This window comes from Metabacillus idriensis (assembly GCF_050483325.1).
Classification (GTDB): Bacteria; Bacillota; Bacilli; order Bacillales; family Bacillaceae; genus Bacillus_P; species Bacillus_P idriensis_A.
Genome location: NZ_JBCMYF010000009.1, coordinates 57,672 through 115,342 on the forward strand (window position 1 = coordinate 57,672; position 57,671 = coordinate 115,342).

The window sequence follows — 57,671 nt, forward strand, 5'->3', positions numbered from 1 at the left end:
CAATACTTGTGACGAAAGGTTTTTTATTAACTTATTTCTCAAATTTGAGTCATTAATAAGTTTCTCAATTCCAGATGCTATCGCAACTGCATTCATATCTACAATAATTCCATCAATCCCGTTGTTGATTTGATCTTTTGCAGTGCTAAAATCTGTAACTAAGATGGGTTTTTTTAATATTTTTGCTTCATCAATAGCAATAGATTTCCCCTCGAATTTTGATGTTTGTACGTAATAATCTGCTTTTTCAATGAAAGGATATGGATTAGGCTCTATTCCTTGCAAGATAAAATGTTTTTGAAGATTTTTGCTTCTTATTAATTTTTGAAGTTTTTCTCTTTCTTCGCCTTCTCCAATTACACTCCATTTAATATTTATTCCTTTTTCAACTAACAAGCTGCATGCTTCTATTGCTAGGTCATACCCTTTTTGAAAATGAAGCCTTCCTATAGTTAATATAGTAATTTCATTAGAATTTAATTTTAATTTCTCTTCCATAATATTTTGAGAAGCCATCTTTCTTATAACACTTGGAGAAACAATATTATAAATGACTTTTATTTTATTTTTTTGACTTGGAAATCGTTGTTTTAAAATGTTCCTACATTCCTCTGACACCGTTACAATATGGTCAAGTTGATTAAAGTAGTTAATATCATAGTTTGGATCCATACCAATCTTATCGTAATCGATATGTACCCACCCGATTTTCTTATTGGCATTCACCTTATCAACACAATAATAAGTAGAAGATTTTTCCAAAAAACCTATCGCTGTATCATATCTTTTTTCCAAAAATGGAAAGGCTTTTGAAAAGTACTTCCAGTTATATTGCTCTTTTCTTGATACATTTTTAGTCAGTTTGTTTCTTATGGCAAATAAGGCTCTGTTATAAGCCATGCTCACATTACCAGAATAAAGAAATTTTCTTATTGACTCTAAAGCCGGAAGAGAAAAAATTGAAAACTCATCTGGAAACGGCAATAAGTTTACCTCCTTTGGAAGGTACCTCATAAATATTCCATCTTGATTGAATAATAAAAGATCAACGTTATACCTCTCAAAGTCAATCTGCGTTAATAAATTTACCAAACTTTTCTCACCGCCGCCTGCATCCAATCCAGGAATAACAAATAATATATTCTTCTTCATATTGAACCCCTATTTTATAGACATTTCATTTAAATATTCTACTGCTTTATATGACATCAACTTTGTTCTCGGAATAGCCTCTTCTAACTTTGCAATTATTTCTTTTTCATTTGTTAACATCTCGTTAAAAGTATAAATTAATTTATTTGAATCAGAAAGTTCATTAATATTCAAAACCAGTTTTTCTTCTCCGAATAAATCTTTTGCAATCCCCTTTGACTTCACGGAATATCCCAGTACCATTGTGGGAACACAATTTGAATAAGCTGCTATCGTAGCATGCGTTCTCGCTCCAATGAAAAATCTCATTCTGCCAATATACCCTTTATATTGAATTGCATTCAAATGATCAGGTAAAATCAGAACCCTTCTACTGTGCTTATAATCTGAATAAAACTTGTGTAATATTTCATAATCATTGTTTCCTTCATATATTACATGGGGTGTTAATGCTATCGTCATGTCCGTAGAGGCCAGGATATACTCAATTAAGCTTCTAAGAGCATTTTGTGATTCTTTATTTTTTTTCCAGACAAGGGGACTAAAATTCAGACCGATTGTATTGCCATCCTGCCAACCATCCGGAAGCTCTAATTCTTCTTTTTCCATTGTAAAAGCGGGATCTGCAACTAAGTTAACGTTTTTAAGTCCTTTATCCAGAAGCATCTTGTATGTTATTGACTCTCTTGCCAAAATAAGATCATATAATTTTAAATCTTCCAATTTCCGTGGAGACATGTCTTCTTCACCAATAGAACAGCCCCATAAAACTAATTTTCTCCCTTGAGCTTTGATTCTCTTATTTACCTCATACCATCCTGGCTGTTCTCCATAACAGTAATTATCTCCTCCTATAGAGAGGCAAACATTATTTTCTTTTATACATTTAATTGTTTTTTGGTGCATTTTTTTTAATGCGAATGATTCACTTTTAAAAAACTTTATAAATAATCCAGATAACAACCAATTTATAGAATATTTTTTTATGGATAATCTAGAAGCATCCAATATTCTATCTACATTTTCTAAGATTAAATCTGTTTCTGGTTTTTCAGATGCGAGTGAAATTTCAGCTCCATTTATATTTTCTTTAATGATATTTGTTGAAGATCTTACAATTGCTTCACAACCTCTGTTTAAACTTCCACCATGAGCAAACATCATTATTTTCATATCAATTACCACCTTTAATTAGTTATTTCTAAACCAGCTATATAGAACTGTAATTAATAAACCTAAAGAAGACTTTCTCTTAACAAACAAATAAATTAATTTTTCATATTTGGATGCATGCTTATAATGATTTACATAATAAAAAGGCAATGATTCTCTCACTAGATCATTACCTATCATTGAGCTTACGTATTTTAATTTTTTACTAAACTTCATTTGATTTCTTGGATTTAAATAAATGTAAATATATGAAAATACGCTATTTATTAACTTTATTGATCTAATATGCTGAGTATCTAGATTTGCGATTTTTTTTTCAAATATATCTGGGTATTTCATAGAGTATACTTGAAGTGATCTCTTAAAGTAATCTTTTTCAATGATGTTTCTAGTTGCACTTCCTTTTACTTCCTTATAATAATACCCAGTGATGTTTAAGTATTTAACTTTATATGCATAACTGAAAACAATAATATTAAATATGCTATCTTCTCCTAATTCAACTCTTTCAGGAAATTTAATCATGTATTTTTGCAAGACTTCATGTTTGAATATTTTGTTGCATACAGAATTAAGATTATCCGCTTTAATGAAGTAAGGTAAAATATTTTCATTTATATAAGATTGGTATAAGTTAATATCAGACTGAAAAGGATATTTAGTCAATATTTGTTTCCCTTCAAGTTCTTCAAGCATATTCGAAAAAACTACATCACAGTTATTTTCTGATGCAGCTGAATACATTTTCTCAAAGAATTCTAAGGAAACATAATCGTCAGCATCAACAAAACCTATATACTCTCCAGTTGCATTTTTCAATCCAGTATTTCTCGCTATGCTAACTCCCATATTATTTTGATTGATTAATTTTATTCTCTTGTCGTTCAGTATATATTTATTAATAATTACTACGCTATTGTCTATTGAGCCGTCATTTACAAAAATAAATTCACATTCTTTTAAGGTTTGACTAGTTAGAGAAGTCAAACACCTGGATAAATACTCTTCTGCGTTATAAACAGGAATGATCACACTTACCTTAATATCCATGTTGATCCCTCCACAAGATACAATAATCTCAATCCATTAATTTGTATAATTTATCTAACTCAAATGTGTTACTATAATCTGTTTTACTGCAATTAGATCTTAATTCTTCTAACAGAATCGGATTTCTATAAAAGAATTCAATTCCTCTTGCTAACCCTATATTGGATAATTCTGTAATGTAACCATCGAATTGATTGCGAACCTGACTCTTGGATGTTGAATAGTCTGTTATTAAGACAGGCTTAGATAATATTTGAGCCTCTACTACTGTCACAGCTTTCCCCTCATACCTTGAAGGCTGAACATATAAATCTGCTGCTTTTATATATGGGTAAGGGTTGCTCTTCTTACCTAATAAAATGAAACAATCTTCAAGTTTATATAATTTAATTAATTTTTTTATTTTTTCTTCATCTCCACCATATCCAATAACGTACCAGCAGACGTCATGATTTCCGCTATCTTTAATTAATTTAAGCGCTTCTACAGCCATATCAATTCCCTTTGCATGAGATAATCTCGCAACGGTAACAATTTTAAATCTGCTATCTGATAACATTGGATTAGATATTGGCTCATGTGCCATAGTTTTAATGAATTCCGGAGAATTAATGTTCTCTACAACAATTATTTTATCTTTTAAGTTGGGGTATTTAGAAACAAAGGCTCTTTTGCACTCCTCAGATACAGCTATGATATAATCGAAATTTTTCCACATTTTAAGATCAACTTCAATATCAGTCTCTACAACAGAATAATCAGTATGAATCCAAGCAATTTTTTTCTTTGCTTTTACCTTTTCTGCTACTAAATAGTGTGGCCATAGAAAACTGATAGCTACATCATATTCCTTATCAATAATCGGAAGGACACGAATAGAGTACTTCCACATAAGCTGCATTTGGAAATAACCAGATTCAATCATTTTCCTTGATTTACTTCTAAGATTTGCAATTATTTTAGATAAAATTCTTGAAATTCCAATAGTGAAGTGCTTTTCTTTTAAAATCTCTAATATTGATTTTCTGAAGGTTGTGTATTCAGGTACTTCATCTAGCAAATTTACATTAGATGGAATTAAATTAAGCAAATCTCCTTGATGACGATATAGCATTAAATCAATTTCATTTTTTTTATAATCAATGTTATTTAATAAACTTAATAAGCTTCTCTCTACTCCTCCTATTTCCATATCAAACGATGCTATTATAATCTTTTTTATGTCATTCTCCTCCCCCTCTTACTAACAAATTTTCGGATGTTAGCGATACTTTTCCCTCCAATTGCTTTAGATAGACTGAGTTTGAAATAACTTTTAAACTTTGCTCTAAATGGAAGCCAGCTCTTATAAAAATAGTGGATAACAAAGGTATTCTCACTTATAAATTTTCTGCTATTAATGTAATCATATGGAGAAAAGAATGTCTGAGGATAAAATGCACCAATCCCATTTATAACTTGATATTCTCCATTCAGCTTTAATTTTTTGCTTTCCAATAATTTCGTAACGACAGCAACATTTGTTAAACTATCATAGGAACCGTCTTCTTTAAGAAATTTTTTACTTTCATATGTATCGAGAAAATTTTTAATAAACCTGTTTCCCTTTACAGCGCCTATTGTACTGGTTGCTATAAAATTCTCCTGCTCAAAACCCCAGAAAGATTCATGACTGAGCATTGCATCATCAAATGGTTTAAAAACCTCCACATCTGTATCTAAATAAATCCCTCCATGGTGATAAAGTGCGAATACTCTCACGTAATCGCTTACGAAGGCATATTTTCCTGCATCATACGCTTCTTTAACATATGAGATAGATTGAATATCAAAGTTATCTTCGTTCCATTCTATAATTTCATAGCCAATTAGTTTCTTTTTCCAGCTCTGGATGCATTTTTTTATTATAGAAGGTTTTTCTTTCTTACCGAACCAGCAATAATGGATGACCTTTGGAATAATTATAGGTTCAATTATATTTTCATCTTTTTCCATCTTTAAAATCCCCTCTGCTAAAACATCATTTCCGGTATATTAGAAGTTCAGGTAATCACTTTCATAAATCAAGCCAAAACCAATAACATGCTCATAATAAAAATACAGGAAGTAACAAACAAGTATCCCATAATAAATTACTCTTTCATGTTTTTTATGAAAGAGCTTAACCACCCATGAAAGTAAAATTAAATTATATAAGCCAAAGTAAATATTAAACCTTGCAAAAATCCAGTTTTGAGAAGCGATAATCATAAAAATGACACTGATAATGGATAAATTAACAATGTAATCACTCTTTGGCCAGAGCTGCCTTAATTTCTCTCTGCCAAGGAAAGCAATAATAACTGGCACAGCATTTACAAAGACACGTATTTTGCTTGCACCGCCCTCTGCAAATTCGCTGTATTGTCCATACTGTGAATCATTAATAGCAGAAAATAGGATCTGAGAAAATTCATTAAATCCAATAACAATTAAAATTGCAAAACCCAGTAAAGCAAACGTCACTTGTGTCCACGCTTCTCTTCTTACAATAAAGTAAATTGGAAGCAGGACTAATGCACTTTTATGAATGGTAGAAGCAAAAAGAATGACTAAGAAATATTTCTTGAAATTACCACTTAACAGATATTTTGTAGCTGTAAAAACAATAGCTGCTGCCAGATACTGTCTAATCCCATTCATAGATGTAGTAAACATTCCTGAAGCAATATAGACGTAAATACTAAGTTCAATAATTCTTGAATACTTATATAGAACGATGACGATTAATAGATTTGTAATAAGTGCAGTTGTAAAAATTAAGATCTGAGGATCATTAGAAAAACCCTGCAAAATCATTTGATAGATATTAAATCCAAAATCTCCGGTATAATCTATGTTGCCCCACGTTAACTCATTCACAGCAAAAGAATGCATGTAAAAATAAGTATCTCCAATATTTTTTTGCAGCCCTGCCACCATTACAAGCGATGCTATTACTAAAGTAATGAAGAATTTATTTGGTTTTACATAATTAAACTGTGTAACTGGCTGAGTAATAAAATACCTCGAAAAAAAAGAAAATAAATAAACAAAACCTAAATTCATCCACATAACCGTCATGCTTTCTTTCCTTTCAATCTAGCTATTTGTATGAATCACTGTTTTTTTATCAGTTTTTGTTAAATAAAAATAGAGGAGTATTCCTAATGGTGTTGCAAGTAATGTTACAAATTTTCTAGGAGACTCAAATAAAAACCGTTTATTCTTAATCATTAGACTGCTGGAAACATAATGTACTGATTCTCTGAACCTATCTTTCCAAGCTGGTGAAAATTGAATACCAGTTTTTCTAAAAAAAGCAAATCCATTAGGATTTCTTTTATACTGCTTAATCATATTCAAACTCGATCCATCAGGTAAGTACTCCACATGACACAAAATTTCATTCAAGATAAGTAATGGATATATTTGATCAATAAGAAGATACTTGTAGCTTAAAGGGCAATATTTTTCTCCTGGAAATATTGGATATGGCGGTGTTATTGTTGTAAGTTCCGTCCTGTATACTAATTTCTTGTCACCTCTTACCTTATGCTTTCCATATAATCCAGAAAGAGTAGACTCATTCAAATCATCAGGCATTTTTGTACCAATTATTTTTCCATCTGGAGTGGCATCAAGACCGACAATACCTGCAAATTTTTCACTTCCATGTTTTTTCCAGAATTGAACGATTTTTTCTACTGCGTCGTCAGCCATGTAATCATCAGAATCGATGCACACATTTAATTCTGTTTCGATTCTTTCGTATGCTGCATTATGTGCCCCATGCATGCCTTGATTTTCTTGGTAATGATATATGATTGGAACTGTGTTTTCATTTTCCCACTTTTTTATTAATTCCTTTGTGCCATCTGAAGATCCATCGTCAATAATGAGCCAAACAAAATCTCTGCTTGTTTGTCTCATTAAACTTTCATAACATAAATGCAGAGTGTAGGCCCGGTTATAAGTAGGTGTAAAGACTGTTAAGGTTGGTTTCAAAGGTTATACCTCCACTGCTTTACTAGTTTGATTGAAGTAGAACTCTGTCAGCCATTGTGACATTGTTGATGTATCATAACCATTATCCCGCAAAACTTTTAAAGTATTTTTATGTTCATATGTGCTCGATAAGATCTTATCTGCCCAGCTTTCAGATGAATCATTAAGACTTAAAAACTCTAGCTGTCCTGTAACGTTTGTTTCTTCTGTAATCGTATTTGAAACAAACGATTTTAGACCTGCTGCCTGTGCTTCTACTAAAACAACCGGCAATCCTTCGAATAATGATGGAAAAAGAAATACGTCCATAGCCTGCATCAGTTTTTGTACATCTTTGCGTACTCCCAGGAAATGAACATTCTCTGAAAGACCTAGTCTTATCACTTTTTCTTTTATGGAAGAAAGCAAATGGCCTTCACCTGCTAAAAGCAGAAGAGAGTTTGGCATTCTATCGTGAATAGATTTAAACACGTCGATTAAAAAATCGTGATTCTTTTGTTTATTGAATCTTCCTATATGTCCTATTACTAATTGATTTTTAATGTTGAGTTCTCTTCGTAATTCAAATCTTACTTCTTGATTAAACTGAAAGTCAGTCACATTTACTGCATTGTTGAGAACGGTAATATCAGTTCGCTCTCCAAAAAGCCATTGACCCGCTTTTTTAGAGCAGGCAAAATATTGTGTTGGATTATCTTTCATATAATATCGGGCATAAAGGCGAAATGGCAGTTTCAGATCAATTCCTAAATCACTTAAATGACTATGAGCAATTCTGCAAGGTACCCCTGCTATTTTTGCTGCTCTTAAAACAAAACTGCTGTTTTCATTGTTATGAGCATGGACAACTTTATACTCTCTATTCTTTGCAAAGAAATCTCTTAATAAATGAAAATATTTCCTGTAATTCCCAGGTCGGATTTGAGGCATTCGATATATATGGCCGCCTAATCTTTCAATTTCATCGTCAAAGTGGCCTCTTTCCATACGGTGCACCATAAAATCAAATTGAATCTTGCTCCTATCCATCTTCCTGTAATAGTTCATCAGCATCGTTTCAAGTCCACCGCGATTCATAATGGTCACTACTTGCAGAACACGCATCGGTTTCATGTTTTACCCTCCTAACGGACCGTTTTCCTTAGAAATTCTATGGTTGTTAACATCAAAAATAATCCGAATGCAATACGTTTTTTTGCAAAGAAAAAAAACGTTTTCCAAACAATTGGACAGTGCTGCATGTCGAATTGGTTTAAAGAACGTTTTAAATGCTTGCTTTTTAAAACTTGATTTAATTCGATTATTTTTTTTACTATCGAGTTTGAATTTCCTCTGCTGATAGTATTTAAGCCTAAACCAAGTGTATTTAAGCTGATTCTATTCGTTAATGCGGTTTGAAATTCTCCGCTAAGATCTTTTTCTTGAAGGAAATTCTCCATTTTAGTATAAAGGGTTCCAAACTGCTGTACCAATTTTTGATTATACTTAGATGTAACGGAAGTCTCGTTCACACGCCAGTAATGATATAAAGGCTGATTTAGGAATACAAAAGAATTTGCATGATAGAAAGCTTGAATATTAAACAATGTGTCTTCATTACTTCCTATTTCTTTAAGATCCACAAATTCAAGTTTATTTTGTATAATCAGTTCAGATTTATAAAGCTTCGACCAAACAGTCCCCCAGGCATCTAAATATTCTGGATTAGATACTTCTTTTTCAATCGGACCAATAAGCCTTCTTAGAATTTTCGTTTTTATTTCACCATCCATATATTTACTTTTGTCAACTTCATTAAAATTTTTCTCTTTTGAGTGTGTTCCAAATTCACGAATGTACGAACACATAACAATGTCAGCTTGTTCTTGTTCTGCAGTTAGATATAGGGACTCGTACATTCTTTTGTCAATCCAATCATCCGGATCTACAAATCCTATATATGTTCCCTTTGCCTTTTGCAATCCATCATTGCGTGCTGAAGATACCCCATTGTTTTTTTTGTGTATGACAACAATTTCATTATGTTTTTTAGCGTATTCATCTAAAATTCTTCCGCTTGAATCTGTTGAACCATCATTGATGGCTATAATCTCAAAATCTTTAAATGTCTGAAAAAGGATACTATCCAAGCATCTGGATAAATATTTTTCTACATTATATATAGGCACGATTATACTGATCTTTGGTTTCATCGGTATCCCTCAACATGTATCTGGAGTAGATTTCTGAAAGTTCAAAACTGACACTTGACAAGTCATATTGGTTTATTCTCTTTAAACTCATCAAGCCTAAATTTCGATGTAACATTCTTGAATGTGCGATTTCAGTGATTCTTTTGGAAAACAGCTGAACATCTTGATTGTTTATAAGATACCCATTCACCCCATCCTCCACCAGCTCCCCATGCCCCCGATTCTCAGTAGCAACAACAGGCAGCCCGCAGGCCATAGCCTCCATAATATTGACGGGCAGTCCTTCGCGAAGACTTGATCCTACTGCAACATCGCACATTGGCAAGATGGCATCAATATCTTTCCTGAATCCTAAAAAGTGAATCATTTGTTCGATACCGAGCGTTTTAGCTAGCTGTTTACATTCTTCTAAAAGAGCTCCTTCCCCAGCCAGGAAAAGCTTAGCGTTTGGAAGGTTATCTTTTAATCGTGCCATGGCATTCAACAAGAGCTGCTGATTTTTATTTTTGTTAAACTCTGCAGCGTAGAAAAGAACGTAATCATCATGTGCAATTCCGAATGATTTTCTTCTTTTCGTTTTCTCCGCTTCCGTTATAGGTTTGAACTTTTCAGTGTCTACCCCTACTCCATGAACATGTTCAACTTTTCCTGCAGCGAAGCGGCGTTTCATTGCCAGGAGATAATCTTCTTCATTAATCGTAATCAGACAATCCGTATAAGATGAAAGCCATTTTTCGATAGGATAATATGCAAGCCAATTTTGAATCGGCGCTCCTTTGCAAAAGTGAAAGCCGTGTGCCGTGTAGATAACTTTTGTTCCTTTTTTTCTTGCTTCTCTTGCTGCTAGTCTAGTGAGGACACCTCCGACAGGTGTATGGCAGTGAATAATACTGTAGTTATTTTCATTAATGATGTCTTTTAAACGACTATATGCAACCGAGTTTCTTCTATTAAATGGAGACCTTTGAATGGGCAGGTTGTATTTCTGGTCAACGTATGGAAGTTCAATATTCCCAAGTGCAGCTACATGAACTTCTAAGCCTTGTTCTTTAAACCATTTTAGGATTGGCAGATGAAAGCTTTTAAAGTGGTAATCGACTGTTGCCGTAAAAAGCACTTTGTCAGGCATTTTTATCACCCTGCTCAAACAAAAAACACTCAATTGCACGAGTGTTTTCGTTCATTATTTTTTGGAGAATTCTTTTTCCATTAGGTCTGATAAGTAATGAAGAAGATCGTATTTCAATTCGCTGTGTTTAAGTGCAAATTCAATAGTTGTTTTGATGAAACCGAGTTTTTCACCAACGTCATAGCGGATGCCTTCAAAGTTATATGCATACACGGCTTCAATCTGATTAAGAGCGGCGATGGCATCTGTAAGCTGGATTTCTCCGCCTGCTCCTGGTTTTTGATTGTATAATAGATCAAAGATTTTAGGGCTTAAAATATATCTGCCTAAGATGGCTAATTTTGATGGAGCTTCTTCCATCTTCGGCTTTTCTACTAAATGGTTCACATTGTAAAAACGGTCGCTGATTTTGGAGCCATCAACAATCCCATACCTGGAAACCTCTTCATCCGATACATGCTGCACACCAATTATTGAGGCATTATAGCGTTCGTATTGTTCAATCATCTGTTTAAGACAAGGTTTTTCAGCTGCGACAATATCATCTCCGAGTAAAACAGCAAATGGTTCATTTCCAATGAATTTACGTGCGCACCAGATAGCGTGGCCCAGTCCTTTTGGTTCTTTTTGACGTATATAATGAATATCAACAAGTTTGGAAGACTTTTGGACTTCATTCAGCAGCTCTAGTTTGCCCTTTTCCAATAAGTTTTGTTCAAGCTCAAATGAGTTATCGAAGTGATCTTCAATCGCCCTTTTGCCTTTACCGGTTACTATAATAATATCTTCTATCCCTGATTCTACTGCTTCTTCGACAATGTATTGGATGGTCGGTTTATCTACGATTGGCAGCATTTCTTTCGGCATTGCTTTTGTTGCCGGCAGAAATCTTGTGCCAAGTCCTGCTGCCGGAATAATGGCCTTTTTGACTTTCATAAGTAATCTCCTTTTAGCTAGGTATCGACAATAACTCTTTTAAAGGAACACGATGATTGGCGAGATCTAACAGCTGTTCGCGCAATTCGTTTTTCTCCATTTCCGAAAAAGTAGCAATAATTTGTTGGATTTCTTCTATATAAAGAGTAGCTGTTTTTCCTACGTAAATCTTCGGATACACTTGCTGTTCATGTACTTCGTCATCTTTCAGCAATTCTTCAAACAGCTTTTCTCCAGGCCTCATGCCCGTGACTTCAATACCAATGTCATCGATTGAATGACCTGACATTTTGATGAGATTTTTAGCAAGATCCATAATTTTTACAGGTTCACCCATATCAAGAACAAAGATTTCTCCGCCGCGTGCGAGAGCTCCTGCCTGCAAGACAAGCCTTGAAGCTTCTGGAATGGTCATAAAATAACGGACCATATCTGGATGTGTGATCGTAACTGGACCGCCTTTTTCTATTTGCTTCTTAAAAAGAGGTATAACGCTGCCTCTGCTTCCTAAAACATTTCCAAAGCGGACGGCTACAAACTTTGTCTTACTAATTTGGTCAAAGTGCTGAACCATCATTTCAGCAAGTTTTTTGGTTGCACCCATTACACTTGTTGGATTTACAGCTTTATCTGTAGAAACCATGACAAAAACTTCAACGCCCGCCCATCTTGCAGCACTTGCAGCATTGCGTGTTCCTATAATGTTATTTTTAACAGCTTCTTCAGGATTCCGTTCCATGAGCGGAACATGTTTATGGGCGGCTGCATGATACACAATATAGGGTTGATGCCTGCCCATGACCTCAAACATCTTTTTCTCATCCTGAAGATCCGCAATTTCTGTGACAAGTTCAATCTGATGTTTTTCTGCTTCTGCCTTCAGCTCCATTTCAATGGAATAGATGCTGTTTTCTCCATGACCCAAGAGCACCAGTTTGCTTGGTTTAAAAGTTGTAATCTGCCTGCAGATTTCAGAGCCGATTGATCCGCCAGCTCCTGTCACGAGGACGACTTTTCCTGAAATGTTCTCTGAAATGCTCTCCAGGTCGAGTTCAACCGGCTTGCGCCCTAAAAGATCTTCCACCCGAACTTCGCGAATTTGATTCACTGACACTTTACCGGTAATTAAGTCTTCAAGCATAGGAATGATTTGTGTTTTTGCTTTTGTTTTTAAGCATTCATTGAAGATTTTCTGAAGTCCTTTTTTGCTTAGAGAAGGTATAGCGATGATAATATTTTCAATTTCAAGCTCTAAAACTTTCTCTTCAATAGTACTAACACCTCCGATAACCGGAATGCCAAGAATGTCCAGTTTCTGCTTGTGGACGTTATCATCAATAAAAGCTACTGGATACATATCGGTATCAGCGCTCTTTTTTAGCTGCCTGGCGACCATGGTTCCTGCTGAACCTGCACCAATTATTAATGTTCTTTTCTTGCTGCTTGATTTGCTTATATATGTATCACGAACCACTCTCCAGCAAAAACGTGATCCGCCTATTAAAAGCATATGAATCATCCATGTCACAGCCAGCAGTCTGAAATGAATTTCTGCTTCAATCAGCTGCTGCATTACAGCGGTAGCTGCGATTGAGTATGTTATAGCTTTAAAGATAATAAGCAATTCGCCAATGCTCGCATATTGCCAAGCCTTGTTATAGAGCTTATAAATGAAGGAAAAAATATGATGACTGATTAACAAGGTTAAAGAGCTGATAATTAATGGAATTGTAAGGACATGGAGATCTGCCTCTAGAAGAAAACGGCTGAAGAAGATGGCGGATAGAACAATAATCGAATCAATTAGAATTAATAATGACAGCCTTCGATGGTACGTCATCAGTTCAGCCTCCTGCGCATTCTTTTTTTCTTTCAGTCCCTTTGGAAAGAAGCAGAGATCTTTTATAAATAGAAACATCGATGAGGTTTTTTATTTCATTCAGCTGTTCTAAGCTTGCCTCCTGCTTAATATAGCGGACTATTTTTTTTAATGATTTTGGATGTCGATCAAATGAATTCATACTTGGCACTCCTTTTTAGTTATTGAATATAACTTTTACCTTTATATTCTTATAAAAAACATAAAGGTAAAATTTATATTAATCGGGGCATTTAACCCCTCCTCACACCACACCACTGACGACTCGCGTCTAAGGCTTTGAGGCCCACAGCATGGTCGAGTGCCTCCATTGATAGTGGATAGGAGACATCACCAGATATTCTTAATCAAGAACAAATCGAGCAATTTTTTTATTTATATTCATTAAGCACAATGCCAAGCAGCGAGGCTTTTGCAGCTGACAGAATTTTGTTTGCCTCAAACGCTTCTTCTTTATCTGTCTTGCCGTTATTAACGACCAGCACAACTCCATCACATTCATTTGCAAGGATTTTCGTATCAACTACGTCAAGAACGGGCGGACAGTCAAACAAGATCAAATCGTATTGATCAAGGAGTTTGGCCATTAAATCTTTCATTGCTTGAGATGCTATGATCTCTGAAGGATTATGCGGAATCGATCCGCTTGTTAATATAGCCAGCCTGCCAATTTCTGTTTGATGAATCGCTTCACTTAATACGGCATTTCCAATTAAAACATTTGTAAGACCAACATTATTTTCAAGCTTAAAGGCGTTATGTATAGTAGGTTTTCTTAGATCACCGTCAATCAGCAGGACTTTTTCACCTTGCAGGGCAAAGGATACGGCAAGATTAGTGACGGTGGTAGACTTCCCTTCCCCATATCCTGGAGAGGTAATGAGAAGTGTGCGATACTTTTGATCAATAGATGCAAATTGCAGATTTGTAAGAATCGTGCGGTACTGATCTGAGATCATGCTGTTTGGATTAAAATAAGCGATTAAGCTTTTTTTTCTCGTTGGAACAGTGTTAAATGGATTTTGAACCAAAGGTTTCACTCCTTAAAGTCTGTTTCTTTTTTACATTTCCTTTTGTTGTATTCCGCTTCGACATCTTTGAAACAGATCCCAGAATCGGTGCATCAAAAATATCTTCCACTTCTCTCTTAGTGCGGATACTGTCATCAAGTGAATCCAGCAGGAAGACAAGGCCGACGCCTATGATGATTCCTGCGATCACTCCCATCAAAATGTATCTGGAATGATTTTCATTAATAGGGTAAAAGTTTGGCTTGGCTTTAGCTAATATCTCCATGCCGTCAATGACAATAAATCCAGGAATTTCATCTCTGAAAATTTCAGCGGTTGTATTAGCGATTTCAGCTGCCAGTACTGGATCTGAGTCTATCACTGAAATATTAATAACTTGAGAGCTTCCTATTGTCTCAGCGTTAATCTGGCCGCTGAGAGCTTCCCCTGAACGGTTCAATTTCAGTTTTGCAGCCACTTTTTCAAGTACAGCTGGATCCTTAATGATTACGTTCAGTGTGTTGATTGTTTCAGCTGTCGTATTGATTGTGATGCGTGTAGAGGTCGCGTATAAAGGGTTTGTATAAAAGTAGCTGTAAAATCCAGCTAAAAAAGTTGTAAACAGCGTAATCACTGCAATTATCCAAAATCGCCTTTTAATAACTGTGAAAATTTCTTTAAGATCGATTTCCTTTTCTTTTCCGGAAATCAGAGGTTCATCGTGAAAATTAGGATTTTTCATGGGTTCCACCTTTCAAGGGAAGTTCTTCATAAAGAACATTTAAACTAAAAAAAGAGAGAGTTGATTCCCTAATATGTTTTTAATTTTAGTTCTTTATAAAGAACGTGTCAAGCAGATAGTTCCATATTATTATGAATTTCTTTAAAATATTCTATAAATCTATATTTTCATTTCTGCTATTAAGGACAATTCTCTTGTTTTCAGAAAATCAAGCTGTTCTTAATGTATGATATTTTACCTAATTATAAAAACTGTCAAAATTCTTTGTTTTTTCGTTAAAAAGAACAAAAATCTCTTAATTACTTCCGAATACTCGTTTAATCGTACAATTTTGATATTTTATAAAGAACAATATGTTCCTTATAATGAAAGAGAAAGTTACTATTTTATCAGAATTGGCTGATTAAGGAGATACGAAATGGTTGGTGATCGCTTAAGGGAGTTAAGACAGGAAAAGGGCTATTCAATTAGCGAGCTTGCTGATTTAGCTGGAGTGTCAAAATCTTATTTAAGTTATATCGAACGCAATATTCAAAAAAATCCATCTTTGCAGTTTCTGCAGAAAATTTCAATGACTCTTGAAGTTGATTTAGAGTATCTAGTAGGTTATGACAAGGAGTATGCTAATGATAACATTGATATGGAATGGCGGGAATTATTGAATAAAGCAATAGAAGATGGACTTAGTAAAGAAGAATTTAAAGATTTTCAGGAATATGCGAAATACAATAAGTGGAAACACGGCAGAAAACAAATCTCTGAATTTATCATTGATGATAAGACACCTGGTTCTAAGTGAAAACGTGTTTTCATGTACAATAAAGAAGACCTCTCATCCTTGGGATAAGAGGCTTATTTATTATACCTTTCTAAACACAACATCCCCTTTAACAACCTCTCCCCCGTCCTGATTCACAGCCCTTACATGGAACTTTGCAGATTTGTCATTCATCGCATAAAGATCTGCCTGCAGTGTAATCACATCGCCAAGGAAGACCATTCCCTTAAAACGGATGGAATAGTCTTCTATATAGCCCTCTTCATAGAATGGGGAGAAGAGTTTTGACAGGCTGCCCATCGTCCACATCCCATGTGCGATGATGCCCGGAAGGCCTGCTTTTTCTGCTTCTTCATCGATGGTGTGAATCGGATTATAGTCGCCTGAAGCTCCTGAGTACTTGATGAGGTCGAGCCTTGAGACAGACGGAAGTGTGAAATCCATTAAGTGCTCGCCAAGCTGAATGTCAGCGATTTTCATACACTCATCACCTTTCTGACTGCTTCCGTAATAATCACGACTTGTTTCATTGTGAATAGGAGTTCTCCGTCTTTTGTTTCTCCCGTTCTCTCAATCGTCAGCATGCCCATGTTTCCCCCGCTCCCTGTTCTCTCCCTATAGTTCACAAGTTTGGAAGAGCAATAGACAGTATCCCCAACTAACAGAGGTTTTTCATAGTGAAAAGACTGTTCACCATGAATCAGGCCTTTGGACGGGAGATTCAGTCCCTCAATTGTGCCGTAGTCTAAAATAACGGGAAATGTTGGCGGTGCCAGATTCCGCTCGTATCTTGAAAGTAACCCTGCCTGTTCGTCGATAAAAAGAGGATTTGGATCTCCTATGGCTTCAGCAAATCTCCTGACTGCTCCAAGTTCAATGGAATTTTTCACCCTTTCGGAAGCGCTTCTAATTAAGTGTTTAAACATGAATCCCTCCTCCTTTTTAGATGAATTGACCGATTTTGACATTTCCTTTTAATAGATTGCGGGAAAGGATTAAGCGCTGAATTTCATCTGTTCCGTCATAAATTCTCCAGAGGCGGGCCTCGCGATACCAGCGTTCAATCGGGAGTTCTCTTGTATAGCCCATACCGCCGTGGATTTGTAGCACGCGGTCGACAACACGGTTCCCCATATTAGAGCCGTATAATTTTGCCATCGATGCCAAGTGACGGTTGTCTTCGCCTTGATCAAGCGTGAACGCAGCATTCAGAACGAGCCATTTAGCAGCTTCAATTTCGGTTGCTGAGTCTGCAATTTGCCATTGAATGGCTTGACGGTCTGCAATAGGTCTTCCGAATGTCTCCCGTTCTTTTGAGTAATCGATGGCCATCTGCAGCAGGCGTTCTGCAGCTCCGACAGCGGTTGCTCCTACAATCCATCTGGCAAAGCCAATCCATTCAAGGCCAAGTTTATAGCCCCCGTGCAATTCGCCGAGTATGTTTTCTTCAGGCACGCGGACACCATCGAAAAATAAGCTTGCCGGTCCCCATTCGCCCATTGTATGAATATACTCCGAAGTCCAGCCCATATCGCGGTCAACGATGAAACATGTGACGCCGTCGCGGCCTGTTGCCCGGTGTTTTTCTTTATCTGTTATCGCAATAACCATAACGAAATCGGCTTCGTTACCGCCGGTAATAAATGTTTTTTCACCGTTTAGCACCCATTCATTTCCGTCTTTTACGGCTGTCATCTGGATGTTTCTTGTATCAGATCCTGCTGCCGGTTCAGTCATCGCAAAACACGATTTTTTGTCGCCGTTAATTGTTGGAATTAAATACTTTTCTTTTTGGTCTTCATTCGCATAATAGAGAATGTTGTCTGCAGATCCCCCAAAGCGGAACGGAACGAACGTTTTAGAGACCTCCATCTGTACGATGGCAAGCATCATCTGGCCAATATCAGCACCGCCGTATTCCTCCGGCGTATTAATGCCCCAGAAGCCGGACTGCTTTGCCTTTTGCTGAAGCTCGTGCATTTTTTCTTTTGATAAACTTGGCTTTCCTTCTAATTCATTTCTTAGAACAGTATTTTCAAGAGGCATTAATTCATTTTCAACAAATTTACGAATTGTTTTTTGAACCATTCTCTGCTCATCAGTTAATCGCAAATGCATAACATTCACTCCATCCTATTAAAATACTAACCAGTCGGTATGTTACTAGTGTATTTTGAAATTTCAGAAAAAACAAGCTTTAATTTTGAAAAATCACATGTTTTTATAGATGTGTTTTTGCAATTTCATTCTAATGTCATCGGGGATAGGTTCTGATTTTTTTAAAGGTACATTGTAATTCACGTAAATGACGGTCCCTTTTGCACATAATTCTCCGTCCTGATGAATTTCTTCGTAAAGCTCCAGACTTGAATTTCCGATTTTTTTCACCCAGGAATACACTTCCACATTTTTGCCGTAATAAATTTGACTGAGAAAATCGACATTCATGTTTAAAATAATCATTTTCCAGTCTTTAAAAGACCGGTCGGGATTAAATAAAGCAAACAGCTGATTTCTTCCTGCTTCAAACCAGACTGGAATTGTAGTGTTGTTGATATGACCTACGCCATCTGTTTCAGAAACACGCGGTTCAATCGTTGTATGGAACATGATTCAACACTCCTTCTGCCTTTAACGCTCCATGTAAGGCTGCATAGTAGACTTGTTTGACATCTTGGAGCTGAAATGACTTTGGACTTCTAGCCAGCAGCCGAGTTTGCTTGATGCCGCCTGCAGCTAATTTTTCAAGATCATCTTCAGTAATGCCATAAGCTTGGAGGTTGTTAGGCAGACCGACATCTTCCATCAGATTTCTAATTTCCAAAACGACTGACTGAGCAATCTCACGGTCACTATTCCCGTTTCTTTGAATACCGAGCGCTGAAGCAAGAATCGTCATTTTATGTAAGCAGGACGGCCAAATATAGTCAAGGACATATGGCAGCAGAACAGCGTTTGACTCACCATGCGAAATTTTAAACAACCCTCCGAGCGGATAAGCCAAAGCATGTACCCCGGCTACTCCTGCATTAAAGAAGCTCAGTCCGGCTAGCATACTTCCCCATGACATGCTCCTGCGCGCTTCGCGGTCTCCGCCCTGCCAGACTGCTGTGCGGATACTTGAGGCAATTTTCTCAACTGCTTCTAAAGCAAGAGTGTCAGTGAGTACCGTAGCATTAATCGATAAATAAGATTCAATGGCATGTGTGAGTGCATCAATCCCGCTCGCAGCTGTTACTCTAGGCGGGAGAGAATAGGTTAACTCGGGATCTATGATGACAGCATCTGCAAGCAAATAATCATGAGTGATGACATCTTTTGTTTCTTCCAATGAAAAGACGGCGATATCTGTCATTTCTGCACCGGTGCCTGAAGTAGTCGGTATCATGATTTTAGGAAGCCCCTGCTCTGTCAGTTTTTTTGATCCGGATAAATTTAAATAATCCTCAACTGACCCCTCATTTTTTGCAAGAACCGCTGCTGCTTTTGCAATATCCAGACAGCTGCCTCCGCCGATTCCTATGACAAGATCAGCTCCTGATTTCCTTAGAGCATTAACTGCACCATCACCAATAGAAACTTGAGGTTCAGGATGAATATCTGTATAGCGTTCAACTTGAATTCGATTTTCGTCAAGCGTTTGTTCAATTGAAGAAAGAACACCGAGCTTGATTAAAATCGGATCGGCAAAAAGAAAGATTTTAGCAGCTTGATATTCTTTTATAAGATGAAGCAAGTTTTGCACAGAACCTTCACCCGTAACGATTTTTTTAGGCGATCTGAAAGTTTTCACAGCGCTTCCTCCCTTTTATCAGAACAAAAAGTTTGAATGACACGGCCATTTTCCACTCGTTCAGAATAATTCCCAGAAGTATAATCTTTAATGACCTTTCTCCAAAAGCTTTGTGCAGGTTTATTCTTTTCAAGCTGTACGACTTCCCACTTTCCGCTATGCAGCCCGAAAAGACGGTGGGCAATTTGTTTGCCGAGTCCCGACCGGCGGAATTTTTTCATAATGAAAAATTCAGCTATCGAAAAATATCCTTCAGAAGCATCGTACCTTATTAGGGCAAAACCGGCATTCTCTTCCTTTACTTTGATCAGATAAGGAAACCGCCCTTCTTCGTTCCAGTAGTTTTCGAAGTAAGGATAATCGTTGAATCTTCCTTGAGCATTGACACCAGCACCGTTGTATTCTGTGAAATCGTAAAAGTAATATTGCAGCAAATTTTCAATAATGTCCCTATCATAATTTCTTGCGGGCTTTAAACTGCAGTCCATTCTTTTCACCCTTTTCATTTGTTTTAAAGGGTACTAATTCGAGAAAAAAATTCATGTTCCTTCTTTTATGAAAAGGAGATCTGCGTCAAGAAGTGCTTAACTGTTTTTTCCGATTTCAGCCTCGCTGCTACATAAGGAGGCAGAATTCTGTTTGCTCCCTCAAATGGCTGTCCGAGCCATAACATTTGATCATCGATGATAACAAATGGGAATGGCAGATTTTCTTCTATCCATCTGCATGGTATTTCTGGCTTTTTTTCAGAAATGATTGTAAGGGCATGCTGGAAGGTTTTCAGTACATCTGTCAAATCCTTTTGAAGTCTGATCGACTTCGGCAGGGAAAGAATAATCCTATGCTTGGCAGAATGAATGTCTTCCAATAAAGGTTCCTGTTTTAGTGCATGCATCCATTTTAAGTTTGGGTGATGATGCTGAATCCATTTCCCTATTTGCTGATGACTGACAGCCTGATGATGGTTCACCTGATGGTCCACAAGCTGCCTGAGCGCTTTGCTGCGGTAGACATTTTGACGGATAAAGTCTGAATTGCTGACGTGTATGAATTTTCCTTTAGTCCTTGTAATGGCTACGTTAATAAGCCTCACACTGTCCTTGCCGGCAGTCAGCAGTCCAGCGCGCTTCTCGGGAAAACTGTCAACACTGTCAAAAATCATCACATCCCGCTCGCTGCCCTGAAATTTATGCACGGTTGCAGCAAGTATGTCGGCATTCAGGAGTTCTTCTTCATATAAATCTCCTAAAAGCTGCTGCATTAGAGATGCCTGTGCCCTGTACGGAGTCACATATCCGATTGATCTTACTCCCGACAGATAGGCTTCGTGAATGGTTTGAAACGAGAGCAGCAGCTGCCACAAATTAAACTTGGAATGGGAGATCCTCTCTTTTATACAATGTTCGCCTGTATGACTTGCATCAAGCAGAATGGAAGCTCTGCCTGGAAAAGGTGCGTTTAAAACGAGCTGATTTCTGCTTTTTTTGACACTTTTATGGTCGCCTACCTGATTTTGATAGACATATTCGTTGGTAAATGCAGAGATTTCCGGATGCATTCTCCGCTGTTCTTTCAATAAAAGCATGTGGGGATGTAATTCTTGTTTAACCTCAGCAGCACCTGAGCGGATGAAAATGTCCTCTTTCAGCCATTTTTCAACAAGTTCGTTCCGGGAAGACGCTATTGGCGGCAGCTGTTTAAAGTCTCCGCACAAAATTACCCTTCTGCCAAGCGATGCTGCAAATGCTGCCTGAGGCACATAGGCCATGCTTGTTTCATCGACAATCACAACGTCAAATTCGTCTTCGTATATGTTTGAATCGCTTGCTGCTTTTGCAAGAGTTGTTCCTACAATAAATGCTTCTTTTACAAAATCGGATTCCTGCTTGCGTATTTTCTCGAGGACCCTGCTGATTTTAGTTTCAAGCTCAAGCAGCTGATTAGAATCGCGCTTGCTGAATGAATCTGATAAGTCTTTTTTTATAAGTTTCCGTTCATCTAGAAGCTGCTGTCTGTCCTTTGACAGCACAGGATCTTTCTGCATGAGAAGTTCACTTGTTGTTAAAGGTACAGGAAATGCTGTTTCTCCGCTCCCAGTCCCATAGCGAAGAAGCTCACCTTCTTTAAATCTCTCCTTTTTGTGAATAAAAATGGCGAGTTCTTTCATTAATACATCCACAGCGCTGTTGCTGTGTGACAAAATCAGCACCCGTTTTCCTTTAAAATAATGATTGGCTGCTGTTCTTGCAAGCGTGTAAGTTTTCCCAGTGCCTGGGGGTCCCCAGACGAAAGTGACCGGATTGGATTTAGACCTTGAATACAATTCATGGACTGAGCTTTTTCCATCTGCTGCAGGATGCTTCGGAGACATCGAGGGATCCATCAGCTTTTTAATTCTGGCCCGCTTGATCTTGCTTTTTTTTATGTCATCGAGCCTTGCAATGAGTTCCTCAAGCAGTTCCCACGGATCGTGGAAAAGAAAGGCCTCATGGATGAGGTCTCCGAACGATCTCTCAAATGAGAGTATGATGCTTTTCCCTTCTGAAGACAGGACTCTTCCATTATGCTTTACGCCGTCCCATTCTAACTTGATGGATGCTCCAACAGGGATTTTCAGAAAGCCGCTGCTTTCAAAATAGTAAGTATAAGCATCCCCTGTTGATAATAGATGTCCATTTGCAACACGGTATTTTGTGCTACCATATTTTTTTAAATAGCTGATTTCAATTTGGATGGCCTGCTGCCATTCTTTAAGATATTTCTTTGTTGTCATCATGTTAATCTGCTCCGTTCAATGAAAGAGGCAAGCCCGTGTAGCCATGAGCCTGCCTTTCTGAACTTTTAACTATACAATATTTTCAACTCTGCGTCATGTTAATTAAACCACCGCTGAGTCACCACTTTTTTCCTCGTATAAAATTCGACACCGTCCTTGCCGTTTGCGTGAAGGTCGCCGTAAAAAGAATTTTTCCAGCCTGAGAATGGAAAGAACGCCATCGGAGCAGGAACATTAACGTTGACTCCAAGCATGCCTGCTTCAATTTTTTCACGAAATTCACGGACTGCTTTTCCGCTTGCTGTATAAAGAACGGCTCCATTGGCAAAATCAGATTCATTTGTCAATTCAATGGCATCCTGCAAATTTTTCACACGAACAACACTTAAAACAGGTGCGAAAATTTCATCCTTCCAGATGGTCATTTCTTTTGTGACATTGTCAAAAATAGTAGCCCCGACATAATATCCTTTTTCATGTTTCCGAGCATCGATTCTGCCGTCTTTAACAAGCTTTGCTTTTTCTTTTTCACCAAGATCAATATAATTCAGGACTTTATCAAGATGAGAACTTCTGATTACCGGGCCAAGAAACACTCCTTCATCAAGTCCGTTGCCCATTGAAATGGAGTTAGCTGATTGAACAAGTTTTTCAACAAATTCATCAGCAATTTCATCAACCACAGCGACTACAGAACATGCCATGCATCTCTCGCCTGCACTGCCAAAAGCAGCACCAATAATCCCTGTGACCGCTTTTTCAATATCACAGTCAGACAGCACGATGGAATGATTTTTCGCACCGGCAAGGGCCTGTACTCTCTTTCCGTGTGATGCTGCTGTTTTATAAATATATTCAGCAACAGGCTGAGACCCTACAAATGAAATAGCTTTGATGCCTTTATGTTCAAGCAGACCGTTCACGACATCGTGCGCTCCATTCACGATATTGAGCACACCGGCAGGAAGTCCTGCTTCTGTAAAGAGCTCTGCCAATCTGGACGCTAAAATAGGCGTACGCTCTGATGGCTTTAGAACAAACGTATTCCCGCACGCGATTGCCAGCGGAAACATCCAGCACGGCACCATCATTGGAAAGTTAAACGGGGTGATTCCGCCGACAACTCCTACAGGATAGCGGTACATAGCCGACTCAATGTCTGTCGCAATATCCGGCAGGACAGATCCCATCATTAACGTTGGGGCTCCTGCGGCAAATTCTACACATTCAATTCCCCGCTGCACCTCACCGCGTGCTTCTTCTAAACTTTTGCCGTTTTCCGCTGTGATCAGGGAAGCGAGTTCTTCGGCGTTTTTAATCAGAAGCTGCTGATAGCTGAACAGAATTCTTGCCCGTTTTGGCACAGGTGTTTTGCTCCAGGATTCAAATGCTTCTTTAGCCGAAGCAACCGCTGCATCTACGTCTTCTTTTCCAGAAATCGCAACCTTCGCAAGTGTTTCTCCTGTTGCAGGGTTTGGCACTTCATCAAATTTGCCGGATTTTGCAGGCACCCATTCTCCATTTAGATAATTTTCAATTGTTTTCATCATTTTTCCCCTCCCGCTGTTTGTTTGTCAGTGTGATATGAATAGGTAAAAGAATATCTGTAAAGCTCTGCTATCTCATCCTGTGACGGCACTCTCGGATTATGACCGGGGCTGCCGCTTTCGATGGCATCTGCCGCCATTTTCGGAATGGCCATCTCGAACGCTTGCGGATCAATTCCCCATCCTTTTAAATTTGGGATATTTAAATCCCTGCAAAGTGCTTTTATTTCATCAATCGCAAGCTGTGCTGCTTCACTGTCTGACATTTTTTCTTTTGAAAAAATCCGGCCAACATCTGCAAGCCTGCTTGTACAATGATCCTTGCTGAATTCAAGAACGGCAGGCAGCAGCATGGCGTTTGAGATACCATGCGGCACGTGAAACAGGGCGCCGATCGGACGTGACATGCCGTGAACAAGACAAACAGAGGCATTGGAGAAGGCCATGCCTCCTTGAAGAGACCCTAAAGACATCGCTTCTCTTGCTTCACTGTTTGAGCCGTTAGCAAATACATGCCTGATGTTTGGCAGGATATGATTCATGGAAGATAAAGCAAGCATATCAGTCATTGGCTGCGCTTTCCTTGAAAGGTATGCTTCGAGTGCATGGCTGAGAGCATCTATTCCTGTTGCGGCTGTTATTTCTTTTGGCGATGAATAGGATAAAACAGGATCTACGATTGCAGCGGAGGGCATGAATGCCGGCTGCTTAATCATCATTTTCACATCATTTTCCGTGTTAGTTATGATGGTTACATCTGTTGCTTCAGATCCTGTACCTGCTGTTGTCGGGATTGCAATAAGAGGCAAAGGGGGATTTGCTGCGATTTTTTTGCCACCCATATAATCTCCAATGTATCCGCCGTTTGCTGCAAGAACCGCAACTGCCTTTGCCGTATCAATACAGCTCCCTCCTCCAAGAGCGATGACAACGTCGCATTTATCTGATTGCAGCTGATATAGTGCTTCCTGTACGTAGATATCCGTCGGTTCAGAGGCTACGCCAAGGTAAATGCTGCTTTTGCCGCCGCACTCTGTTATTAACTGCTGCGCCTTTCCTACATAGCCAAGATCCATCATCACGCGATCACTGATAATGAGTGCGTTCTTGCCATATTGAGCCGTAACGGATCCCAGTTTTTGAAAAGAGTGATTTCCATAAAAACACGTTTTCGGACTTCTAAAGACAGCGAATGAATTCAATCTGAACTTCCTCCCTTTTTGTAAAACGCTTACATTTTTTTTGCCCGTGGAAGAGTATCCTCATGTTTAACTACTTCAACCAATTTTCTTAAATGGGCAGGACTTGAAAAAATGAGTAATGAGCAAGCGCTCGGAAAACGTGCACGCTTCAGCGAGCTTCGTAATTGGAAATGCAGAAGTATTGGATGCAATACTTGCAGTTGAACGTATCATCGGTTCAGCAATTGAAAGAATTGGTGCTTAAACACCATGGCATCTATAATCAGATCTGCGTCATGCACAGTTTCAAATAGGCCTTTTGAAAACGAGAGAATTGCAAGCGTTTCTTTTTGTTCCACGCTGTTTATGTATGATTCTTTTTTCCTCATCTCTAAAATCTGAATGATCATTCGCTCAGCCTTCATTAATAGTCTTCTCATAAATACCTGTCATTGCACCAGCAAACACCTGGGCTATGCCATGCCATCGTTCCAGAACCAATAACAGCAACTTTTTTATCAAACTAAGCCTCCTCCTTATTTCTGAATTATCTATATATTCTATCATTATAGACTAGTTTCAGGATCATTGTCAGGTAATAAGTGATATAGCTCAGATAACACCGTAAAAGAATGAAGTTCTGGCGATAAAAAGAAAAGCACTGCTTCTAAACCTAAGCAGCGCTTATCAAAATCAAGCATAAACCCCAACAAAAAACTCTTCATAAAGTGCCTGAACGGCTTTTTTCTCCTGTGCTTCTTTTACGCCGAACATCATGCTGACCTCTGATGATCCCTGATTGATCATTTCAATATTGACGCGCGCCTCTGCCAAAGCTTTAGAAGCACGTGCTGCGGTGCCGATATTATGCCGCATGCCTTCCCCTACCATCATAATCAGTGACAGATTATGTTCAACTGTCACCTCATCGGGCTTCAGGTCTGTGCGGATTCTCTCTAAAATAAGCTTCTCAGTCTCGGGATTCATTTGTTTTTGTCTTAAAATAATGCTCAGATCATCAATTCCAGATGGACTGTGCTCATAAGTTAACCCGAAATCCTCTAATATAGAAAGCAATTTTCGTCCGAAGCCGATTTCTTTGTTCATTAAATATTTATTCACATATATACTGCAAAAATCATCATCGCTTGCAATGCCGATTACAGGGCCATTCGTATTTTTCCGTTCGTTCACAATTCTTGTGCCTGCCGCTTCAGGGTTATTTGTATTTTTAATATGAACTGGAATGCCCGCCTCAAATGCAGGTATCAGCGCTTCATCGTGAAAAACTGAGAATCCCGCATAGGAAAGCTCACGCATTTCGCGGTATGTAAGCTCGCGGATTTCTTTTGGATTTGAAACAACATTCGGATTAACGGAATAAACGGCATCCACATCCGTGAAATTTTCGTAAAGATCTGCTTCGATGCCATTTGCAAGAATAGATCCGGTAATGTCTGAGCCGCTCCTCGAAAACGTTACAACTTCGGAAGCTTCATTGTATCCGAAGAATCCCGGAAAAATAAGAATGCCGGAACGTTTCCTGAGAGCTTTGAGGTTTTCGTACGATTTTTTCAGAACCAGTGCTGTTCCGGCATTTTCCTCTACAAGAAGACCTGCTTCTTTAGGATTTATATAAGAGGCTTCAATGCCTCTGCTCTTAAAATATTCAGCAATCAGCTTTGCATTATTGTCTTCTCCGCTTGCTTTTATTGCATCTATGTAACGGGCTTGCCGAGTTTTATCTGCACTAAGCAGCTGAATCAGATTCTTTTTAATCTTGGAAACGATTTCAGCTGGCAATTTCAGTTCTTCTGCCACTTGACTATATCTGTCAATAACTGCTGACAAATATTCTGGGGCCTCTTCCCCGCGCAGTGTTCTTTCGCCAAGTTCAATTAATAAATCTGTCACTTTGCGGTCTTCCGGATACCGTTTGCCTGGAGCTGATACGACTACCACTTTGCGATCAGGATCTGAAGTTACGATATCAAACACTTTCTTAACCTGATCACCTGATGCTAACGAACTGCCTCCAAATTTCACCACTTTCATGCGAACATCCCCTAATGTTTAAATTTTCAGGTAAATTTTAAAATCTATTTTACTCCTTTTACATGAACATTCAAGGGTTTCTTCACCAAAAGGCTTTTTTATTTGAATTTTTCGATTTCAGGCCTCATATTTTGTGGTAAAATACATTTCGTCTATCTAAATATTCAGTTAGGAAAGGACTCTTAAAATGGAAAATGCAGCTTCTTTAAAAAAACCACTATCAAAACCGTCTCAGACAATGTACAACATCCTTTTCATCATAGGTTTATGTCATTTATTAAATGATTCGATTCAATCTGTGATTCCTGCGATGTTTCCGATTCTTGAAAAAACGATGGGTCTTACGTTTACACAACTTGGTTTCATTGCCTTTACGCTGAATATGGTGTCATCTGTCCTTCAGCCTGTAGTCGGCTGGTATACGGATAAAAGACCGATGCCCTACGCTCTACCAATCGGGCTTACGAGCAGCTTGGCAGGGATTGTGGGTCTCGCGTTCGCACCTTCTTTTTCATTCATTTTACTGAGTGTCTTTTTCATCGGACTCGGTTCAGCGGTCTTTCATCCTGAAGGATCAAGAGTTGCCTATTTAGCTGCCGGAGAAAGACGGGGCCTTGCGCAGTCCATTTATCAAGTTGGCGGAAATACTGGTTCATCCTCTGCTCCGCTGATTACAGCGCTTATTCTTGTTCCATTCGGACAGTTTGGGGCGATTTGGTTCACGATTGCGGCAGCGCTCGCTGTCATGTTCCTTATCTATATAGCAAACTGGTACACTCTGAAACTTTCAGCTATTCGTAGAGAGGAAAAGAAAAACGGCAAAATAAAAAAAGAAGTCAAGCTGACAAAAGCCATTTACTCTGCTTTGGCAGTGATCGTCTTTCTTATTTTTGCCAGGTCATGGTATGGAAGCGCCATATCAAACTTTTATACGTTTTATGTGATTGAGAAATATCAACTAAGTATTGCCCAGTCACAAGTGTACATCTTCATTTTCCTTGTTATGGGGGCTCTTGGAACCTTTGCTGGCGGTCCGCTTTCAGACCGGTTCGGGAAACGCACGATTATTCTTTATTCATTGCTTGCCACAGCCCCATTTGCCCTTATTCTGCCGTTCGCGGGTCCCATTGCAGCATATCCGCTCATTGCAGCAATCGGCTTTATATTAAGTTCAAGCTTTTCGGTCACAGTAGTGTATGCCCAAGAGCTTATTCCCGGAAAGATTGGAACAATGTCTGGTTTGACAGTCGGCCTAGCTTTTGGAATGGGGGCAATTGGTTCTGTTGCTTTAGGCTCATTCATTGATGCTTTTGGATTAACAGCTGTTATGACAGGCATCGCTTTGCTGCCCATTTTGGGGACCCTTGCTTATCTCCTGCCTGCAGATCAGACTTTAAAAGAATGGCAGCAATAACCGACAGTATTTGGCGTTTTTTAAGAGGTTTTTTTCATTAATTTGTCGCATATTGAATGATTTAACAGATTTGTAATCTAATAGACCCCTTTTTTATGGTATAACTTAAATACAAGAGAGGGGTTGTTTTATGAGATTTTCAATGCGTATGATTACCGCGCTTTCTGTCGGTTTTGTTGCTCTATCAAGCTATAACACTGCCTTAGCCCAAACGAATCAGGACACCTTGCATAAAGCTGAGAAGCAGCTTGACCAAAATCAGGAAGTGCTGAAGCTTAAAGAAAAACAAAAGCAGGCAGTACATACCGCAGTTCAGAAAATGGAAAACGAACTTCAGAACATGGAAGCTCTTGTAGCAAAAAATGAACAAGAATATGCTTCCATTCAAGCAGAGATAAAAAAGACGAAGCAATTAATCGAGGAAAAGAAAATAGAAATTGTGGCGCTTCAGGACAAAGTGCTAAGCCGCGAAGAAATCATGTCTGCAAGGCTTGCTGCTCTTCAGGAGAATGATCACGCTGATATTGTCATTCATACTTTAGTTAATGCGGAAAGTTTTTCTAACTTTTTTGAGAGAATCGGAGCTGTTGCTACTCTATTAAATGCAGATAATGACATCCTTGAACAGCAGCAGGCTGATTTAAGGAAAATTGAAGAAGATAAAAAAGAGATCGACAGACAAGAGGTTCTGCTGACTGAACAGCAGCAAACACTTGCAGCAAGCGCCGCAAGTCTTGAGGAAGCAATGCTGAACAGACAAAAGAAAATGACTTCGCTTCAAGCTGAATATCAAAAGATTTCATCAGAAGTGACGCTTGCTGAACAGGAAAAGTCAGCCATCCAGGCGCAAATGAAATCAATCGAAGCAAACATAAAAAAAGAACAGGAAGCTGCAAAAGCACGGGCTGCAAGTATTGCTGCCGCAAAAAAGAAAGAGCAGGCTGCCCTCCTCGCTGAAGCTAACGCTCGTGCTGAAGCAAATAAAGCTAAGGAAGCAGCAAAGGCTAAAGCTGCAGCTGCGGAAAAGCAAGCAGTAAAAGCTGCAGCTGCTGCACCGGCCAAACCAGTTTCTGCAGAAAAACCGGCTGCTAAAGAACCGCCAAAAGCAGAAAAAGATGAAAGCAACATCTTCTATGTAACAGCTACAGCATACAGTCATGAAGATACAGCCAGTGACTTTACGGCCATTGGCATAAATATAAAAGAAAATGCCAATATGAAATTAATTGCGGTTGATCCAACTATCATTCCGCTTGGCAAAAAGGTCTGGGTTGAAGGATATGGAGTTGCGATAGCCGGTGATACTGGCGGCGCAATCAAAAATCATAAAATCGATGTTTTGATGCCTACTAGTGCAGAAGCAAGAAAATGGGGCCGCAAAACGGTAAAAGTGGAAGTATTAGATTAATGAATTAAACAGAGGCTTATGAACTGCACCTCTAAAGGTTAGACACATGATCTAACCTTTAGAGGTGCATTTTTACGGTTCAAAAAAAAGTACCATCTGTTAAACGATGTTTAAAAGAACTGAAGGACTTAAACTATGTACATTAAATAAAAAAGCTTATCTTATCATTTTAAGATAAGCTCCCTTTTACTAAGATCCGTTTTCCAACATGAACCTTCTAATTGATTTATTTTTTGACAATGCGAGGATTCCTGCTGAAAGAAAAAGAACTGCTCCAGGAATATCCATCAAAACGTAAGATAACAGACCAACAAGCATAAACCATATTGGCATTTTTGTTTCCAATTGATCGTCCTCAAGCTTTGACATCATATATAAGTGAATAATACCCAGCATGACAAACAGCAGCCCGAATGAAACAGCAAACATATACATACTGCCGAATACCGACTGAATAGCTTCCATTTTTGCAAAAGAGGTTTCGCTGACAATGAGTCCTTTCTTTTTTATGGCTGATGCATAAAAGAGAATCGTGATGATTCCGGTAAATATTTGCCAAATAGCACCGATTAAGACAAGTCTCCTTTCCCACTTTCTGCTCACGGTTATGAACTCCTTTTCAGATAAATTTTTTCAAGATCAAAGATAAAACTAACCTTTGACACCTGAAGACAATGACAGTGACTCCACAAAGTATTTTTGTGTAAACAAATACAGGATAAAGGTTGGTATAATGGCAATTAAAGCAGCTGTCAGAGCATGGGCAATGTCTAATTGATACATTCCCTGAATAAGTTGCAGGCCAGGAGTAATTGGCATCTTTTCAACATCATTAAAAACAATGGACGGCCACAAAAAGTCATTCCAGGCTCCTGTAAACGTAAACAAAGCAACAACTGTTAAAACAGGTCTGAGCAAAGGAAGGATGATTTTCATAAAAATCTGGAAATCTGATGCCCCATCCACTCTGGCTGATTCATCAAATTCCTTAGGAATCCCGTTTAAAAATTGCCGGACTAAGAAGATATTAAAGACACCTGCAGCACCCGGCACTATTGCTGCAAGATAACTGTTCACCCATCCAAGTGAATCAATGATCTTATAAAGCGGAATCAAATTTACAACACTCGGAAACATCATCGTCGCCATCAAAAAGAGAAACAGGGTGTTTCTTCCTCTGAATTTTAATCTCGAGTAACCAAATGCAGCCAATGAAACAACTATTACTACCAGAATGGTTTGCGATGCGGAAATGATAAGAGAATTCATGAACCATTTGGCAAGAGGTGCGCTTGTATTATTGAAGAGCACATCCTGATAGTTGGTCATGACCCAGTTGATTGGAAGAATAGTGAAGCCATTTGCTTGAAGATCTGCTTCATATTTAAAAGAAGTTAAAAATGTGTACACTAACGGAACAATCCAGATAAATGCCATCATTACTAAAAAGAGAAACGAAATCAGCTTTGCGGTTCGATTTTCCATCATAAAACCACCTCCTAGTCACGCTGTCTTAAAAAGAAGAATTGAATGGCTGAAACAATCATGATACAAACTCCCAGTACAACAGCCATGGCAGATGCAATACCGGCAATGGATTGTCCGGATCCAAATGCATTCTGCTGAATATACATTAAAAGAACCGTTGTCGAACTGTCAGGTCCTCCTTTAGTCAGCATCAGCGGCTGACCATAAACATTAAATTGAGCAATGGTTGTGATAACGATCGTATACATAAGCTGGCCCTTTATACTTGGAAGCGTAATCCGGAAAAAACGCTGTACACTGCCTGCGCCATCAATGGATGCAGCCTCAAAATATTCTTTAGGAATGCCGCCGAGAGCTGCCTGATAAATAATCATGTTTGCTCCTATACACCACCAGACTGTCACAATGGCAAGAGCAGCCCAGGCATATGGCTGTACAGAAACCCAGTTTGTATCAAGCTGAAAGTAATGATTGATAGGTCCGAACGTAACATGAAAAAGCATGGCCCATATGATCATCACAGCAGAAACTGAAAAGAGAGTAGGAACGTAAAACAATGCCTGAAAAAACCCCATACCTTTTGGCTTTGCATGTAAACCAGCAGCCAATAGGAGAGGAACAATGATGCATGCGGGAACTGTAAATAATACAAACTGAAAGGTATTTCCGAGCCCGTTGTACAGCTGAGTGTAAAAAGTAGACTCTTTATTGAATAGGATTTCCCGGTAATTGGCCAAGCCGACAAATTCAGGGTCATTTATTAAATCCCAGCTTGTAAAAGAAATATATATGCCGAAAAGCGTTGGCAACAAAAAGAAAATAAGAAACAAAATCAGGTGTGGTCCTATATAAATTAGCGGAGACAGATTAAGCTTCCCTTTCGGAACTTGGATCTCCTTTGATGCCGGTGTCATATTCATTTGCTGTTTAATTGCTGGATGATTCATATCGCAAGTCTCCTATTCTTTATTATTCGAATAGAGAGAGACGATTATAAAAGGGCCAACTAAATCGAACCCTTTTATAATAAACAGCCTCTTTTTTCTCTTTATTTTTCTATTAAGTTAGTTTTTATTTTGTTTGATCTTGTCCTCAACAGATTTTTGCGCCTTCTTTAAAGCAGATTCAATTTCAACTTTTCCAAAAATTGCATCTCCAGCGATCTTATCGATTTCATCGACTGCAAATCCATTATATTGATAATCAAAAATCTTAAGTGTTGCCTGCTGTTTTTCATCTTTAACCAAAAATGACTGGGGCAAATCCAAATACTTTGGATCTTCTAAAGTTTCAAGCGCTGCCGGATTTTGCCCCGCCTCTGCCCATGGAAGAGAATTTTGTCTTATATAATCAAGAAAAGCCATGACTCCTTTTGTTTTCTCTTCATTGCGGTCTTTGCTCTTCAGCATGACAAACTGATGGGAAGAACTCCAGTTTACAATTTTATCAGTTGATACCTGCGGAAAATTCGTCATTCCCCATTCGAGGGACTTTACTTCATTTAAACCATTTTGCATCCAGATTCCTTCCGGGTAAAACAACTGCTTTCCAGATTTAAATAACTGACCAGGATCCTCTCCGTCTTTATTAGTCAGTTTGTCATCAACAAGTGATTTTAGGAGTTCCAATGCCTCTGCTGCTTCAGGTGTATCGAGAGTCGGCTTTTCCCCGTCACTAGTAATATCTCCTCCAAGCTGATGATAGAGTGATAGAAACATGGGCCTCGTCCATGTAATTCCAACTGCGCGAATATTATCCTTTTTAGCTTTTTCACCTGCAGCTTTTATTTCATCGAACGTCACGACATTATCTTCTAATACACCTGGGGCATATTTATCAACTAATTTCTTGTTGTAATACATGACAAAACTATGGACGTCCAGCGGAAGACTATATCGATTTCCATCAATGTTCCCTATATCCCAGCCGGATTTTACATAGTTTTCTTCATTGATTTCCGAAAAGTTTTCCAAGACATCATCAAAAGGTGTGAGCATGCCGTTTGCTGCAAAATTTTTCATTCTCTCTGCATGGACAATTGTCAGGTCAGGAATGTTTTTTCCTGAATTAACAACAGTTGGAATCTTTGTGTACATATCCTGTTCTTTCAGTGAAACATTTTTCACCTTAAATTCAGGGTTTGTCTTGTTGTACGCATCAATGATTTGCTGCATATTCTTCCCATCCGGGCCTGTAAAAGGATTCCAAAACACAAGTTCTTTGCTGTTTGAACCAGAAGTGCTGCTTGAACTGCAGCCTATAAGTGAAAAAATAAGACTTATTACTACCGCAAAAAGAAACATTGATTTCATTCTGATTTTCATAGTAATCCCCCTATTATTGGATTTCTCCCTGACTTGCCCAAAAGCAATATTCAGTATCCACCCCCTTAGATAACGCTTACATTTTTTTATCTGATATTGTGATTATTCCACTGTGTCAATATGCCACAGATTGTTGATTCTTTTAATCTCTTCCAAATCGCACTTCGGTTTTCGATCATAGGTAAGTATTCCATTGATCTCCTGTTCTACATCTGTTAATTGGGTATAACAGAATCCATGCAGACTTTTGGAAGCAAATACGCCTTTCAACACCCTTTTGTAATCGCTTATAAACTCTTCTTCAGTCAATACCGATGTGTAGCCCCATCCGGAAGCATCACCAATTTTAAAGCCAATTCCCCCAAATTCAGTCAATAATATAGGTTCACCTTGATAGGCAAAACCCTCTGTATAGATTTTTTTTCCGGCAGGGCGTGATTGCAGAAGCTTATCTTTTGTAGAAAGAGATTCAATAAAATGCTCATATTTATCTTGCTCGTCCTTGTGGCCATGATTGTAATTATGAATCGCGCAAATATCAGATTTCGTCATTTCCCACCCATCATTTGAAATCACTAGTCTTGTAGGATCCAATGAATGAATAAGGTGATACATGGCAAGTGAATGATGCTTTTGCTGCTCATTGTTGCAGATATGGGGAACTCCCCAGCTTTCATTTATAGGCACCCATGTAATGATGGAAGGATGATTATAATCTCTCTCGATAATGTCGATCCACTCTCTTGTTAATCGTGCTGCTGCATCTTCACTGTAAACAGGTGAGGCTGCGCATTCTCCCCAAACCACAAACCCAAGTTGATCTGCCCAGTACAAAAACCTTGGATCCTCTACTTTTTGATGTTTTCTGCATCCGTTAAACCCCATTTGTTTCGAAAGTTCAATATCTTTTTTAAAATCAAGATCATCAGGTGCCGTGAGAAGTCCTTTTGGCCAATAGCCTTGATCAAGGACCAGTTTTTGATAGTAAGGCTTATTATTCAGATAGACCATTCCGTTTTCAGTATGTACTTTTCTCATGCCAAAATATGAATCGATTTCATCAAGAACTTTGTTTTTATCTGAAATTGTTATGCAAACATCAAAGAGATTTGGTGTTTCAGGCGACCAATTCCAGCCTTCATGGTGATAACCAGTCCTAAATATTCGCCTATTATAAAGATTGATAGACCGCTTTGTATATGATTCTGTAATCAACTGGGAATCGTCAGCAATTTTTTCACCCATAAATGAAATTTCAATACATGCCGTTTTCCCTGCAATTTCTCCAGCTACCTCAAATTCAATCTGAATATCTCCTGAATCAATATTTGGTGTAAAACGAAGTTTTGACAAGTGTGTGTTGTGCACAGCTTCCAGCCAAACAGTCTGCCAAATTCCCGTTGTGCGTGTATACCATATTCCTGCAGAATCTTCCTGCCAGAACTGTTTTCCTCTTGGAATCGTCTCATCCTCTGAGGGATCTTCAGCCCTTACAGCTATTAATTCCTTTTCCCCATTCAAGTAATCTGTAATGTCAATACAGAAAGGAACATGGCCGCCTTCATGAGTTCCTGCTAATTGTTCATTCACATAAACAGAGGCACGATAATCTACTGCGCCAAAATGCAGAATGATTTGTTTCCCTAGCATATCCTTAGGAATTTCGACTTCCCTTTTATACCAGACATGGTCATGAAAAGTACTTTCATGAATACTGCTTAATTCTGACTGGTAGGCAAAAGGGACTTCTATTTCCCTTGTAAACTCTTTTTCTCTCTTAAACCATTTTTCTTTCATACCTGCATTTTGATCATCAAAATCAAATTGCCATGTGCCATTCAAATTCAGCCAATTTTTTCTGACTAGCTGCGGTCGAGGATATTCTTTCCTAAAAGACATAAATGTTCTCCCTTCTATTCTGCAAGTATTTAGTTAGTTAATTTACTTAACTATAATACGCAAAAAAATAAATGTAAATAAATTTTAAAAATTTTCTGATAACAAAACATATTTCCTCTCTTTATGCAAAGAAAAATCAAAGGGCGAACGTTAAGAGTTCAGCCCTCCTGCTTCAAACATTTTTTTTGCCACCAAGGATACTGCACCGAGCACCATTCCTTTTTTCCCAAGAGAAGAACAAACGATTTCTACTTCTTCTTCCTTGCTTCTTATTGTATATTTATTGACCATTTCTTTGATGCAGGAAATAATAAGATTGTTCTGTTCAAAAATTCTCCCCTCCAAAATAATTTTGGACGGTTTTAATATATTTATTAGATTAGCTGTCGCAAGCCCCAGAGATTTAGCACTTTGATCAATTATACGAACAGCGAGAGAATCACCGTTTTCAGCAGCATGCATAATGGTTTCAATTGTCAATGCCTGCGGATTCAATTGTGTATATTCTGCTGAATCTGCTTCATTTAAAGCTTTCTTTATTATGGCAGCTTCAGATGCATATGCTTCCAGACAGCCTTGATTTCCGCATTCACAAAGTGGTCCATCCATGTCTAATACAGTGTGGCCTATCTCACCTGCTGTGTAGTAGGAACTCTTGTATAATTCGTTATTCATTACAATTCCGGATCCTATCCCCCGACCCACACTAATACAAATAAAATCGGAGACGCCCTTCCCCTGACCAAACCAGCTTTCTGCCAAGGCAAGCGCACGGACATCGTTTTCAACCATCACCGGCATCAAAAATTCACGCTCAAGAATTTCCTTGATCGGGATATTGTCCAGATGAAGATGCGGAGAAAAAATGGAGGTTCCTTTCTCAGGATTTACTAAGCCGTGCATGGCAAATCCTATTCCGATTATGAGTGATTGTTCAATTTCACAATTATTGAGAACAGCGTAAATGCATTCCTTGACTATCTCAATAAATTCTTCCTTATCCGGCAGGGATTTCAGCTCTTTGGAATGGTCATAAATAAATTGACCATCTATTGTGGACAGACTGACACGGATGATTTCCGCTGCTGCATAAATTCCTAAAATGTATCGAGCGGTATAATTAATGCTGAGCATGATCGGTTTTCTTCCGCCTTGTCTTGAGCTGATTGATTCCTTTTCCATCACCAAGTTCTGTTCAACTAAGTTATTTACTATATCTCCTACTGTCGGACGTGTTAAGTTCGTTATTTTTGCTATTTCCGCTCGAGATATCGGCTCTCTTAGACGAATCACATTCAGCACAGAAGATTGGTTAAGAGATCTCATTCCTTCAAAGCTTCCTGTTTTAAGAGTAAAAGTCATTTTATTATCACGCCCTTTTTTACTGTAAATATAATATAATATTTAGTTAGTTAAGTTACTTTACCATAACACAATAAAATTGTTTACTATATACAAATATTTATTTGCTCTTTGCAGCTTTAGACAAATAAACTATTTCAATAGTACAGGTTCTTCCTTGAATAAACTCTTCATCAAAGCTGTAAACTGTGAGGTTTGAAATTCAAAAGCTGATGTGCTGTGAACGTTTCTCATTCTAAACCCTGAAGACATCAGAACAAAAAGCTCAGCAGTCTGATTCGGATCAACCTTCTCACTGATTACTCCATTTTTTTGACCAGATACAATCCATAGCTTCGAAAACTCATACATCCATTGATCAAAATCACGCAGCGCTTCCTTTGCCTTTTTTTGTTCATTCCTTCCAATAAAGTACAGCAGGATTTGGTTGACTGCATCACTTGGATGATTAATTTCCTCAAAACTCTCTGTTAATACATCGATAGGGTCCTTCATATCCTTTTTGCTCTGCCCCATTTTTTCAAAGAATTTTTCATTTGTTTCATGGATTCTTGCTTCAAGAACTTTAGCAAATAGTTCATCCTTGCTTTTAATATAATGATAGATGGCTCCTTTTGAAAGACCTGTCCTCTCCATGATTTCCGCAAGGGTGGTTTTTCCGCAGCCCACTTCTTTTATTAAAGCAGAAGCAGCTTCAAGCAATGCTTTCTCTGAACGCACTCTTCTTTCAAATTGCTTCATAAATCGACGCCTCCTTTCTACATTTTAAAAACAGACCGATGGTTTGTAAAGCAGATTAATGTCCTCTTTTGTGGATTTAAGTCTGATTAACGTACTTGCCCTACTATAGTTATATGTATAAATAGTGATAATGGAATTTTTGAAAGCAGTTTTTTACCCTGCAGAAGTAAAGCTGTTGCAATCATTAAAAGGTTACGCAAAGAGCTGAACAAAACGCTCTTTTTCTTTCTCTCAAATTTTGTTAAATTATATTAAAAAAATAATTCATCCAGTATTTTTCCGTTTTTTTTTGACAATTCAATTTTAATAGTAGTATTATTATACATGGTAAAAAGGAGGCTTCTTGCATCATGTCATCAATTGACAAAGACAAAATTGTACAAAGTGTACCGCAACAAGGTTTTTTCGGTCATCCTAAAGGATTATTCACCCTGTTCTTTACAGAGTTCTGGGAGCGTTTTTCTTATTATGGGATGAGAGCTATTCTTCTGTATTATATGTATTATTCCATGAAAGATGGCGGACTTGGGCTTGATCAGACTACTGCTCTTTCCATTATGTCCATCTATGGTTCCCTCGTTTATATGTCCGGAATCATCGGAGGCTGGATTTCCGACAGATTGCTTGGAAATGCACGGACCGTTTTTTATGGCGGAGTCCTTATTATGCTCGGTCATATTATACTCGCTTTCCCTGGAAGCATTGCAGCGTTTTTCGTGTCGATGTTCTTCATTGTAATCGGTACTGGATTGCTTAAACCTAATATTTCGAATATTGTGGGTGATCTGTACAGCAAAGATGATCATCGCCGAGATTCAGGATTCAGTATTTTCTATATGGGAATCAACTTAGGAGGTCTGCTTGCACCAATTATCGTTGGTACTGTAGGTCAAAAATACAATTTCCATTTAGGTTTTGGTCTTGCAGCAATCGGTATGGCTTTAGGATTAATCGTCTTCGTACTGACAAAAAAGAAAAATCTTGGATTAGCGGGAACAGCAGTCCCAAACCCTCTTACTCCAGCTGAAAGAAATAAAGTTTTCGGAAGATTGGCTATTGGTTTAGCTGTTATCGGTATTTTAGGAGCTATTTCAATCACAACAGGCTATCTGACGATTGCAAAATTCACTTTCTTAATCAGTATTTTAGGAATCTTAATTCCAATTGTCTACTTCACTGTGATGTACCGCAGTCCCAAGTCAACTGATGTTGAACGTTCACGGCTGATTGCCTATATTCCGCTTTTCATTGCGGCAATGGTTTTCTGGGCAATCCAGGAACAGGGTGCGACCATCCTTGGAGCTTATGCAGATAAACGAACAGACCTGACATTTGGCGGTTTTGAAATTCCATCATCATTATTTCAATCGTTAAATCCATTATTTGTTGTCTTCTTGGCACCTGTGTTTGCATGGCTTTGGGTCAAACTTGGCAACAGACAGCCATCTACATCGAAAAAATTCGCATTTGGTTTGTTCTTTGCCGGTTTATCATTCTTGATTATGATTATTCCTGCTTATGTAAATGGAACGGATTCACTTGCTAATCCGATTTGGCTGATCCTTAGCTTCTTCCTTGTTGTCCTTGGAGAACTTTGCCTGTCACCTGTCGGTTTATCTACAACAACAAAGCTTGCGCCTGCGGCATTCTCAGCCCAGACAATGAGTCTGTGGTTCCTGACAAGTGCATCTGCTCAAGCAATCAATGCTCAAATTGTCCGATTCTATAAACCCGAAACGGAAATTCTCTATTTTGGCATCATTGGCGGTATTGCCGTTCTTTTAGGAGTTCTTATGCTCATTCTTTCTCCTAAAATTCAAAGTTTCATGAAAGGTGTCCGCTAAACACCGAACAAGCCTGTTCCCTTTTAGGAACAGGCTTGTTTTTATATTTTCTTATACAGAGGTCGTTTGACCTGCTTTTTCTCTGCAGAATTTAGCCGCTTCCACCATCACTTTTAATGCTTCAGTCGTTTCAGATACTCCTCTTGTTTTCAGCCCGCAGTCCGGGTTGACCCAAAAGAGTTCAGGGTCCAATACTTGGAGGGCTCTTTCAATGTTCTTAATGAGCTCTGCTTCTGTTGGAATTCTTGGGCTGTGAATGTCATATACACCTAATCCGATCCCTTTTTCGTATGAATATTCCTCAAAGGAATGAATAAGTTCACCGTGACTTCTTGAAGTTTCAATTGAAATGACATCTGCATCCAATGCATCTATAGCCTCGATAATATCTTCAAAATTCGAATAGCACATATGGGTATGAATTTGTGTATCAGGCTGCACGGAAGCAGTTGACCTCCTAAATGCTGTCACCGCGTCTGCTAAATATTCATTCCATTTTTCTGATTTCAGCGGAAGACCTTCCCTCAGTGCAGGCTCATCTACTTGTATCATCTTAATTCCAGCCTTTTCAAGTGCTTCAACTTCTTTGCGGATGCTGAGTGATAGTTGATGAAGGACAGTTGATTTTGGCAAATCATTTCGAACAAATGACCAGTTTAATATGGTCACAGGACCTGTCAGCATTCCTTTTACAGGTTTTTCAGAAAGGCTTTGGGCAAAAACCGTCTCTTTTACTGTCATAGCCTTATCAAGTAATACATCTCCATAAATAACCGGCGGTCTTACGCAGCGGGAGCCATAGGATTGCACCCAGCCGAAAGTTGTTATGGCAATTCCGGTTAATTTATCGCCAAAGAATTCCACCATGTCCGTTCTCTCAAATTCTCCATGTACGAGAACATCCAGTCCCAGACTTTCCTGGATATCAATCCATTTTTTTATTTCTTCTTCTATATAAGCAGAGTATTGCAGTTCTGTCAGTTCGCCTTTTTTCCATTTAAGCCGCTGTGCCCGAACCTCTTTTGTTTGCGGGAAGCTGCCGATTGTTGTTGTAGGCAGCAATGGCAGGCTGAACCGTTTATTCTGCAGTTTTCTCCGCAGGCCAGCTTCTGCTCTCTCTGTTGAAAAGGAATCCAGCTGCTTCATCGCATCGTGAACTGTGCTTTGATTTCTGAGCTTTGAAGATGATAACTGATCAGCGGCTGAATCATACTCTTTAAGCGCCTCTTCTTCAGCTTCAAAATTGAAAAACTTCTTCAGCAGGCTAAGCTCTTCAAGCTTTTCATCCGCAAAAGATAATGCGCCTTTTACAAGCGGATCTAACTGCTTTTCATTTTCTGCAGTCACCGGCACATGAATAAGACTGCATGAAGGCTGAAGAATCAGTCTGTCCCGGTCAACAGCTTCCAGAATTTTGTTGACAAGCTTAACGGTCTTTTGAAGACTTGCCTTCCACACATTCCGTCCGTCAATGACTCCCGCAGCAAGAACTTTATCCTTTGGGAATCCTGAAGTTTGCAGCTTGTGAAGTGATCTGCCGCTGTCGTGTACGAAATCCAGCCCAATACCATCAACTGGAAGGCTGACTAAGTGTTCGTATTGTTCAACACTTTCAAAATAAGTTTGAATCAGCAGCTTCGTATTGGCTGTTTCTCTGTTGATGGTTCCATAAATTTCTTTCGCCTTTAAAAATAATGCTTCATCTGCATCCGTTGTAACAAACACAGGCTCATCAATCTGAATCCACTCAGCGCCGGCTTCTGCAAGCTCCTGCAGGACCTGCACATATAATGGAATTAATTTCTGAAGGACTTGGTCTTTGTTTTCACCTTTTGATAAATGAACTAAAGTAAGCGGGCCGACAATTACAGGTTTGCCGTTTATGCCAAGCTCTTCTTTTGCTTCAAGATAGAGATGCAAAAGCCGGTTTTTGGTAAGTGCCGGCTCTGCTTGACCCAGCTCCGGTACAAGATAATGATAATTTGTGTTAAACCATTTTGTCATTTCCGCCGCCACTTGATCTCTGCTGCCTCTAGCAATATCAAAATAGGTCTGAAGGGAATTAGCATCTTGCTTCCGGAACCTCTCGGGCAGCAGGCCGAACAAAACTGCTGTATCCAATATATGATCATAATAGCTGAAGTCACCGATCGGGATCAGATCAATTCCTTTATCCAGCTGCTTTTGCAAATGAGAAAGTCTGATCTCTTTCATCTGCTTTTCAAATTGCTGTTCTGATAGATCGCCTTTCCAAAACGATTCGAGCGTCTTTTTCCACTCTCTTTTTTCTCCGATTCTCGGATAACCTAAGTTTGAATTATTAATGGTCATTGCTGTTCCCCCGTTTCTTATCATCTCTCAACTTTCTGAACATGAAAAAAACTCTCTTGCATAAAGAGAGTTTGATGGACTAAGTTAACTTGAGTTGAGACACAAGACAGGTTTCAACACATCGCATCACCCTCCCTATTTCGCGTAGGCATAAAGTGCATACGATAGGCAGGTCTCCTGACTCAGGTTCATTGTATTCTATTTCCTTCCCATTTTTCATATGAAAAACAGTGGGTCTTTATAGAATTCTCCCCATTACAGTGGCGCGACCGCGCCGGATTTTCACCGGACTTCCCTTTTAAGCTAAGGCAGAAATAACCTCTTGCCATTAGCACCTATCGCTTTTTTAAAATATTTAATTTTTAAAATTAATCAATAATTGTTTTTAAGCATATCTGAAGTTTTGTTTTGATGCAAGCATTAAATTAAGTCTGAGCAGCTATCCCCAGCACTTTCCATTTGGCAGCTTCATAAAATCCAAGCTGTTTATAAAGATTCCCTGCCTCTGGATTGTTATAAAACAAATAAATAGCCATTTCTTCAGGAGCAAGCTTTTGGCAAATGGCACGTATCAATTCAGAGGCATATCCTTTCCGCCTATGCACTGGAGGCGTAGCTACTCCAACTATAATGGCGGTGCGGCTGCTTTCCATAAATACACCTGCTGTTGAAACCATTTTTCCATCTTCATCTTTGTAAAAAACTTTCAATTTTCCTGCTTCTATGTTTTGAAAGTGATCATTCGCAAAGAAGTCTTCATTTGGACCAACCATTTTATATTCATCGACCTGCATGAATAAATCATAAAGTTTACGGCATTCTTCAAGAGTGGCAATCACTTTTATATCCTTGCTTAGCTGAAAATCTTCGCCCCCCCCATATTTCAGCATGAACGAATCAGTCTCAAGGTCCATTTGAAAGTGATGTTTAAACTCATCAATCAGTTCTTTTTTCCCAACAATTTTGCGGATGCCAGTTTCCTGAATAATGGATGCAAATTCAGTTAGCGGGAGATCAATAACAGGACTGTAGTAATAAATTTTCTCAGGATAAATCATTAATAGTGCATTCAAATCCATATTCAGATAACTTCCGTAAACCATCATATGTTCTTCTGACAAGTCCTCAATAATTAATGCATTTAATTCCAGATCAGTCTGTAAAAATTCAGCTGCATGATCGTAATCTTTTTTATCAATTAATTTAATTTGCATTTGCTGATCGCTCATTCCGCTTCTCCTGACAAAAAAATTTAAGTCTTTTAGAATATTCTAACATTCTCTAGTTAATTTGATATATATTTTAATAGAGAAGTTTTTTAGTTTGCAGAATGATTCAATTTTGCATTTTTTGTCTAGCACAAGCGACATGCACATCGATCAGAACATTTTCGCCTGTCTGAGCCGGTAAAGCTGCTTGCGCTTTTCTCATATTTTTGCTGATAAGGTGAGGACTGCATGGAAATTAAGGATGTATTACTGAATTTTTTACTCGTATTATCTCCGCTGCTGATTATACAGCTCTTATATATGAGAAAAGAAACGAATAAAAAAATGAATAAATGGCTGTTTGCTTTTTTGCCTGCACTTTCGATCATTCTGAGCATGCTGTATCCGTTTATGATTGAGAATGAGTTTTTCTTTGACTTCAGGCGCATTCCATATGTTATGGGTTTGCTTTATGGCGGTTATCGTCTTGGATTCTTTTTATTTGCTGTTACAATTGTTACCCGGCTGGCATTAGGGGGAGACGGCATCTATCCGACATTAATGATGGCAGGTATCCTGGTTCTCATTGTGCCAATGCTTTCATCCTATTATTTAAAGAGCAGATTGAGGAATAAATTAACTACTGTCGTTGTCATTGTCCTATCTTCTTTACTATTTTCGATTTTGCATATTGAAATGGTTTATGGATCATTCTTCGAGTTTCATATGTACACTGAACTATTTGTCCTGCACATATTTGCCGCAATCATCGGGACTCTGCTGTTTGAAACGATTGTCCAGAACTTCAATTTGCTGAAAAGAGTCATTAAAGCTGAGAAACTTGAAGTTGTCAGTCACCTGGCAGCAAGCATTTCTCATGAAGTCCGCAACCCGCTGACGACAACAAAAGGATTTCTGCAGCTGTTGCGGGAAGAAGATATCAGCCAGAAAAAAAAGGAAGAATACATAGAAATCTCTTTAAATGAATTAGACCGTGCCACAAATATAATCAAAGATTACTTGACTTTCGCCAGACCAGAAGCTGAAGATCATCATGCAATCGATATTCATTCAGAGCTCAGAAACTGCATCAACGTTTTGACGCCTCTCTCGCAAATGGAAAACGTGCAGTTTAAGCAAGCTTTCAGCTCTGAAAACATTTTTGTCCTTGGAGATCCGTTAAAGCTTAAGCAATCACTGATTAATATTCTCAAAAATGGAATTGAATCTTATACAGCAGGAGGATTAATCGAAGTTTCAACATCAAAGGAGCAATCTCAATTGAAAATCGTGATTTCTGACTGCGGTAAAGGAATGACAGAAGATCAGGTGCTGAGACTTGGCGAGCCTTATTTCTCTACTAAATCAAATGGAACAGGTCTTGGAATGATGGTATCTTTCAGCATTATTAAAGCTATGAACGGACATATACATGTGAAAAGCAAGCCTGGATCCGGCACCTCATTTACAATTTTTCTGCCAATTTATTTAAAAAGTGAGCGGTAGTCTGCATGACTGATTTCAGGCAGAGGGAAGAATGTTTTTTTACCAAATTCCTTAAATAGAAAGAGGGATAAGCTTTGGCAAATTATTATACAAAATCCGTCCGCCTCATCATCAGGCCTTATCAGGTATCGGACTATTCATCTTGGCTCTCTGCATATTTAAATAGAAAGCCAAAACAGCATAAATATGATGAAGGCAGACTGGACATGAGCGTGTGCACCCCAGAGTGGTTTGCTGCTTTCGCAGAGAAACACCATCAGCTCATGAATAAAGATAAAGCATATGTTTTCGGTATTTTCAGGGCAGCAGACGGGATGCATATCGGGTATATCGATTTCTCTACCCTGATTCGTGATGATTTCCAGTGGGCCAGGATGGGCTATACAATCCATAATCAATTTTGGAGAATGGGTTATGGAAAAGAAGCAGTAAAAGCGGCTGTCAAGCTTGCGTTTGACCAATTGAACTATCACCGTCTTGAAGCCCATATCAATCTTGATAACCACCCTTCTGTTAAGCTTGCCGAGAGTGTGGGGATGAAGTTTGAGTGTATCCGCAAAGGGTTTCTGTATGAAAATAATCAATGGACAGATCATCTAGTTTATTTTATAAATAATGATCAGTATAGCTTTTAGAAAAGGCCGGCCTCTTTATCATGAGGCCGGCTCTTCTCTGTCAGACTTTCTGCTTGGCATCGATTAACCTTTTAATAGCGAGCTCTACCCCGTCCTGATCATTTGTTAAAGTAATATCCCTGCAGATTGCTTTGATTTCCGGACGGGCATTCCCCATTGCAATGCTCTTTCCCGCAATTTCAAGCATTGATTTGTCATTCATGCTGTCACCGATGGCTGCAGTGTCATTCAGTTCAATGGCAAGATTGGCACACAATTTCTGAAGGGCAATTCCTTTAGACGCAAGCACATGCTCTATTTCAAAGTTATGCGCGGCAGATGTAACCAAAGTGATATTTTCTGTGTGTTTAAATTTCTCCCAGCCTGCATCGAGTTTCTCCTGGTGAAAAGAAAAAGCGAGAATGTTATAGATTTCCTCTGTTTGATGCAGAATGTCCATGTACGATTCAACAAATCTAAAGCCTGTCTGGCTGTATTGTTTTTCAGCGGCCAAAAGAAGCCTTGAGCGGTCCGCATCAGGATTAGCGCTTTCAACCCGGTCAATTTCAATATTCAAAAGCTCTCTTCCGCTTTGAGGAGTATAAATTGCATCTCGCCCGAACACTTCATAATAGTAATGATTGTGTTCCAAAAATTGAAGGGCCGCAGCTGCTGTTTCCTTTTCCATAGGCTGTGAATGAAACAAAGCCCCTTCCGGATTATGAATCGTCGCCCCATTAGCAGCAATAACCCATGTTTTTACTCCAGTATCCTTAAAAATTTCCTTCACATCAAAATGGGCTCTGCCAGTAGCTACAACCACTTCAATTCCCTCTTTTTGAGCAGATTTTATTGCTTTTAAATTTTCTGCGCTGATTTTATTCTCACTGTTTAATAATGTTCCATCCAGGTCTATCGCGATTAATTTTGTCATTCCATTTCCTCCTCTGCCACAAGCAGTTCCACGTTATGTTTATCAAGCAAGTCTCTGAATGCTTTATCAGGTTCTTTATCTGTTATAAGCAAATCGACTTCATGAAGATCTGCGTAAAGAAAAAAATCAGTCACACCGAGCTTTGAATGATCTGCAAGCGCAATCACCTGATTTGCCTGACTGATCATTTTCCGTTTGACCATTCCGTCCTCTTCATGCGCAATGGACAGGCCTCTTTCAGATATGCCCACAACCCCAATAAATACTTTATCAACCTGATATTTTGAAAGTTTTTCAACAACTGAGGATCCAAATAAGAAACGGTGTTCTTTCTGAAGTTCTCCGCCAAGGAGGTGAATCTGTATTCCTGGTTTTGTGGATAAAATATCGGCCTGGTTAATGGAATTTGTAATAATGGCTGCTTGTTTCACGCCGATAAATTCTGCACAGGCCTGAACAGTAGTTGAGGCATCTAAAATAATTCTGTCGCCTTCACTGATCAGACTTGCCGCTTTTCTGCCAATTAATTCTTTTTCATAGGAAACTGTCTGGAGACGGTTTTGATAGTCTTTAATTTCAGTGTGCGAGCTTGGCAAAATAGCCCCGCCTCTTGTCCTGATAATCAGTTTTTGCTCTTCGAGTTTGACGAGGTCGCGCCTCGCGGTATCTTTAGATACATCATACAGCGAACATATTTGATCGGCCGTTATTCGTTTATTTTCTTTTAAATAGTCGAGAATGGAGATTAGTCTTTCTTCTTGGTACAAAATGCCCACCTAACTTTCAGAAATGTTTCTACAATAACATGCATTTCAACTTCTTATAAGTGATTATAATGTAAAAACCTCAAATATTCAAGTTTTAATAATGGTATGTAAGTATTTTATGCAGTTTTGTAAGTGTTATGCATACAAAAAGAAGAGACCCTCTTAGGTCTCTTCTATACCATGATCTGTTTTTCAGCTGCTAATGGATTTCTAACTTGTCCAAACTCTGAAGCATGAGGCCGGTCATCTCCATCTCCATAGCCATATTCAATCATTCGGTTGCGGTTGAGGCAGAGCTTATTAAATGTCGGTCTCAGAAGGTCAAAGAGTTCGAAGCGTTCTTTCAGCTCCGGAAATTCAGCTTGATAGGAAAGGATTGATTCTCTCAGCTTATTCCAAAATCTCTTTTCATCAAAGTCAGCTCTTCTGTGAAGGATATCGGCCAAATACCTGAAATGGCAGACAAATAATCCAGTGAAAATGAATTGGCACAGTCCTTCAGGCGCTTCGCTCCTCAGCACGGTTTTCAGCTCTCCCGAAATGGAATTAAGCTCAGACAGCGGCTGATCGCTGATATTGACATCATCTACAAAATCTTTCACAGCAAGTCTGTGAGGTTTATAGTCTTTAATAATGACAACCGTATTTTGTCCATGCGGTGAAAAGACTGTTCCGTATTTGTATAGATAGTGCAGAAGCGGCGGGAGGAGAACCTCAAACAGCTGCTTTGTCCATTCTTCTGCGCTGAGGCCTGACTTTTCAATCAATTCCATTGTATATGATTTCCCGTCCTCCCCTTCATATAAAAGAGCGGCAAGCGTAATGGCCTGTTCTCCCGCGTCCAAAAATGAGTAAATGCTTTCCCGCCAAATGACTCCAAGCATCTCCATAAATTGATACGGTGCTCCTTCTAGTTTTACGTAATCAGGATGATGGTAATTCATGCTCGCCACTTCTCCAGGGAGAATAACCCTGCATGTATCTCTCAAAAATGAATCATTGTCACGGATCCCCTGAATATGAGCAGTAATTTCCGGTGCGAGCACCACTCGTTCAGACGGCAATCCCCTATACACTAATGTATTCAAAATACTCATAGGCAGCTTTACGTGATGCTTCTTTTTATGATCCATATTGACAAATGTCCGGATGGACTGCTGCGGCAGATATTGATCTTCTCCTCTGCCTAGATAAATGATCCGCTTTTCAAAAAGCTCTTCTGAAAACAGCGGAACGATGACGTGATTCCACTGCCACTCATGGACAGGCATAAAGAAGAAATTTTCTGGCTGCACTCTTTGATTAATTAGCTTGTCATTAAATTCTCTTATTGCCGATTGCCCGATCTCGCTTTCTATTAACATGTTATACTCTACTTCTTTTGTTGAATGGAACGTCCCCCACTCCTTTGAGACAGCAATCCAGTCCAGAGTAGTCTGCTGCTTTTGTTCAGGAGCATATTGCAGGTAATCTGAATAAGAAAAACCGATGCGCCCTTTGTTATACGTAATCCAGGGATGCCCCGTCATCTCCCCTTCAAGCTCCGCATAGTCCAGATCTGTTAAATCTGCGGTCGAACGGTCTTGCTGATTGGCAATAATATGGGTGTCAGCAAGCAGCGTGCGTTTATATTCTTCTATTAAATAGGCAGCGGTAAAAGGTTTTATATTTATTTCCTTTTGGAGGACCAATAAAAATTCAATAGGATTCACAGCTTCTTCCCATGATCCATGTTTATTGATTTCAATTGATTGAACATCTACCCAATAACTGTCCATCAGCCTTTCTTCTGCTAGAAAGCGGTAAGATATTCCGCTCTCAAAATTCAGAAGATATTTGCCATCCTCTTTTTCCGCCTGGATCATTTCTTCGTATAAAAACTCAGATATCATTTTTGCAAGCAGCCGTCTGCTCGCTTTCTTCCAATCTTCTGCATTCCATTTTTGTTCAGCTGACATCTCTCTCACTCTCCTAAACTGTTTGTTTGCTGCGTACTAGATGGCTTGTACCAAAATGCTGAAAAACATTTTTTTCAGGCAGGTCAAACACTTCTCTTCCGGCAAGCTGATTGATGATTTTAGCATTCCGGTAAGCGCCTAATCCGAGGTCCGGTGCTCCTACTCCGTGAGTGTGCATTTCACCGTTTTGAATGAAGATTTTGTTTTCCCGTTTATCATGCAGCTCCAGTTCATAATCTTTTGAGACAATTGGACGGTTCCTGCTGTCCCATTTCAAAAGATTTGATAGATTTGCAAAAGCATTGGGCCATACAGTCTTATAGCCTGTAGCTGCGATGACGATATTTGAATGCAGGTTAAAGGCTTCCCCCTGCTCCCATTGATGACATTGCAAATGTAAATCTGAACCGGTCTCCGCAATATCAAGTACGGCTGTTTTAGCCAATAAGTGAACATCCGGCTTTTGCCCCGCTATTGTTCTTTCATATAAAAGATCATAGATTTCAGCAATCGTATCTGCACTGATTCCTTTATAAAGAGAATCCTGTTTTGGCACAATCGTATCTTTTAATTCCTGGGGAATTCTGTAAAAGTACTCTGTGTAGTCAGGCGAAAAATGTTCAAGCCCAAGCTTTGAATACTCCATTGGGAAAAATCCATCTGTACGTGTAAGCCAATTTAATTGATAGCCGTACTCCTTTTGTTCTTTCAGCAGCTCAAGAAAAATTTCCGCCGCACTCTGACCTGAACCAATAACGGAAACCGCGTCAGCCTGCAAACTCTCTTTTTTCCTGTACAAAAATTCAGCTGAATGAAAAAGATTGTCTGATTTCCCTCTTGCCGACCAGTCTGGAATATTCGGAGCACTTCCCATTCCAAGTACAATATGACGCGCAATAAAACGTTCCATTTCTCCTGAGCCAACATCTTCTACAATGACTTCGTATCCTTCAGTATGATGTAAAACATCAGCAACCCGTTTTCCAAACTTGCAGCTGTCAAGCTCCGCTGCTACCCACTGCAGATAGTGGTTATATTCTCTGCGCGGAATATGGAACGATTCAAGAAAATAGAAATGATAAAGTCTTTTTTGATGATGAAGGTAATTCAGAAAGCTGAATTTGCTTATTGGATTGACCATAGAAACCGCATCAGCCAAAAATGGGACCTGTAAGGTTGTCCCTTCGATCAAAAGTCCTTCATGCCAATTAAACTCGGGCTTTTGATCAAAAAAGAGCGCCTCTGCTTCCTCTACATCATCCAGTAACGCTGCCAATCCAAGATTAAACGGTCCAAGCCCTACTCCGATTACGTCATAAACCATTCTCTGGCCCCCGTTCGAAATCTTCTCTGTGACAAATCATGAAAAGTGCTCTTTTATCAGGCAGCTGAATTTCCTTTTGCGGAATGAATCCGCATTTTTCAAAAACATGAATCATTTTCTTATTCCGGCTGTCAGGCTCAGCTACTATTCGCTGCGTCCGTTTGTCTGCAAACATCTGTTTCATGATTTCATGGAGCATTGGCAGTGATAGACCTTTTCCAAGGTAAGAAGGATCACCGATCAGCAAATGGACACCCTGATCATAAGACTCTGCTTCGTAATAACCTCCAATGATGTCATCCTTAGCCCAATACGTTTCCCAATAGCTCATTGGCACACTGTCCAGATGGCCGATCCACAGCTTTTGATGATCATCTGCCAAAAGTTTTTTTAGATGCTTCGTATATTTGCTGAATGGAAAATCTTGATTCCAATAAGGAATGACATGGGGTTCATGATGCCACTTATGAAGCATGGCAGCATCTTTTTCAAATTCGGCTTTTCGAAATGTGATGGATAAACCGGTCTCTAGCTGATTCATTTCGCTGCAATGGCCTCCTTTTTTGTAAACAAAGGGTTGCTTACTTGTACATAAACGGACTGTGTTTCAAGCGGTCCAACAAGTTCATCTAAATCATGAAATCTCGTTAATAAATTCGCTTTGCAGGGCAACGTTTCGTTTTCAAGCAGGGTTTTCAGTAAAAGAGATGGATGATTTGCCGGAAGTGACTGCTGATTCAATTCCTCTCTGATCAGTTTAAGAAGATCCTTCTCATCTGCCAGATCTGCCGTGCCAAATGCATTGACAAGTCCAAATAAATGGTTGAAAAAGAAATAATAGCGCAATCGTTCATCTGCTACCGCGTCAGAACAAACCGTTTCACTTTTCAAGCCGATTCCAGGGAGATATGTATTCAATTCATCATGTTTTGATTCGCAAAAGTAAAAACCCTGATTGTCTCTATAAAAAAAGCGGGATGGATAACCATTTTCTAGCTGGACAATGCTGTTTTGCTGATGAGCTTCAAGCGCAATCCCCTTTTCAACATAGAGCCATAGGATCGGTTTTAAGGAGATAGCCAAATAGCGTTTCATCCAGTCTGCGCTTATTTCCTCTGTTGATCGATTTTCCTTTTTAGATAGGTTTCGAATGATGACGGCAAGTCTTGATGTTTGCGGCGAAATTCCGTCCTGACAAAGGGCAACAAGAGCTGTTGCTTGTTTCGCCCGTTTTTTATAAAAAGGATTATCCCTGAGTATGACTTCAAAACCTGATTCTTTTTGGTCGTGCAGCTTTAATGTAATAAATGCGGGATCGTGAATGATTTCAAAATCAGGATATCGGTCAGATAACTCGGTTCCGAGCTGTGTGCCCATCAATTCTTTAACTTCCACTCCCCGCTCAAGCTCTTTTAACAGGTTCGCCCGGACAGAATTGGTGATTTTGATGTTAAGTGAAAACTTGAGCATGAACTCCACATCAGGATGATAGACCGTCCGCAGTGATGAAGTTGCATAAAATGCCCGTCCCTGCTGTCCAAGGTTTTCAAGCTTCCCAGCTTGAATGAACTCTTGGACAGATGAGTCTTTGAGCAAATATTCTGCTTGCCACGGATGGATGGGAAGAAGCGCGTATTCATCCTCGCCTGCATACTTCTCTTTAAACGAATCATGAATCTCAGGGTCATCTTTGACAAGCTTCTTTATAAGGTCAATTGCTGACTTTGGCATTGTTGACTTTGAATAAATGGAGTCTGCATGAGCTCTAAAATAATGCAGCGGAAATGCTCCTTTTAATTCTGGTGAATACGTCTTCATATCCGATTCAGTCATTCCCTGTCTGCTTTTTGGTGTCGGATGAAGCAAATGGCCAAACAAAAGGGACTGTTCAGCTGCAATAAAATCAAATGAGGTTTGATATAGCTCTTCCTCATCTTTCGCTCGCTCTTCTAAAAATTGAGCCATGGATTCACAGCTTTGTCTGACTCGCAAAAGCAGTTCTTCGTTTTTGCCGGCTGAATTTGAATCTAGTTCTTTCATCGTTTTTTCAATGCATGTTATGTAATCAATTTCCTCGTTTTCACAGTAAACAGGATAGTCTAACAAGTGGCGTCCTGTCTCTGAAAAATAGCTTGCAGGAATATAAAGGTTGGAATTTTGCTTGTGTAAACGAACATGAATCCATTTTCCATTGTGCTTCTTTCTTAAAGTTTCGGGTGCACCTTCACTAAGATTCCCGCTGTTTGTTTCGCGCAAAAAGCAATTTAAATAGCTTTGCAGAGTTGCTTTTTCAGCAAGAGCGGCCGCTTCAAGTTTGTTCATCATACATCCTCCTTGTTTCATCTTCTCCGATTTCTTTCATTCTTCTGATGATTTTTTCAACATCGCTCATTTTTGTTAATGGATTCAAAAAGGTGAATTTTAAACAGGCATTGCTGTCCACTTTCGTCCGGGCTATGATCACTTCTCCATTTTTCAGAAGAATTTCCCGGATTTGATAGTTTAAATGATTGATCTGCTCATTTGTTAAATCATCAGTTCCGTTGTATCTGAAAACAACCGCGCTCAGTTCAGGCTGGTGATAGACGCAGAATTCACGCTCTTTTTTCAGCAGCTCAAATGTTTTCTGCGCTACATGCAGCGTATGATCGATCATCTCTTCCCACTCTTCTTTTCCAACTAATTGAAAGGAGAGAAATGGTTTCAGTGCATCGAAACGTCTTGTTGTCTGAATGGATTTTGAAACAAGATTTGGAATGTTATCTTCTTCATCTTCAATTGGGTTCAAGTAATCCGCATGATGCCTGATAAATGAAAATGACTCCCGGTTCTTTACGAAAAATGCTCCGCAGCTGATTGGCTGATAAAACATTTTATGAAAATCCACTGTAATGGAATCAGCTCTCTCTAAACCTGCGAGTTTATCTTTATAGGTATCTGATAAAACAAGACCTCCACCATAAGCAGCATCTGCATGAAACCACAGGTCATGTTCTATAGCCAGAATGCTCATTTCCTCAAGCGGATCGATGCTTCCAAAGTCTGTTGTTCCTGCCGTCCCAATCAGTGCAAAAGGCAAATCACCTTTCTGTTTCAAAATGTCAATGCATGAAGCCAAATCATCCATACACATTCGGTATTTTTCATCCGCCTTTACTAATACAACAGAATCTTCACCTAAGCCTACTATTGAAGCTGCCTGCTGGACTGAAAAATGGGCTGCTTCTGAGCAGAGAATTTTCAGCCGGTGATGTTCAGGGGGAAGACCCTTCTTTTTACAATTCCAATTCCAGAATTTTAAGGCAGCACGTTCTCTTGCAAGCAGGAGCCCCATTAAATTAGACTGAGTTCCGCCGCTTGTCATCACACCATCTCCATCAGGAATCCCGAACATCCCGCACAGCCCATTCATGACATACTGCTCAACCATAGTAGCCGCGCCGCTTTGATCCCAGGAATCCATGGATTGGTTTAAGCCGGAAATAATGGCTTCAGCCGCTAAACCCGGAATCATCGGCGGACAGTGAAGATGTGCAGCTGCTGATGGATGGCTGACATGAATGGTATTTGAAGTGATGGTATCCGCAAGATGTTCATATACCGCTTGCTCATTTTGTTTCGTTTTAGGCTGAAAAACTGGAAAAGCTTGATCTAATTCCTTCTTTACATCAAAGGGACTCAATCCGCTGTATGGATTTCGGGAAACCATTATCCTTTTAACGGAGTTCATCGCTTGCTTCATTTGATATTCATAATGTTCAATGCTTGATTGATGATTTGATAAAAATAAATGTTCAAAGGCTGTTTTATCCTTGACTGCTGATATCATATGGTCCACATCCTAAACTAAACTTGGGCTGAGTGTTCTTTCAGCAGCTTTAACGGATTCGAAGAATATGTCACATACCGTGTCAAGCTGTTCTCTTGTAATGATCAGCGGCGGCAAGAAACGGACCACACTGCCAAAGCGCCCCCCTAGCTCAAGGATGAGCCCTCGTTTAAAGCATTCCTGCTGGATAAGCTTCGCGAGCTTCGGATGAGCAGGATAACTGCCAATGGCATCTGCAGCAGCGGTTTTATCTACAATTTCAGTGCCAACCATCAGTCCTAAACCTCGAACATCTCCAATAGAGGCTACTTCCTGCTTCATTTGTTTTAAGCGCAGCATTAAGAAATCGCCAAGCAGTGCTGCCTGTTCATCAAGCTTTTCCCGCTTAATAAATTTCATTGTCGCTGTACCCGCAGCGATCGCAATCTGATTCCCCCGGAAGGTGCCTGAATGTGCCCCTGGTTCCCATTGATCAAGATCTTTATGATAAACAACAACCGCTAAAGGCAGTGTTCCTCCGATTGCTTTAGAAAGAACTACAACATCAGGGTTGATATCAGCATGTTCAAAGGCAAACATTTTTCCAGTGCGTCCAAAGCCTGTCTGCACTTCATCGATGATGAGAGGAATTTGCTGTTCATTTGTAATCTTCCGAACTTGTTTTACCCATTCATCAGGAGCTGGAATGGCGCCGCCTTCTCCCTGCACGATTTCCATGACCATTCCCGCAGGTTTCACTATGCCGGATTCCGGATCGGTCAGAGTGCGGTCTATAAAAGTAGAGCCTATTGCTGCACCCTCGTCTCCTCCTATGCCAAACGGACAGCGGTATGAGTATGGATATGGCAGAAAGTGAACGTCTGACATTAAATTGGGAATTTTGCTTTTCGGTCCAAGATTCCCCATTAGACTAAGCGAACCATTTGTCATCCCGTGATACCCGCCCTGGAAAGATAGCATGCCGCCTCTGCCAGTTGCTGTTTTTACAAGTTTCATTGCCGCTTCTATCGCATCAGAGCCTGATGGACCGCAAAATTGGATTTTCGCATTTTCTGCAAATTTTTTCGGAAGAGCGTCGAACAGCTCCTCAACGAACTCCTCTTTCATTGGAGTAGTAATATCTAGCGTGTGAAGCGGGCGCTTGCCTTTTATCACATTTTCCATTGCTTCGATCACAACCGGATGATTGTGTCCAAGTGCCAGTGTTCCTGCCCCTGCCAGGCAATCTATGTAGGTTTTATTCTCAACATCTTTCACATAAATCCCTTCTGCCTCACTGATCGCGATTGGAATTCTGCGCGGATACGACCTCGCATTTGATTCTCTCTTGCGCTGGCTGCTTAAATAAAACTCATTCGTTAGCATAATAATCACCTTTCTTATTTGAAAATAATTCTCATTCTCATTTAAAAAAATCAAAAAAATTTTCTCAGCAAATTTTTCAGCTGGCTGGTCAAATCGATCATTGCAAGATCTGCCCTGTTTACTTGTCCAATCATATTTGGAAAACTGTGAACAAGTTGTTCATAATGCAAATAGGTGACAGAAACACCTGCATCTGGCAGCTTTTCAGCATACTGCCTGCCCTCGTCGCGTAACGGATCATATTCAACTGTTACAATCATTGCCGGCGGAACGTGTTCAGCATTTATCAAAAGCAGCGGTGATGCATAAGGATTCTTACCATGTTCTTGTTTGCTTAAATAATGATTCCAAAACCATTCCATTTTTTCTTTTGTCAGATTAAACGAATAGCCGGACAGATACGACTCTGTGTCAAAATGATGATTCAAAACAGGTGTGATCAAAAACTGCATATTAAACGTCTGTTTTCCCTGATCACATAGCCAATTGGCAGCTGCGGCTGCAAGGTTTGCTCCGGAAGATTCTCCTCCGATTGCAAGTTGATCTGAATTCCCATTCCATTTTGAGATGTTTTGAGGAACCCACTCTGATACAGCAAGAACATCCATAAGCGCTGCAGGAAATGGGTGCTCCGGTGCAAGCCGGTAACCGACGGACACAATCAGGCAATTGGCGTTTTTTGCAAAATATCTGCACATGGAATCCGCACTGTCGAGATCTCCAAATACCCATCCTCCGCCATGCATAAATATCAATACAGGCAGCAGTTCAGATGACTGCGGCTGATAAATTCGAACTGGAATCAAAAAATCAGCCGATTGAATCTTTTCGTTGTATATCATTAAATCATTCATTTCAAGCCTTTGAAAAAATGTTCGTGCTTCTTTATAAAAGTACCTTGACTGAAGAGCAGATAACTCGGTTAATGGAGGGTGTTTGAGTTCAGCCATTTTAGCACCAATTCTGTTCAGCAGATTTTTCATATCAGCATCAATCGGGAGATGAGTTTTCACATAATATTCCTGCTTTCCTCATTTAATAGCGCTTTATCTTCAGTTGGACGTTTGATAAAGGCTACATTTTTACTGGATATATAATCATTAAACCGATCATATTGCCCTATAACAAGTGAAGCTTTTTTGTGAGGGAGCACAATGGTATCAGCAACATATCCGCCAATCTCTTTTAAAATTGGAATGACGATCCGGTTTCTTATATCAGGTTCGCCAATCACTCTTCTAGGTCCGAATTTTTTCATAAGAAAAGCCGTCATCGCCCTGACAATCATCAAGCCATCCTCTTTATTTAAAAGTGCTCTTGGCCCTATTAATAAATGCATGCCAAGATCTCCCGGCTCTGCTTGAAAATAGTTCCTAATTGAATCATGCTGGATCGAATAAGCAATTAAATAGCCTGCAGGCATCTCATCTAAAAAACAAAGATAAACCCGTTTGTGATCTGCTTTGACTGAGCGTTCTAAATACGCATAAAAATCTTCTTTGCTCACATTCAGCTTCCAGAAAGGAGCAATATGCTGCTGATGCATCCATCCATATAAAATCTCTAAATCTGTCATCTTTACAGGACGAAGTGAAATGATATGGCTGAACTCTCTGTCCTCTATGATGGCTTCAAATTCATATCCCTTTTCTATATGATCCAGCTCCTTACTTCCTTGTAAGTGAATACACATGAATCTTAATTGAAAATGATTATCAATGTCAATGACTTCTGAAAAATCAGTCATTCCTGCCTATGCATTTTATTAAATTTATCGTTTATTCTAGAACATCATACCTATTCTTCACTTACATATTTTCACAAAAAAAGAACAGAATTTAATCTGTTCTTCCGTTTTGAAGCAATGTTATCTTAACTCCGGGAGCTGCTTCCCTTTCTTTTATTTTTTTAAAGCCAAAAGATTGATAAAGTGCTA

General features: G+C 39.1%; 53 protein-coding genes and 1 riboswitch (2 of these 54 cut by a window edge). Of the genes, 6 read left to right on the forward strand and 47 right to left on the reverse strand.

The window, feature by feature from the left end; genetic code table 11:
• From ABEQ24_RS06665 to ABEQ24_RS06735, 15 genes are all read right to left on the reverse strand, one after another.
• Positions 1 to 1,152 carry the 5' portion of a glycosyltransferase gene (locus ABEQ24_RS06665; RefSeq protein WP_430006044.1) on the reverse strand. Its footprint begins 42 nt before the window's first position, so only the first 1,152 of its 1,194 coding nucleotides appear in the window; the start codon lies at positions 1,150 to 1,152; the stop codon falls past the left edge of the window.
• A 9-nt stretch (positions 1,153 to 1,161) separates the two neighbouring features.
• Positions 1,162 to 2,325, reverse strand: coding sequence for a polysaccharide pyruvyl transferase family protein (locus tag ABEQ24_RS06670; RefSeq protein ID WP_430006045.1), 1,164 nt, complete (start codon positions 2,323 to 2,325; stop codon positions 1,162 to 1,164).
• A gap of 18 nt (positions 2,326 to 2,343) precedes the next feature.
• Positions 2,344 to 3,375, reverse strand: coding sequence for a glycosyltransferase family 2 protein (locus tag ABEQ24_RS06675; RefSeq protein WP_430006046.1), 1,032 nt, complete (start codon positions 3,373 to 3,375; stop codon positions 2,344 to 2,346).
• A 28-nt stretch (positions 3,376 to 3,403) separates the two neighbouring features.
• The gene (locus ABEQ24_RS06680; RefSeq protein ID WP_430006127.1) at positions 3,404 to 4,597 is read right to left on the reverse strand and encodes a glycosyltransferase; all 1,194 of its coding nucleotides are present in this window, start codon (positions 4,595 to 4,597) and stop codon (positions 3,404 to 3,406) included.
• Positions 4,594 to 5,370 (reverse strand): glycosyltransferase family 32 protein, encoded by a 777-nt coding sequence (locus ABEQ24_RS06685; RefSeq protein ID WP_430006047.1) that lies wholly within the window; start codon positions 5,368 to 5,370, stop codon positions 4,594 to 4,596. The genes ABEQ24_RS06680 and ABEQ24_RS06685 overlap by 4 nt, the downstream gene beginning before the upstream one ends.
• Positions 5,371 to 5,409: 39 nt before the next feature.
• Entirely contained in the window at positions 5,410 to 6,477 is a 1,068-nt protein-coding gene (locus ABEQ24_RS06690) for an EpsG family protein (protein WP_430006048.1), read from the reverse strand.
• A gap of 18 nt (positions 6,478 to 6,495) precedes the next feature.
• Positions 6,496 to 7,401: a glycosyltransferase family 2 protein gene (locus ABEQ24_RS06695; protein WP_430006049.1), complete on the reverse strand. Its 906-nt coding sequence runs from the start codon at positions 7,399 to 7,401 to the stop codon at positions 6,496 to 6,498.
• Between the two features lie 3 nt (positions 7,402 to 7,404).
• On the reverse strand, positions 7,405 to 8,514 hold the full coding sequence (locus ABEQ24_RS06700; RefSeq protein WP_430006050.1) for a glycosyltransferase family 1 protein: 1,110 nt from the start codon (positions 8,512 to 8,514) through the stop codon (positions 7,405 to 7,407).
• A gap of 11 nt (positions 8,515 to 8,525) precedes the next feature.
• Complete coding sequence (locus tag ABEQ24_RS06705) at positions 8,526 to 9,593, reverse strand: glycosyltransferase (protein WP_430006051.1); 1,068 nt, start codon at positions 9,591 to 9,593, stop codon at positions 8,526 to 8,528.
• Positions 9,556 to 10,722 carry a glycosyltransferase family 4 protein gene (locus ABEQ24_RS06710; RefSeq protein ID WP_430006052.1) on the reverse strand — a complete coding sequence of 389 codons (1,167 nt, stop codon included), beginning with the start codon at positions 10,720 to 10,722 and terminating at the stop codon, positions 9,556 to 9,558. Before ABEQ24_RS06710 ends, ABEQ24_RS06705 begins: the two co-directional genes overlap by 38 nt.
• Positions 10,723 to 10,776: 54 nt before the next feature.
• On the reverse strand, positions 10,777 to 11,658 hold the full coding sequence (gene galU, locus ABEQ24_RS06715) for a UTP--glucose-1-phosphate uridylyltransferase GalU (protein WP_430006053.1): 882 nt from the start codon (positions 11,656 to 11,658) through the stop codon (positions 10,777 to 10,779).
• A 13-nt stretch (positions 11,659 to 11,671) separates the two neighbouring features.
• Positions 11,672 to 13,498 (reverse strand): polysaccharide biosynthesis protein, encoded by a 1,827-nt coding sequence (locus ABEQ24_RS06720; RefSeq protein ID WP_430006054.1) that lies wholly within the window; start codon positions 13,496 to 13,498, stop codon positions 11,672 to 11,674.
• Between the two features lie 4 nt (positions 13,499 to 13,502).
• On the reverse strand, positions 13,503 to 13,679 hold the full coding sequence (locus ABEQ24_RS06725) for a hypothetical protein (RefSeq protein ID WP_430006055.1): 177 nt from the start codon (positions 13,677 to 13,679) through the stop codon (positions 13,503 to 13,505).
• A 229-nt stretch (positions 13,680 to 13,908) separates the two neighbouring features.
• Positions 13,909 to 14,577, reverse strand: a complete 669-nt coding sequence (locus ABEQ24_RS06730; RefSeq protein ID WP_430006056.1) for a CpsD/CapB family tyrosine-protein kinase — start codon at positions 14,575 to 14,577, stop codon at positions 13,909 to 13,911.
• Complete coding sequence (locus tag ABEQ24_RS06735; RefSeq protein ID WP_430006057.1) at positions 14,549 to 15,289, reverse strand: YveK family protein; 741 nt, start codon at positions 15,287 to 15,289, stop codon at positions 14,549 to 14,551. Before ABEQ24_RS06735 ends, ABEQ24_RS06730 begins: the two co-directional genes overlap by 29 nt.
• A gap of 418 nt (positions 15,290 to 15,707) precedes the next feature.
• Here ABEQ24_RS06735 and ABEQ24_RS06740 point away from each other — a divergent pair, with 418 nt between their 5' ends.
• Positions 15,708 to 16,088, forward strand: a complete 381-nt coding sequence (locus tag ABEQ24_RS06740; protein ID WP_430006058.1) for a helix-turn-helix domain-containing protein — start codon at positions 15,708 to 15,710, stop codon at positions 16,086 to 16,088.
• Between the two features lie 60 nt (positions 16,089 to 16,148).
• On the opposite strand, the gene ABEQ24_RS06745 is transcribed toward ABEQ24_RS06740, so the two are convergent.
• The 12 genes from ABEQ24_RS06745 to ABEQ24_RS06800 all read right to left on the reverse strand — a co-directional run bounded on the left by ABEQ24_RS06745 (position 16,149) and on the right by ABEQ24_RS06800 (position 27,419).
• On the reverse strand, positions 16,149 to 16,547 hold the full coding sequence (locus ABEQ24_RS06745; protein WP_430006059.1) for a MaoC/PaaZ C-terminal domain-containing protein: 399 nt from the start codon (positions 16,545 to 16,547) through the stop codon (positions 16,149 to 16,151).
• Positions 16,544 to 16,993: a MaoC family dehydratase N-terminal domain-containing protein gene (locus tag ABEQ24_RS06750; protein ID WP_430006060.1), complete on the reverse strand. Its 450-nt coding sequence runs from the start codon at positions 16,991 to 16,993 to the stop codon at positions 16,544 to 16,546. Before ABEQ24_RS06750 ends, ABEQ24_RS06745 begins: the two co-directional genes overlap by 4 nt.
• Before the next feature lie 16 nt (positions 16,994 to 17,009).
• Entirely contained in the window at positions 17,010 to 18,185 is a 1,176-nt protein-coding gene (locus ABEQ24_RS06755) for an acyl-CoA dehydrogenase family protein (RefSeq protein WP_430006061.1), read from the reverse strand.
• A gap of 93 nt (positions 18,186 to 18,278) precedes the next feature.
• The gene (locus tag ABEQ24_RS06760; protein ID WP_430006062.1) at positions 18,279 to 18,677 is read right to left on the reverse strand and encodes an acyl-CoA thioesterase; all 399 of its coding nucleotides are present in this window, start codon (positions 18,675 to 18,677) and stop codon (positions 18,279 to 18,281) included.
• Positions 18,658 to 19,860: an iron-containing alcohol dehydrogenase gene (locus ABEQ24_RS06765; RefSeq protein WP_430006063.1), complete on the reverse strand. Its 1,203-nt coding sequence runs from the start codon at positions 19,858 to 19,860 to the stop codon at positions 18,658 to 18,660. The genes ABEQ24_RS06760 and ABEQ24_RS06765 overlap by 20 nt, the downstream gene beginning before the upstream one ends.
• Positions 19,857 to 20,348, reverse strand: coding sequence for a GNAT family N-acetyltransferase (locus ABEQ24_RS06770; protein ID WP_430006064.1), 492 nt, complete (start codon positions 20,346 to 20,348; stop codon positions 19,857 to 19,859). Before ABEQ24_RS06770 ends, ABEQ24_RS06765 begins: the two co-directional genes overlap by 4 nt.
• A 65-nt stretch (positions 20,349 to 20,413) precedes the next feature.
• Positions 20,414 to 22,636 (reverse strand): AAA domain-containing protein, encoded by a 2,223-nt coding sequence (locus ABEQ24_RS06775; RefSeq protein WP_430006065.1) that lies wholly within the window; start codon positions 22,634 to 22,636, stop codon positions 20,414 to 20,416.
• A gap of 98 nt (positions 22,637 to 22,734) precedes the next feature.
• A complete protein-coding gene (locus tag ABEQ24_RS06780) occupies positions 22,735 to 24,186 on the reverse strand; it encodes a CoA-acylating methylmalonate-semialdehyde dehydrogenase (protein ID WP_430006066.1) in 1,452 nt (483 codons plus the stop codon).
• The gene (locus ABEQ24_RS06785) at positions 24,183 to 25,385 is read right to left on the reverse strand and encodes an iron-containing alcohol dehydrogenase (RefSeq protein ID WP_430006067.1); all 1,203 of its coding nucleotides are present in this window, start codon (positions 25,383 to 25,385) and stop codon (positions 24,183 to 24,185) included. Before ABEQ24_RS06785 ends, ABEQ24_RS06780 begins: the two co-directional genes overlap by 4 nt.
• Positions 25,386 to 25,460: 75 nt before the next feature.
• Positions 25,461 to 25,598: a 3-hydroxyacyl-CoA dehydrogenase NAD-binding domain-containing protein gene (locus ABEQ24_RS06790; protein WP_430006068.1), complete on the reverse strand. Its 138-nt coding sequence runs from the start codon at positions 25,596 to 25,598 to the stop codon at positions 25,461 to 25,463.
• A complete protein-coding gene (locus ABEQ24_RS06795; RefSeq protein ID WP_430006069.1) occupies positions 25,595 to 25,774 on the reverse strand; it encodes a hypothetical protein in 180 nt (59 codons plus the stop codon). The genes ABEQ24_RS06790 and ABEQ24_RS06795 overlap by 4 nt, the downstream gene beginning before the upstream one ends.
• A 283-nt stretch (positions 25,775 to 26,057) precedes the next feature.
• On the reverse strand, positions 26,058 to 27,419 hold the full coding sequence (locus ABEQ24_RS06800) for an aspartate kinase (RefSeq protein ID WP_430006070.1): 1,362 nt from the start codon (positions 27,417 to 27,419) through the stop codon (positions 26,058 to 26,060).
• 187 nt (positions 27,420 to 27,606) lie between these two features.
• Between ABEQ24_RS06800 and ABEQ24_RS06805 the strand changes: the two genes are divergently transcribed.
• Both ABEQ24_RS06805 and ABEQ24_RS06810 read left to right on the forward strand, forming a co-directional pair.
• Positions 27,607 to 28,833, forward strand: coding sequence for an MFS transporter (locus ABEQ24_RS06805; protein WP_430006071.1), 1,227 nt, complete (start codon positions 27,607 to 27,609; stop codon positions 28,831 to 28,833).
• Positions 28,834 to 28,963: 130 nt separating this feature from the next.
• Entirely contained in the window at positions 28,964 to 30,241 is a 1,278-nt protein-coding gene (locus ABEQ24_RS06810; protein WP_430006072.1) for a 3D domain-containing protein, read from the forward strand.
• A 189-nt stretch (positions 30,242 to 30,430) separates the two neighbouring features.
• Here the strand turns inward: ABEQ24_RS06810 and ABEQ24_RS06815 are convergent, their stop codons facing one another.
• The 7 genes from ABEQ24_RS06815 to ABEQ24_RS06845 form a co-directional block, all read right to left on the reverse strand.
• The gene (locus ABEQ24_RS06815; protein WP_430006073.1) at positions 30,431 to 30,844 is read right to left on the reverse strand and encodes a hypothetical protein; all 414 of its coding nucleotides are present in this window, start codon (positions 30,842 to 30,844) and stop codon (positions 30,431 to 30,433) included.
• Positions 30,845 to 30,892: 48 nt separating this feature from the next.
• Positions 30,893 to 31,729: a carbohydrate ABC transporter permease gene (locus tag ABEQ24_RS06820; RefSeq protein WP_430006074.1), complete on the reverse strand. Its 837-nt coding sequence runs from the start codon at positions 31,727 to 31,729 to the stop codon at positions 30,893 to 30,895.
• A gap of 11 nt (positions 31,730 to 31,740) precedes the next feature.
• The gene (locus ABEQ24_RS06825) at positions 31,741 to 32,643 is read right to left on the reverse strand and encodes a carbohydrate ABC transporter permease (protein ID WP_430006128.1); all 903 of its coding nucleotides are present in this window, start codon (positions 32,641 to 32,643) and stop codon (positions 31,741 to 31,743) included.
• A gap of 150 nt (positions 32,644 to 32,793) precedes the next feature.
• The gene (locus tag ABEQ24_RS06830; RefSeq protein ID WP_430006075.1) at positions 32,794 to 34,053 is read right to left on the reverse strand and encodes an extracellular solute-binding protein; all 1,260 of its coding nucleotides are present in this window, start codon (positions 34,051 to 34,053) and stop codon (positions 32,794 to 32,796) included.
• A gap of 102 nt (positions 34,054 to 34,155) precedes the next feature.
• On the reverse strand, positions 34,156 to 35,952 hold the full coding sequence (locus tag ABEQ24_RS06835; RefSeq protein ID WP_430006076.1) for a glycoside hydrolase family 2 protein: 1,797 nt from the start codon (positions 35,950 to 35,952) through the stop codon (positions 34,156 to 34,158).
• 150 nt (positions 35,953 to 36,102) lie between these two features.
• Complete coding sequence (locus ABEQ24_RS06840) at positions 36,103 to 37,314, reverse strand: ROK family transcriptional regulator (RefSeq protein WP_430006077.1); 1,212 nt, start codon at positions 37,312 to 37,314, stop codon at positions 36,103 to 36,105.
• Between the two features lie 132 nt (positions 37,315 to 37,446).
• Entirely contained in the window at positions 37,447 to 38,055 is a 609-nt protein-coding gene (locus ABEQ24_RS06845) for a TetR/AcrR family transcriptional regulator (RefSeq protein WP_430006078.1), read from the reverse strand.
• A 350-nt stretch (positions 38,056 to 38,405) separates the two neighbouring features.
• On the opposite strand from ABEQ24_RS06845, the gene ABEQ24_RS06850 reads away from it, so the two are divergent.
• A complete protein-coding gene (locus ABEQ24_RS06850) occupies positions 38,406 to 39,899 on the forward strand; it encodes a peptide MFS transporter (RefSeq protein ID WP_430006079.1) in 1,494 nt (497 codons plus the stop codon).
• 51 nt (positions 39,900 to 39,950) lie between these two features.
• On the opposite strand, the gene metE is transcribed toward ABEQ24_RS06850, so the two are convergent.
• Entirely contained in the window at positions 39,951 to 42,230 is a 2,280-nt protein-coding gene (gene metE / locus ABEQ24_RS06855; RefSeq protein ID WP_430006080.1) for a 5-methyltetrahydropteroyltriglutamate--homocysteine S-methyltransferase, read from the reverse strand.
• Between the two features lie 150 nt (positions 42,231 to 42,380).
• Positions 42,381 to 42,584: riboswitch (cobalamin riboswitch) on the reverse strand.
• 71 nt (positions 42,585 to 42,655) lie between these two features.
• Positions 42,656 to 43,459: a GNAT family N-acetyltransferase gene (locus ABEQ24_RS06860; RefSeq protein ID WP_430006081.1), complete on the reverse strand. Its 804-nt coding sequence runs from the start codon at positions 43,457 to 43,459 to the stop codon at positions 42,656 to 42,658.
• 228 nt (positions 43,460 to 43,687) lie between these two features.
• On the opposite strand from ABEQ24_RS06860, the gene ABEQ24_RS06865 reads away from it, so the two are divergent.
• Both ABEQ24_RS06865 and ABEQ24_RS06870 read left to right on the forward strand, forming a co-directional pair.
• On the forward strand, positions 43,688 to 44,944 hold the full coding sequence (locus ABEQ24_RS06865) for an ATP-binding protein (RefSeq protein ID WP_430006082.1): 1,257 nt from the start codon (positions 43,688 to 43,690) through the stop codon (positions 44,942 to 44,944).
• A 74-nt stretch (positions 44,945 to 45,018) separates the two neighbouring features.
• A complete protein-coding gene (locus ABEQ24_RS06870) occupies positions 45,019 to 45,579 on the forward strand; it encodes a GNAT family N-acetyltransferase (RefSeq protein ID WP_430006083.1) in 561 nt (186 codons plus the stop codon).
• Positions 45,580 to 45,619: 40 nt separating this feature from the next.
• On the opposite strand, the gene ABEQ24_RS06875 is transcribed toward ABEQ24_RS06870, so the two are convergent.
• From ABEQ24_RS06875 to ABEQ24_RS06925, 11 genes are all read right to left on the reverse strand, one after another.
• Positions 45,620 to 46,492 carry a Cof-type HAD-IIB family hydrolase gene (locus tag ABEQ24_RS06875; RefSeq protein ID WP_430006084.1) on the reverse strand — a complete coding sequence of 291 codons (873 nt, stop codon included), beginning with the start codon at positions 46,490 to 46,492 and terminating at the stop codon, positions 45,620 to 45,622.
• Positions 46,489 to 47,259, reverse strand: a complete 771-nt coding sequence (locus ABEQ24_RS06880; RefSeq protein WP_430006085.1) for a DeoR/GlpR family DNA-binding transcription regulator — start codon at positions 47,257 to 47,259, stop codon at positions 46,489 to 46,491. The genes ABEQ24_RS06875 and ABEQ24_RS06880 overlap by 4 nt, the downstream gene beginning before the upstream one ends.
• A 173-nt stretch (positions 47,260 to 47,432) precedes the next feature.
• Positions 47,433 to 49,217, reverse strand: a complete 1,785-nt coding sequence (locus ABEQ24_RS06885; RefSeq protein WP_430006086.1) for an IucA/IucC family protein — start codon at positions 49,215 to 49,217, stop codon at positions 47,433 to 47,435.
• Between the two features lie 13 nt (positions 49,218 to 49,230).
• The gene (locus ABEQ24_RS06890) at positions 49,231 to 50,541 is read right to left on the reverse strand and encodes a lysine N(6)-hydroxylase/L-ornithine N(5)-oxygenase family protein (protein WP_430006087.1); all 1,311 of its coding nucleotides are present in this window, start codon (positions 50,539 to 50,541) and stop codon (positions 49,231 to 49,233) included.
• Positions 50,531 to 51,082, reverse strand: coding sequence for a GNAT family N-acetyltransferase (locus tag ABEQ24_RS06895; protein WP_430006088.1), 552 nt, complete (start codon positions 51,080 to 51,082; stop codon positions 50,531 to 50,533). The genes ABEQ24_RS06890 and ABEQ24_RS06895 overlap by 11 nt, the downstream gene beginning before the upstream one ends.
• Positions 51,079 to 52,863: an IucA/IucC family protein gene (locus ABEQ24_RS06900; RefSeq protein ID WP_430006089.1), complete on the reverse strand. Its 1,785-nt coding sequence runs from the start codon at positions 52,861 to 52,863 to the stop codon at positions 51,079 to 51,081. The genes ABEQ24_RS06895 and ABEQ24_RS06900 overlap by 4 nt, the downstream gene beginning before the upstream one ends.
• Entirely contained in the window at positions 52,850 to 54,370 is a 1,521-nt protein-coding gene (locus ABEQ24_RS06905; RefSeq protein WP_430006090.1) for a pyridoxal phosphate-dependent decarboxylase family protein, read from the reverse strand. Before ABEQ24_RS06905 ends, ABEQ24_RS06900 begins: the two co-directional genes overlap by 14 nt.
• 12 nt (positions 54,371 to 54,382) lie before the next feature.
• Positions 54,383 to 55,735, reverse strand: a complete 1,353-nt coding sequence (locus tag ABEQ24_RS06910) for an aspartate aminotransferase family protein (protein ID WP_430006091.1) — start codon at positions 55,733 to 55,735, stop codon at positions 54,383 to 54,385.
• Positions 55,736 to 55,785: 50 nt separating this feature from the next.
• Positions 55,786 to 56,748, reverse strand: coding sequence for an alpha/beta hydrolase (locus ABEQ24_RS06915; RefSeq protein WP_430006092.1), 963 nt, complete (start codon positions 56,746 to 56,748; stop codon positions 55,786 to 55,788).
• Positions 56,745 to 57,482, reverse strand: coding sequence for a GNAT family N-acetyltransferase (locus tag ABEQ24_RS06920; protein WP_430006093.1), 738 nt, complete (start codon positions 57,480 to 57,482; stop codon positions 56,745 to 56,747). Before ABEQ24_RS06920 ends, ABEQ24_RS06915 begins: the two co-directional genes overlap by 4 nt.
• Before the next feature lie 91 nt (positions 57,483 to 57,573).
• A protein-coding gene (locus ABEQ24_RS06925; protein WP_430006094.1) for a GNAT family N-acetyltransferase crosses the window boundary here: on the reverse strand, positions 57,574 to 57,671 show its end. Its footprint extends 358 nt past the window's final position; only the last 98 of its 456 coding nucleotides appear in the window; its start codon lies beyond the right edge, outside the window — the gene reads right to left on this strand; the stop codon is at positions 57,574 to 57,576.

Bases quoted from the DNA above. Each gene is read 5' to 3' on its own strand.
- ABEQ24_RS06670 (WP_430006045.1), bottom strand. From the start codon at position 2,325: ATGAAAATAATGATGTTTGCTCATGGTGGAAGTTTAAACAGAGGTTGT.
- ABEQ24_RS06675 (WP_430006046.1), bottom strand. From the start codon at position 3,375: ATGGATATTAAGGTAAGTGTGATCATTCCTGTTTATAACGCAGAAGAG.
- ABEQ24_RS06685 (WP_430006047.1), bottom strand. From the start codon at position 5,370: ATGGAAAAAGATGAAAATATAATTGAACCTATAATTATTCCAAAGGTC.
- ABEQ24_RS06690 (WP_430006048.1), bottom strand. From the start codon at position 6,477: ATGACGGTTATGTGGATGAATTTAGGTTTTGTTTATTTATTTTCTTTT.
- ABEQ24_RS06700 (WP_430006050.1), bottom strand. From the start codon at position 8,514: ATGAAACCGATGCGTGTTCTGCAAGTAGTGACCATTATGAATCGCGGT.
- ABEQ24_RS06705 (WP_430006051.1), bottom strand. From the start codon at position 9,593: ATGAAACCAAAGATCAGTATAATCGTGCCTATATATAATGTAGAAAAA.
- ABEQ24_RS06710 (WP_430006052.1), bottom strand. From the start codon at position 10,722: ATGCCTGACAAAGTGCTTTTTACGGCAACAGTCGATTACCACTTTAAA.
- galU (WP_430006053.1), bottom strand. From the start codon at position 11,658: ATGAAAGTCAAAAAGGCCATTATTCCGGCAGCAGGACTTGGCACAAGA.
- ABEQ24_RS06720 (WP_430006054.1), bottom strand. From the start codon at position 13,498: ATGACGTACCATCGAAGGCTGTCATTATTAATTCTAATTGATTCGATT.
- ABEQ24_RS06725 (WP_430006055.1), bottom strand. From the start codon at position 13,679: ATGAATTCATTTGATCGACATCCAAAATCATTAAAAAAAATAGTCCGC.
- ABEQ24_RS06735 (WP_430006057.1), bottom strand. From the start codon at position 15,289: ATGAAAAATCCTAATTTTCACGATGAACCTCTGATTTCCGGAAAAGAA.
- ABEQ24_RS06740 (WP_430006058.1), top strand. From the start codon at position 15,708: ATGGTTGGTGATCGCTTAAGGGAGTTAAGACAGGAAAAGGGCTATTCA.
- ABEQ24_RS06745 (WP_430006059.1), bottom strand. From the start codon at position 16,547: ATGAAAATCGCTGACATTCAGCTTGGCGAGCACTTAATGGATTTCACA.
- ABEQ24_RS06750 (WP_430006060.1), bottom strand. From the start codon at position 16,993: ATGTTTAAACACTTAATTAGAAGCGCTTCCGAAAGGGTGAAAAATTCC.
- ABEQ24_RS06755 (WP_430006061.1), bottom strand. From the start codon at position 18,185: ATGCATTTGCGATTAACTGATGAGCAGAGAATGGTTCAAAAAACAATT.
- ABEQ24_RS06760 (WP_430006062.1), bottom strand. From the start codon at position 18,677: ATGTTCCATACAACGATTGAACCGCGTGTTTCTGAAACAGATGGCGTA.
- ABEQ24_RS06770 (WP_430006064.1), bottom strand. From the start codon at position 20,348: ATGGACTGCAGTTTAAAGCCCGCAAGAAATTATGATAGGGACATTATT.
- ABEQ24_RS06775 (WP_430006065.1), bottom strand. From the start codon at position 22,636: ATGATGACAACAAAGAAATATCTTAAAGAATGGCAGCAGGCCATCCAA.
- ABEQ24_RS06780 (WP_430006066.1), bottom strand. From the start codon at position 24,186: ATGATGAAAACAATTGAAAATTATCTAAATGGAGAATGGGTGCCTGCA.
- ABEQ24_RS06790 (WP_430006068.1), bottom strand. From the start codon at position 25,598: ATGATACGTTCAACTGCAAGTATTGCATCCAATACTTCTGCATTTCCA.
- ABEQ24_RS06795 (WP_430006069.1), bottom strand. From the start codon at position 25,774: ATGATCATTCAGATTTTAGAGATGAGGAAAAAAGAATCATACATAAAC.
- ABEQ24_RS06800 (WP_430006070.1), bottom strand. From the start codon at position 27,419: ATGAAAGTGGTGAAATTTGGAGGCAGTTCGTTAGCATCAGGTGATCAG.
- ABEQ24_RS06805 (WP_430006071.1), top strand. From the start codon at position 27,607: ATGGAAAATGCAGCTTCTTTAAAAAAACCACTATCAAAACCGTCTCAG.
- ABEQ24_RS06810 (WP_430006072.1), top strand. From the start codon at position 28,964: ATGAGATTTTCAATGCGTATGATTACCGCGCTTTCTGTCGGTTTTGTT.
- ABEQ24_RS06820 (WP_430006074.1), bottom strand. From the start codon at position 31,729: ATGATGGAAAATCGAACCGCAAAGCTGATTTCGTTTCTCTTTTTAGTA.
- ABEQ24_RS06825 (WP_430006128.1), bottom strand. From the start codon at position 32,643: ATGACACCGGCATCAAAGGAGATCCAAGTTCCGAAAGGGAAGCTTAAT.
- ABEQ24_RS06830 (WP_430006075.1), bottom strand. From the start codon at position 34,053: ATGAAAATCAGAATGAAATCAATGTTTCTTTTTGCGGTAGTAATAAGT.
- ABEQ24_RS06835 (WP_430006076.1), bottom strand. From the start codon at position 35,952: ATGTCTTTTAGGAAAGAATATCCTCGACCGCAGCTAGTCAGAAAAAAT.
- ABEQ24_RS06840 (WP_430006077.1), bottom strand. From the start codon at position 37,314: ATGACTTTTACTCTTAAAACAGGAAGCTTTGAAGGAATGAGATCTCTT.
- ABEQ24_RS06845 (WP_430006078.1), bottom strand. From the start codon at position 38,055: ATGAAGCAATTTGAAAGAAGAGTGCGTTCAGAGAAAGCATTGCTTGAA.
- ABEQ24_RS06850 (WP_430006079.1), top strand. From the start codon at position 38,406: ATGTCATCAATTGACAAAGACAAAATTGTACAAAGTGTACCGCAACAA.
- metE (WP_430006080.1), bottom strand. From the start codon at position 42,230: ATGACCATTAATAATTCAAACTTAGGTTATCCGAGAATCGGAGAAAAA.
- ABEQ24_RS06860 (WP_430006081.1), bottom strand. From the start codon at position 43,459: ATGAGCGATCAGCAAATGCAAATTAAATTAATTGATAAAAAAGATTAC.
- ABEQ24_RS06865 (WP_430006082.1), top strand. From the start codon at position 43,688: ATGGAAATTAAGGATGTATTACTGAATTTTTTACTCGTATTATCTCCG.
- ABEQ24_RS06875 (WP_430006084.1), bottom strand. From the start codon at position 46,492: ATGACAAAATTAATCGCGATAGACCTGGATGGAACATTATTAAACAGT.
- ABEQ24_RS06885 (WP_430006086.1), bottom strand. From the start codon at position 49,217: ATGTCAGCTGAACAAAAATGGAATGCAGAAGATTGGAAGAAAGCGAGC.
- ABEQ24_RS06890 (WP_430006087.1), bottom strand. From the start codon at position 50,541: ATGGTTTATGACGTAATCGGAGTAGGGCTTGGACCGTTTAATCTTGGA.
- ABEQ24_RS06895 (WP_430006088.1), bottom strand. From the start codon at position 51,082: ATGAATCAGCTAGAGACCGGTTTATCCATCACATTTCGAAAAGCCGAA.
- ABEQ24_RS06900 (WP_430006089.1), bottom strand. From the start codon at position 52,863: ATGAACAAACTTGAAGCGGCCGCTCTTGCTGAAAAAGCAACTCTGCAA.
- ABEQ24_RS06905 (WP_430006090.1), bottom strand. From the start codon at position 54,370: ATGATATCAGCAGTCAAGGATAAAACAGCCTTTGAACATTTATTTTTA.
- ABEQ24_RS06910 (WP_430006091.1), bottom strand. From the start codon at position 55,735: ATGCTAACGAATGAGTTTTATTTAAGCAGCCAGCGCAAGAGAGAATCA.
- ABEQ24_RS06920 (WP_430006093.1), bottom strand. From the start codon at position 57,482: ATGACTGATTTTTCAGAAGTCATTGACATTGATAATCATTTTCAATTA.